The following is a 46,342-nucleotide window of genomic DNA, read 5'->3' as shown; positions in this document are numbered from 1 at the left end:
AGCATTTGCTTTTAAGATTTGATATTTTGAAGCATGTTCTACTTTATCCCATGTTAATTTAACAGTATTTTTTGTTACTGCTACTTTTGGTGTTACTGCTTCTAATTGTTTTGTAACTTTATAAACATCACTTTCTACAGCATCACTTGATCCATAGTTTCCTGTTCCCTTAGCGATAACTTTATATTGATGTGTTCCTGGTGTCATTGTTTCTTCAAAGCTTGTTTGATTTGTTTCTAATACAAGTTTATATTCTCCATTGTTATCTTTACGGTAGACTTCATAACCACTTGCATGTTCTACTGCTTGCCAGCTTAGTTTTGCTTTATTTCCTTCTTGTTTTGCATCTAATACCACTGATGCCAATTTTTCTACTTTTACTGTAGCTTCTACAGCTTCACTTTCTTTTGATGTTGTATAAATTTCATCTCCTAAAACAACAACTTTATATGAATATGTTCCAGCATCTAATCCTGTTTCTTCATAACTGTTTGTATCGACTGTTGCTACTTCTTCATATTGTCCTTCAGCATTTGCTTTTAAGATTTGATATTTTGAAGCATGTTCTACTTTATCCCATGTTAATTTAACAGTATTTTTTGTTACTGCTACTTTTGGTGTTTCCCATGTTAATTTAACAGTATTTTTTGTTACTGTTGCTTTTGGTGTTGCTGCTTCTAATTGTTTTGTTATTCTTGTAGATACTTCATTGCTATCTGTAGAATCTGCGTAGAATTCACTTCCTTTAGCAACTAATTTGTAACTATAATCTCCTGGATCTAAGTTTTTATCTTGATATGATAATTGATCAGTTGTTGCTATTTTTTGATATTCACCATTATTTTGTTTACGATATAATTCATAATTTGTTGCATTTTCAATAGCATTCCATGAAAGAGTTACATTATTATCATCTGTTGTTTTGTTTAATAATGGTGATTCTAATGAACCCATGACAGTTAAGCTAAATGTTCTTGAAATAGTACCAGATGACACAGTGATTGTAGCTTTTCCTGGTTTTAAAGTATGAACAACTCCATTAGTTACAGTAGCAACATCTGGATTATCACTACTCCATGATAATGTACTTGGATCTAATGTTGTTTTTACTTGAATTGTATAATCTTGATTTACACCTACTGTTGCAGAAGTTACATCTAAATCAATAGCAGTTGGTGCAGAAACTTTAATAGATTGTGCTCTACTTAAATCACTATCTAAATAATCAGCATCTCCACTACATGCTTGAACTTTATAGTAATATTTTCCATCAGTTAATTGATCAATAGAATAATGTGTATCTGTGATTGGTGCTTCATTAACTTTAGTATATTCACCATCTGCCTTATCACTTACATAAACATTATAATGATCTGCAAATTCAATAGCATCCCATGATAAATCTACACTATTATAAATTTTTTGGTCTAATGTTAATGAAGGTTTACTGATTTTTCCTGTTACTTTTACTTTAACTTCATATGTTTTGTTGTTAGCGGCAATAGCTGTAATTGTTGCTTCACCTAATTTTTTAGCTGTAACAACACCTTTAGCATTAACTGTTGCAACTTCTTCATTAGAAGATTTGAATGTAATAGATTGATCAGTTGCATTTGCTGGATAGAATACATAATTTAATTGTAACTTATCTTTTAAAGCAATTTTACTTTCTTGAGGTCCAACTAAGATATGATCCAATTCAATTGGTTCAACATATCCTGCCTTCATTGAATATAATGAAGCTGCCCAATCAGTACCTCTTTGATCACAACGTACTTTAACATAACGTGCATTCACTGTAGCAAAGCTTGCTGTATCATCTCCTACATGTCCTTGATCAGTAGAATAAACATCATCCCAAGATGAAGCATCATTAGATACTTGGATTGTATAAGCTTTGGCATAAGCTCCTTCCCAATTAAACTTAACTTCATTAATATCTTTAGCTTCACCTAAATCTATATAAATCCATTCATTTTGGTCATTTCCATCAGCTTGCCAACGATCTTCATCTTTTAATACTTTTATAGCATCTTGAGTATTTGTTGAAGCAACAGCATCCACACCATTATAAATAGTTTCTTTAGCTTCTTCATCTCTAGATGAACCTACTGTATAGACTTGTAATTCTTTAACATTGATTGAACCTTCAACATTATAATCAACTTTAATATAACGTGCATCAACTGCATCAAATGATAAATCAATGTTTTTATCTAAATTAGATGAATCAATCTTTGTCCAATTTTCACCATCTGTTGAATAAGAAATCGTATATGTTCCTTGTCCAGCTTGTGCATGATCAAAAGTCATACGATCAATGTTATATGTTTTAGCTAAATCAAATGTAAATGAACCTTGTCCAGATAATGTTGTTGATGTATCCATATTGCCATCATGTAAATTATCATAAGTGTCTCCTTCATACATTGCATCAACACCTACGTTTTGTCCAAATGGTTGTGCGTCTGTTGAATTTCTTACTTCCATTTCACGTAAAGCATAACCATAACCTTGACCTAATTTAATACCTTGCATTCTTACATAACGTGCTTTAATTGTATCAAAGTTACAAACATCTGTTGCATCATCACTATTGTTATTTGCTTGATTATAAATATAAACTGTCTTCCAATTCTTTTCATCATCAGATACTTGAATTGCATATTTATTACCTGGTGCTGTATTGTTAACCCAATGTAATTTTACTTGATTAACATCCATAGAAGCACCTAAGTCAACATAACAATATTCTTTATTTCGATCTTCAACATTTCTAAAATCAGATGACCAAGTAGAATCAATATTTCCATCAACAAGATTCTGTTTACTATTTTCATTTTCTAAAGAAGAGACAACAACATTTTTGTTGTAAGCTAAGTTACCACTAATTAATTCATTAGTATCTGATGCACCTTTTTCACCAGCAAGTAATTCTTCTTCAATTTCTTCATCTTCTTTTACACTAAATTTAGGTGCTTTATCATATAAGTCTTCATCACCTATATCTACGCCATTATTAATGACATAATTTCCACTAACGGTATCAGAAGCAAGCATTCCTTTTTTAAATGCTTTAACTTTAATATTTGTATCTTTAGTAAGGGTTAACCCCGGAATATATAATTTAGATTTTTCTGTTGGTTCACTACCATCAGTAGTATATCTAAATTGAACACCCTTTGTACCACTTGCTATACTTAAGAATTGATTTCCTTGATATGTTCCTGATTTCAATGATAATTGTGGTTTTGATATCTTACGTGCTTCATAAACACCAATTTCATAAAGTGAATAAGTATAATCAGTACCAGCTTGGTTCATTTTAATACGGACATATCTTGCTTTTGTTGGATTAAAGATAGCTTCATCAAAATTACCATCACCATTTGTTTCAGTGTATACTGTTTTCCAACTTGTTTCATCATCTGGAGTATTAGAAACTTGAATTTCATATCCTTTAGCATATGCTGATTCCCAACTTAATTTAACTTTATTAATATCATATTCTTGTTGTAAATCTACATAAATCCATTGATCATCTTTTTGGGCTGCTTCCCATCTCGTTTTAGCATTATGATCAGTAGCGTTACTTGCTACATTACCATTTTCACTAGAAGCAACAACTGGTTTATTAGTAGCAAGATTAATACCTGTAGTAATACAATTTGTATCAATATTGATTTTTACAGAATTCATTGATGAGTTAATATAATCATCTTTAACTGCAATTGCTTTTATTGTTGTTGATTCACTTACAGCAATTCTTCCTTTATATACAGGAGAATTTGTTGTTGGCGTACTTCCATCAGTTGTATAGTGAATTGTTGCACCTTTAGTTTCAGATGAAATCTTGACATATTGAGTATCATCATATGTATCACTTTCAACAGAGAAAGTAGGTTTTTGTGTTTGTACAGCATCTTTTTGAGTAGGATCTAAACGCAATAATGATTGTGCAGCTATTGTTGCATTTCCTACTACTTTGTTTTCACTGTTTTTAAATGTAACTTCAATATCATGATCTGTAGGATTCCATACCATAGCTTGGTATTGTTTTTTACCATCAACTTCCTTGACATACACTGATGAAGAAACACCACCAGTAGCACAGATATCAGTCGTTCTTTGTCCTAAATCTTTCATATTATTTAAGAACCAGTATGTATTAAATCCTTCTGCTTGTGATTGTGTATCATGATTTAATTCTTGCATTGCACGATCACTGTCGCTTAATGATAAAAATGGTAAGAAGATATGTTGCCAAGAGTTAAGCGTATCTGGATAATCAGTTACTTCAGGATGCGCTGCTTTTTGTCCATTTGTATCATCAATAACACCTTGATAAATATTAGCAGCCGCCTTTTTATCTACACCATAGTAACTAATATATTCTCCTACTGGACACCAGTGAATACCATAAATATAAGTTGGATATCCACCAAAGAAAGTACCATAGAAATAACTACTTCCATAAGTTTGTCCAATAATCTTACTTGGCCAATCTTCAGGCCAACCACTATGATCTAAACCATCATTTGATTTACCATAATAATTAAACCAATAATGTTCTACAGCATTTAATTCTGTTGTAAATCCAAAGATAGCCGAGTCTCTCATCTTTTTATCTTCACGTTTAGTTGCCCATAAATAAGCACCTACCCAACCAAATAATGATTCACTTCCTGCTTCTTGGTTATTTCCATCATCATTATCAGCATATCCACCAGCCCATGAATGACCCTCATAAGGATCGAAACTACGATAACGACAGAACATATTATCATTTTTATCAGGACTTGCATAATCACGAACAATTAAATCAATCATTTCTTTATAATCTTGATAGAACTCATCATCATATGTTGCTAGTACTGAACATGCAAAGACAAAATATCCATAAGTAAAGTGGTGGTCAGAAATGTCTCTATTAGCCCCAAATTCACTATCTTTATAATATAAAGTTCCCCAGTTTTTATCATAGAAGAAGAATGCCTGATCACCTTCACCACTATATGTTAACCAATCAGTTAAGATTGTTTTCATTTTACCTAAGAACTTATCACGATATTCTGTATTACCCACTTGATCAGCAACAAGAACACCCATTCCTAAAGGATGTAGTGATTTCCCTTGCCAATAAGCATCAGATCCAACTAAGTTTCCTTGAGTTCCTTGATCTAAGTTATCTAAATAAGATAATAATTCATTTTCATCATATTCTCCATTTGTTGGTGCTGTAAATTCAGGTACCATTCCATAGAAAGTATCTTGCATTTTAAATGAATTTCCATCATATAATTTAAGATTTCCACGAGGTGAATCATAAATGATATTTAACTTTGTTAAGTCTTGATCACTTGCATATTTATCCCATTGATGAGGGAACATACATTGATAAGATTGATCAGTAAATCCATCACGTTTAACTTTTGTTGTTAAATTATAGCTTGATGTAATCTTAGATGTAGATTCATCAAAATCATATGCAACATTAGTATCTGTTACAAAGGCATAACCATGTAAGTAGAATTGATTCAATTGACTTGCATCTGTCATTGTTCCAATTGACATATAAGAATCATCATCTTTAATTGTAATCTTTAATCCTGTATCTGTCTTTTCAAATTGAGTATCAGCTGGAACATTGACATCATAATAGTTTGTTTTATCTCCAGTTACAGTTTTAATACCAATGTGGTCTGTTGTTATTTTCCCTTCTTCTGTTAAAATATCTCCTTTTTCATCGAAGAATATTGCTGTTACACCAGCTTGTTCATCATCATTAATATTTAAAGAGATTGTCTTTTTATCATGAAAATCAAAGTATGTATATGGTGAACCCTTAACAAAAGTATTAGACATTGATAAACCATTAGCATCATAGTAATTTACACTAACATGATAATCACCATAACCACTTACTTTGTTGTAAGCTTGACTATCATCAAAATCACTAGGTTCTACATAGAATGCCATTGTTGATTCTGATTTAGAGGCAGTAACTGCACCTTGTGTATAATCATCTGCTTTATTCCATTTAGATTTACTATATGTTAATAATCCTAAACCTTTAGTTGGTTCATATTTAACTTTTAAAGGTAATAAAGATAAAGCATTACCTGTTTCATTAATGACTAATGATTGCCACCAGTCATTAGAAGCTAATGGTTTATTCTTTAAATTATCTTCAATATATTCTGGATATCTTGCTTGATTAGCAAAGTAGATATCATTTGAATTATAAGTTGCTTTTGAATTTTTAACTGAAACAACTTCTTTTTTAGGAAGATCTGGAATAGTATGTGTCACATCTTTTTCATCTTCCATTTGTCTAAAGATTTCTAATTCTTTAATCGCAATATAAGCATCTCTAAATTTGCTTCTACATAAAACACGAACATAACGTCCTGTAGCAGTTAATCTTATCTTTTGTTTTTTATTGTTACCTCTTAATTGACGATATACTGTTTGCCAATTTTGACCATCATTAGATACTTGAAGATCATAAATTGTTGCGGCTGCTTCACCATCATAAGTAATGTTAACTTGCCCGATTTTATATAATCCTTGTAAATCTACTGAGATCCATTGAGGTGTATTTTCTTTAAAATAAGAACTATCATTTCCTGAACGCCATCTAGATGACATATTCCCATCAACCGCATTTTTAGCGTCTGGTGTTTCCCCCGGTTTGATATTTCCGTTTTCATCTTTCATCCACCATTCATCTAATAATGATGAAGCTTGAACTGGTTTATTTTGTGCTAAATTGACTTTATATAAGCCATTAAAACCATAAACTTGGAATTCAAATAATGAAACACCATAAGCTATCATTGCTCTTTTTGAAGCATAAATTCTTACAAAACGCGCTGTAACTTGATCAAAATCAAAATCAATTTTTCCAGCTTTACCATCAGTTACTTCTTTTATATTTGTCCAAGAATCATCATCATCTGATATTTGGATTTGATATTCACTGGCACAGGCACCTTCCCAATTCAAATGAATTTTAGTGATTTTTGTTTCTTTCTTTAAATCAATTTTAATCCATTCTGCTTTGTCTCCACGCCAATCACTTTCCCAACGCGTATCATCACTTCCATCTGTCGCTAAATCACCTGTTGCATCACCACGAACTGAACTGACTGTCACTTCTTTATTTGATGACACTAAATAAGGATCGTTACTTTCAGTAATAACATCTTGTTGTTGAGCCATGATTGCACTAGGTCTAAACATAGATAACCCAGTAATTGGCTCTGCTGCCATATTAAGTGCTAGAAAACACGCTGCATATTTACTTATTGTTTTCTTTTTCTTCAATTTCTTTCTCCCCTCTACTTATTTCTTCCTCTACATTATCACATCCTTATTTATTCCTACATTGTTTAGTCACTTCTTGTAACGTGTTACATTTTATGTAACGGATTGTATACAAAAAGAATCAGGATAATCCTGATTCTATAATTTCATCAATGATTTCATTGATTGTTTTTTTTGTTGTATCTATTTTTATGGTATTTAATTGATTATATAAAGGTATTCTTTCTACACTACGTAAAAGAATACTTTCTTCTCTTTTACCTTCTTGAATATCTTTTAATAACCTTTGTTTAAGTGTGCTTTCATCACAAACCAATGATATAGGTATAATTTGACATTCTTTTAAATCTAAACGCTTTATGATATCATCAATAATACTTTGTTGATGCATAACCCAACAAAAAATAATATTTTCATAGACACTACAATGAATAAAATTATTAAGTACATAACAAATATTATCTAACACCATGTTTTTTGTTTCATTAGTCACACAAAAGGGATGACTATTCCAACACCAATCACCATCTAAAAAGACACTGCAATCCAAGTTTTTCTTCAGTTCTTGACAAATTGTTGTTTTACCCACTCCCATTGTGCCACCAATTAAATATAGTTTTTTCATTTTTTTATCTCTTTTCTATGCTATTTTGGTTTTTAGTTTTCTGCCTATTGTAAACCACATTGTGATGTAACAAGCTCCACCACCTATAAAATTGCTTACTGCTTCGGCAATAAAGACACCATTAATACCAATAAATTTGGGCAAAATAATAGTTAAAGGAGCAACGATAATGACTTTTCTAAAAATTGAAAAGAAAATAGCCTGTTTTGATTTTCCAAGACCGACCGCCGTGGCTTGACCAACCATTTGAAAAGCCATCATAAAAAAACCAAAGAAATATAAATGTAAAGCAGTCGTTCCATAAGTCAGCATTTTTTGATTATGGGTAAAAATATGAATAAAGATTTCTGGAAATAAAGTAATAATAAGCCAGATAAATAACATCATTAAAAAAGCAACAATCGTAACAAATTGAATACCATATAAGACACGTTTATACTCTTTTGCTCCATAATTATAACCTAATACAGGTTGACAGGCATTAGCCATTCCTTGACCAGGTAATTGCGCTATTTCACGAATAGAGTTAATGATAGTCATAATTGCTACATATAAATCACCGCCATAACTTTGTAATGTTGAATTACATACAATAGTAACAATTGAATTCGTCATTCCCATCATAAAACCTGCTGTTCCAAGTGAAAAAATACGTTTAACATATTTAAAGTTAAGTTTAAAATATTTCTTTTTTAATTTAAGAATTGTTTTCTTTCCCGTTAAAAACTGCAAAGTCCATAAAGCAGAAATAAACTGAGAAATAACAGTAGCTAATGCTGCCCCTTTTACATTCATATTGAAAACAAAGATAAAAAGAGGATCCAAAATTATATTTAAAATAGCTCCTATTAATACTGTCATCATTCCAGTTTTAGCAAACCCCTGAGCATTAATAAAACTATTCATTCCTAATCCAATTAAAACAAAAACTGTTCCTATTAAATAAATCGTTAAATAATCTAAAGCATAACTTATAGTATGTTGACTGGCACCAAAGGCCCATAGAATATCTTTTCTAAAAACAAAACCAATAAGCGTAAGTAAAATGCCAAAAAGAACAAGTAACGCAAAAGAATTTCCCATAATTTCTTCTGCCTCATCATTTTTCCCTTGTCCTCTAGCAATCGAACACAAAGGCGAACCACCCATACCAAATAAATTAGCAAATGCCATCACTATTGAAATAATCGGTAAACAAATACCAAGTCCTCCCATAGCAAGCGTGGCTACATGAGGAATTCGCCCTATATAAATACGATCAATAATGTTATAAAGAACATTAATCAATTGCGCAACAATCATCGGTCCAGCTATGGACATAATATGATGAGGAATACTCCCTACAGCAAAGTTATTTTTTGTTTCCATCATCATCACTTCTTTCTAATGATTGATTAATTTCTTTAAATAAATTTAACAATTCTTGTTGTTTTTTTAAAGAGAGATTTTTCAAAATAAGTTGGTTTTTTTCTTTACAAATTTGATTAACTTGTTTAGCTTTCTCTTTACCTAAATCAGTAAGATATATTTGAATAGAGCGCTTATCATGATTTAAACTTTTCTTTTCAATATAATTCATTTTTTGCATCTTATTTAATAAAGTTGTCGTCGTTGACTTATCAATAATACAGTTTATTCCTATTTCTTTAGGTGTTAATGGACCATACTCATATAGACATTGCAAAACTTTACTTTGTCCTGGTAAGACATTTATTTTTATGGTTTCTTGGTTGATGAGTCTTTTTTGCTGATTAAAACATTTTAATAATTGATAATGAAATTGATTTTCTAACATAGCGCCCTCCTATATAGTTTGAATACAAACTATATTTTATACCTTTTCATATCAATTTCAAGAAAAAATAGTAACGATAATATCGTTACTATTTTTCATAATCTATTTTTAACCTATATAAAACAATCATTGTCAATACGATGCTTGATATGATCAGAACAACAAACCATGTATAAACATTATTCATAGTATCTCCTGTTTTGACTGCTTTCTTTTTTGTGTCAATCGAATGATTCGTTATATTGTTTGAATTTTGATTAGTAGTTGTTATTTTACTAGCAAGAGCATAATTTGAAAAGCTTGATGTTTCAAAAGTAATACTGTGGTCATAAGGATTATATGTTGTTGGAATTGTTTCATAGCTGCCATCATGCTTTTCGTGTACCACTATCATTTCATTACCATTAATATTGTTTTGTAATTGAAGTGAAATAGTTGCATTCTTTTGTAAATTCTTCAATTCATTTTGCCAAACTTCATCCTTGGTACCTTTATAAATGACTTGATTTAAATTGATATCTAAATATGATGAAATTTGATAGCCTGAAATTGACTTTTGAAAATTTGATTTTTGATTATCAGATAATGATGTATCATTAACTGATAAGACAACTGAACCGGTATCAATCTCTGAATTATCAATTTGTATTGTACCACTTTTTACTTCATTCGATAGCGTTTTAACCTGATCGTCTACTTTTGTAAAGATACCGCTAATATGAACATTCGTATCAGGCATTGTATAAGTAAATATAGATTGTTCTTGACTAGCTATCAATTCTTGATCATTGATTTTAATGGTTGTTAGTTGATACCCGTAATCAGGTTTCAATTTTAAAATTACTTTTGATCCGGGAATAATACTTGCCCAACCGTTATTCTTATTTAAGTCTTGTTTTACATCATTTAATCCTACTGAACTTCCATTTTCATCTTTGATATCAATAATTTCAATACTCCCATTTTTTAATAATTCATCATCATGTAAATCAGGATTATTTGTTTTATTACTATCCCATATTAATGTTCTAGGTATATGTGTTTCATCTTGTCTTTTTGTTACAACGATAGTGTAGTTACTTGCAGGATCAACTTCAAATGACACCTCATCTCGAACATCTTCATTTATGGTCATATTTTGACCATTGATTGTCACGCTTCCAATATTACCTGCACCAAAATCTAATTGAATTTTGATTACGTTATGAATTTGTCCTGAAGCATATCCTTTTGCTGTGCCTTGAATATGTGGTGCTGGTCCACCTTGAACTCGCTGATCATTTAAAAATATGTCCATAGCAAAGCCATCGAATGTAGCATCGATTTCAATATCATCTGGATAATCATTTTCAGCAAAAACAGAAACAGGTAACATTGTAAATATCATACATAATGATAATATCCACCCCATCACTCTACATCTTTTATTTTTTTTGTTCTTCATTTTTTATATTCTCCTTCCCTGTTCTTAAAATTATTATAAAAAAGTTTAAATTATAAAGGTATAAGGGATGTCCGCCAAATGTCATTTTATTAAAAAAGTCTTCTAAAAAGAAGACAATTATGTTTTTTGATTATAGATATTGATTAAACCAATTCTTGATTTAACACCTGTTTTTTTATAGATTGATGAAATATATCTTTCTAAAGTACGCTTTGAAATATATAAATGATCAGCAATCATTTGAATGCTGTCTTCACAAGAAACTAAACAATCAAATACTTCTGTTTCTCTAGGTGTAAAAGAAAATTCATTTTGAATTAATGCTAGCCTTTCTTCTTTACTTCGTTCTTTGTTTACTGATGTTATTCTTTCTGTCATCTTATTCCTTTGATAGATATATACAAATGTAATCATGCTTATTAGCACATACAATAAAACAATATAAATAGTCATTTTTATATCAGTATGTAAAGAAACAATTTTTAATGAGTAAGTTGTAAATAAAGCTGCTGTCATGTTATTAAGCGCACGTCCCAACCCTGCCCATAGATCAGGATAATACGTATAATATGACAATTCCATAAAACTGGTTGTAAAGAAAACAACAAAAAATCCGGCTGTCATATAGAAAATAATGAGTCCTATTAAAAATGGTTCAGAAAACTTAAGAACAATAATACATAAGGTAGAAAGTAACATCATACAATACATAACGGGACACATGAACTTTCGGTTTTGAAAATCAAAAATGATGCCTGCAATCAAGCCACTTAATGCTAGTAAAATTCTTGGTAATTGACCAATATCTACCACACCTGAAGCATGCACTAAAGTAACAGCATTATCAAGCGTGCTGAAAACACACGACATTAAAATAATCAATAATATTAAAGAAATCATAACACTTCTAATATTCGAATCATGCTTTTCATTGTATTGATTAAAAGCTTGAGTTTTTTGATTGTTTAATATGATCATAAAAATGAACATCACGATTGATAAAATACATACCTCTACAATCCTAGAAGATACTAAATTATTATTTAAAAACTGAAATATAATTCCTATCATATAAGAAACACCAACAAATCGTGCTAAATACTGACTATTTTGAAGAATATTTGCTGCTTTATAAAAGGTAACACTTCCTAAAAAGCCAAGAGTTAAAAATAAAATAAGCCCTGCTATAAATGTAATTTGATATGATAAATGATTGTAAATAACAAAGATACAAATAATAGTTATTAAAGAAAAAAATATAATTTTGATCTTTTCATGTTTTTGTTTAAAAATTCGATTATATATCGGAAATAATAAAAATCCTAAACTACTCATTCCAAGCATACAATTTTGTGCCCATACTGAATGTTTACTTGATGTTGATAAAGAAATCATATCAACAAATAAGTATTCTATTCCTAAAAATAAAAAAGTGAATAAAGCCATCATCAATATTGTAGATATGTATACTTGTTTTTCCTGTTTAATTGTTTGAACTATATCATTCATTTTATTACTCCTTAACTTCTACATCATTTATTACAAATTAACATACTCTAAAATAAAAAACAACTGAAGGCATAAGTTAACCTTCAGTATTATTATCTGGCGTTCCCGAGGTGATTCGAACACCCGACCTACCGCTTAGGAGGCGGTTGCTCTATCCAGCTGAGCTACGGAAACATCTCTTATATCTTAACGATATATAAAGATAAATGCAATCATTTATTTAACCGAAATAACAAATAAAGTCGCGTATTGCGACCTTATTCGTTGATTTCATCAAGTAATTGATTAATTGCTTCAAGATTTTCATTTTTATATGTAGATTTAATTGTTACAGTATTTTGGCAAATATTGATATTTTTCATTGATTCAAGTAAATCTTTCATTACCTTATTAGCGAGTGGTGCCCAAGACCCATTTTCAATTAAACCAACTGTTTTATTTTGATATCCTTTATGTTGTAAACGGTGTAAGAAATCTTCCATTGGACTAAAAATGCCACCATCGTATGTAGCTGCTGCTAAAATCATTTTTGAATATCTAAAAGCATCTTCTATCGCTTCAGCCATATCATCTCTTGTTAAATCTGCAAAAGCAACTTTAATTCCTTTTGCTTTCAACATCTCAACTACTTTTAAAGCCACATCTTTTGTATTACCGTGAATAGAAGCACAAGCCACAAATACACCTTCATCTTCACTTTCATAACGACTCCAAATTTGATATTTATCAATGTAATAACTTAAATTATCTTTAAGGATAGGACCATGCAATGGGCAAATCATTTGAATATCTAAAGCACTTGCTTTCTTCAATAAAGTTTGAACCGGTCCGCCATATTTTCCTACAATATTAAAATAATAACGTCTTGCTTCACAAGCCCAGTCTTCTTCATATGATAAAGCACCAAATTTACCAAAACCATCTGCTGAAAATAGTATTTTTTCTTCTGTTTCATATTCTACCATCACTTCTGGCCAATGAACCATCGGTGCCATGATAAATTTTAAATGATGTTTACCTAAATCTAAAACTTGTCCTTCTTTTACAACCAAACATCTTTGATCGATGTCTTCAATATCAAAAAATTGTAGCAACATAGCTTTTGCTTTCGCACTTAAAACTAATTTAACTTGAGGATACTTTTCAACAAATAGTTGAATATTAGCCGAATGGTCAGGTTCTAAATGAGAAACTACTAAATAATCAGGTGTTCTGTCTTTTAATTCATGCTCCAAGTTAGCAAACCATTCCTTTGTTTTTCTTGCATCAACCGTGTCCATTACTGCAATCTTATCATCTAAAATAAGATAAGAATTGTAACTAACACCATGAGGAACTACATATTGACTTTCAAAAAGATCCAGTGTTGTATCATCCACTCCAATATACTTAACATCATCACTTATTATGACTTTATTCATAAAATACCCCCTTTTTCTCATTATAACACTATTAAATAAATATGTTTAAAATATGCTTATGATACTTCGCTTCTTTTTTTATTTTTGGAATAATCTATAAAATCTCTAAATAACATTCTAATCACACAAATAAGTGGGACCCCTAAAAACATACCGATAAAACCAAACATATTGCCAAATACTGTAATAGAACAAATAATCCAGAATGGTGAAATACCAACCGTATCTCCTAAAATAGCTGGTCCCAAAATTAAACCATCAAATTGTTGTAAAGCAAAAATGAAAATAGCACTATAAATACCCGATGCTAAACCATTTGTAAGTAATGCAATAAAAACAACCGGTATCCCTCCAATAAAAGGTCCAAAATAAGGAATCATATTGGTAATAAAAACGATAAAAGCAAGTAATGGGAAAAACTTTAACCCTAATAATCCAAAACCTACTAACGCTATTAAACCAATAATAATAGAATCTATAAATTTCCCATAAATAAATGAACCAAAAATACGATGTGAACGATAAGCATATTCATGAATTAAATTAAGATTTTCTGGTTCAATAAATAGAAGCATAAAACGATCAAAAATACTAACTAATTTTTTGGCTTCAATTAAAACATAAGGGCAGAAAATAAGACCAATCAAAATTGTCATCATTGTACTTCCGGTTTTAGAAATTGTTTTTAATAGAGCACCTGCTTCAACAAATGATGGTGAATCAAAATAATGAATAATCATTCTTTCGCCTTTAATTACAAGATTATAAATCTGACCATGACCAAATGTTGTCAACATAGATGCTTCAAATTCGTCTACATAAGAAGTAATATTCTTCGCTAAATGAATTCCATAATTTACAACTGTTGGTATTAAAAACACCAAAAATAAAGCAATAATAAGAATAAATAATAAAAATACTAATACTGAACTTAAATTATGACTGTGTTTTAATAACCATTTATTATTTGATTTATCTAATCTGTTTTCTAATCCTAAAACTAATGGTTGTAAAAAATAAGCCAATACTGCTCCGATAATCAAAGGTAAAAATGCATTTAATATATATCCAAAAATAGTAACATCAAAAACTTTATAAAATATAGCAACTAAACATAAGACAATGAACAAATAACTATATTTTCTTAACATTTCTTTTTTATTCATAACTGATTCTCCTTGTTTTATTATTATATCATAGCTCCATTCTTAATCAAAATTAAATCCTAAGCATTATGCTTAGGATTTAATAAATAATGATATTTGATAAATAAATAATAACTTAAAGAAAATAAAAATCCACCTAATACATCAGAAAAGTAATGAACTCCTAAATATACACGACTTAAACAAATAAGAAATATAAGAGAATACATCACAATATGGATTATATTTTTATAAGGTAAAGATGTTTGTTGAAGATAGTCATCTAACATACAATAAGCAATCGTTGAAGCCATAGCATGACCACTGGGAAAACTATAATTTGTTTCTTTAACCAAATGATAAATTGGATTTGGTCGTGGTCTTTTAATGAAGGCTTTAATCATATTATTAATGATATGAACTAATCCTAAATGGATTCCATAGAGAATTCCTTTTTTATATTGGATGATTGCTACAACAATTCCCAGTCCTATTAAACAATAAGAACTCCCTAAAAAAGTAATCATTTTAAAAATTTGCGTAAGTACTGGATTTTGAATAGTATGCAAAAATTGATAGACTTCTTGATCAATTCCTGTGCTAAGACGATAAGTAATGCAAAAAAAATCTAAAAGAAAAGCAATGAATGGTATTAACCACAACCATTGCTTATAATTTTTTGTTAATTCTTTGACCATTCTCTTTAACAATATATGCTGGTACACCAACAACCGTACAATTATCAGGAACATCTGACAAAACGACTGTTTGTGCTCCTACAATACTATTATTACCAATCGTCACATCACCAATCACTTTTGCTCCAGCTGAAATCATTACATTATTTAATAATGTCGGATGACGCTTTACCTTATGTTCACCAGTACCAACACCACCAAGAGTCACCCCTTGATATAAAACACAATCATCACCAATAATCGTTGTTTCACCAATAACAACACCCATACCATGGTCTATAAAAAAACGTCGACCAATCGTAGCTCCAGGGTGAATTTCAATACCTGTAATAAAGCGTGCTAACTGACTTAAAAAACGAGCAATCAACTTAAGATGACATGTTGTCCATAAAAAATGATTAATACGATAAAAAAACATCGCATGTACACCTGGATAGTTAATTACTACATTAAACCAATTTCTCGCAGCCGGATCTGTTTCTAGCACCTTTTTGATTAATCCTTTTTCTTTCACATTCCCACTCCTTGTGTGTATTCTATACAAAATGACATATATATTTCAAGTTATATGCTCATTTTTATTTTATGTTTACATTTTTATAAGTTTAGGCTATTAGAATATAAGAAAAGAACTCATCCCCCATGAGTTCTTTTCTAAACTTGATAGGTTTGACCCCTTCCCCTTATAAATCTATTGATTTATGTCTATCATTATATAAGAATAATAAACATTGTCAATAATTTTGTTTATTTTTTTAAAATTAACTAACTTATTTATGATTTTTACAAAAATATTACATATTCTATTTTGTGTGTATACAATCACATATGAAATTTACTTTTTAACAAATCATAATTCTTCATCAAAATCGTATTTCCTAATTTATTATCAAGACCTATGCGTCTTCCTGGTAGTTGATGATAAATAGCTTTAAATAACTTAGGATCATGTAAAGCCATTTCTTTCCATAATTTAATTTTGCTTGCTTCTTGATTTTCATTAACAAACCAAACCATCGCAATAATAAAGACAACAGATAGATAATGAATAAAATAATGTCTTTGTTTTCTACTCTTTAAAGCATAAACATCAATACTTGTAAATAAAGTCATTAATAAATCAGATATATATTGACTATCATATTGATCATATTGATATGGTTTTTTACCAAAACAATAGAAAGGAATGTTTAAATAATACATTGATTTAACATGAGTTAAAGCTAAATATGACCATAATTCAAAATAATTACCCATTTGTTTAACTTGATGTTGAATTTGTTTTAAAATACTTGTTTTAAAAGTCAATGCCGCATTATTAAACAAAGTCCACTGTGATATTTTTTTTAAAGAATGCCATCCAAATAACGTTTCCGTTGGTAATGTTTTTGCATAAGAATATAGATATTCTTTTTCTTCTGGAATAGCTACTTTATAATTAGTAAGTAACAAATCAAGATTAGCTTGTATACGTATAATATCTCTTAATGTCTCGATAACACTCACTAAAGAAGGTTGATCAAAATAATCTTGACATTGTAATACTTTGAAATAAAGTCCCTCACTGTGATCTATTGCTGCTTCTATGGCAGAATCATAATCACCAATTTTAATCACTTTTATCGTATCTGGATATTCTTTTTCATATTCTTTAGCTATCATATAAGTTTCATCAGTTGAATTTTCATCAACAATAATCACTTCAAGTTCTTCTTTCATTAGTAAACAAGAACTTATACTTTTATGCATTGTTGTTAGTGAATTATGACACGGTATGCAGATTGTTAGTAATTTCATAAATATACCCCCAATTACTTTTATCTTATCATAAATAGGAATTTAGCGCACGACAATATTGCATTTACCCTTATTTTATGATATTTTTATTAGGTATATAAGGAGGAATCGAAATGCATTTCGTTATTAATATGTTTATTGCTTTAGTATGCTTAGCTACAGTTATTTTATTTAAAGAAGTCTTAAAGAAATGGATTCAAGTCATTATTGGTTTAGTTGGATGTGGAACTTTTTCTTATGCTATCGCTATTTTAATTAAAAAATGTGGTGAATGGTTCTCTTGGTGGTCAGGAGATGCACAATATATTAAAAGCAATTTTATCTGGATTTGTCCAATCGTTATCGTTATAACAATTATCATTATATTTATTATTAATAAAAAGAATAAAAAACAAGCGTAACTTCATAGTTACGCTTTTATTAACTATATAAGCCTATACCTTTTCTTTTAGCTTCTTGGTCGGCTTTGATAATAACTGATTTGTATGTATAGTTACATCCATAATCATAAAACTTTTTGCAATAGCCTTGACTGGCTATTTTTTCTTGTAATAAAACATGATCTATAAATACCCATGCCAAAGTTCGATTATACTTATCTTTTTGATTGCCTTCAGGATTGTACTCTAATTCAATGGTTTGCGCATTTTCTAATTGTGTCTTTACATAACGACTTGCCTCTTTACCATAGGGTTCTATTGTTTTGGTTGATTCAGGGGTATCAATGTATAAAAAGCGCACTTTGGTTTTTTTTCCATCTATATTAAACCAAGCAGTATCACCATCTACACAACGATTTAAAGTTACTTCAAAACGTTTTGATGATTCTGTTTGACTTTCACGATACAAATTATAACCAAGCGCACATAGTATAATAAGTGCTCCTAAAAAAGTTTTTGATAATTTTTTAACTTTTGATTTGGGAATTTTCATTTTATTCCTACCGCCTTTTTAGCTAAGCTATCAGCTATTTCATTATAAGTATCTCCACTATGAGCTAAGACTTTTATAAAAGAAATATCTATTTGTTTTTGATATTCTTGTATTTTTTTTACATAGTTGATTGTTCCTGGTTTATTGGCTTTCCATAATCCTTTTGCCCATTTTTCTATTCCTTCATAATCATAATAGATGCAAATATGATGGTAATTATGTTTTATGGCATACTCTATTGCTTTTTGACATCCTAATATTTCTCCTGAGACATTTCTCATTGAAATATATTCTTCAAGGTGTCCTTTACCATAAAGCTGTTGAATAACTTGTTGTCCTTCAATAATAACACAACCATAACCATATTCTTTAGTTTTAATGTTATAACTTCCATCAACATAGGCAAGCAAATCGACTTCACTTAAATTTTCTTTTTTTACTTTTAAAAAATCTTTGGCTTCTTGTAACGAGGCAAATGATTTATATTCGGCACCTGAAAAACCAGATACTTGTTCCTTACACTCATTCCAAGTTTCAAATATTCCTGTTTTCTTTCCTTTTTTTACAGCATAGTATTTTTTCATAGTTACACCTCATTGCTTCATCATACCTAATTTTTTATTGGAAGTAAAGTTCTAATATTTTATTCACTTATAAAAATTGTTATAATAATGATTAGTGAAATGGAGGTTATAAAATGAATATCGAAGAGAGATTTTTAAAATATATCAGTTATAATACTCAGTGCGATGAACATTCATCTACTGTACCTTCTACTTCAAATCAACTTGTTTTTGCTAGAGAACTCGTTAAGGAAATGAAAGAATTGAACATCAGCAATGTTGAATTATCAAAAGAAGGTGTTATCTATGGAACAATCAAAGGAAATGGTGGTAAACAAGATATTATTGGCTTTATTGCCCATATGGATACCAGTCCTGATGCATCTGGTGAAAATATCAAACCACAGATTATAAGAAATTATGATGGAAATGCAATTAAACTTAATCAAGAATTATCTTTAAATCCTCAAGAGTTTCCAAAATTAAAGAAACTAGTAGGTCATGATTTAATCACAACCGATGGGACGACTTTATTAGGTGCAGATGATAAAGCTGGTATTGCTATCATCATGTCCATGGCGCAATATTTGTCAAACCATCCTGAAATTAAGCATAATGATATTCAAATTGCTTTTACTCCTGATGAGGAAATAGGGCGAGGAAGTGATCATTTTGATGTTGATCGTTTCCATAGTCAATATGCTTACACTATAGATGGTGATGAAATTGATGTTTATAATTACGAAAATTTTAATGCCTACAGTGCTCAAGTCAAAATTAAAGGAAAATCTATTCATCCTGGTAGTGCTAAGGGGAAAATGATCAATGCGAGTCGAGTTGCTATCAAATTTGATCAACTTTTATCCGAGTTTATGCGTCCTGAATATACTGAAAAATATGAAGGGTTTAATCATTTGCATCATATAGAAGGTCAATGTGAATATTGTCAAATGGATTATATAATAAGAAATCATGATAAAAAGATATTAGATCAACAAATCAAGCAATTTAATCGTGCTAAAGATTTCTTAAATGAACAGTACGGTTATCATTGTATTGATGTTCAATTTACAGAATCATATCTTAATATGGCAGATATTGTTTTACAACATCCTAAAATTATCGAACGTTTAAAAAATGCCATGGAAAAATGTGGTATTGAAGCACAGGCTCAACCTATTCGTGGTGGAACAGATGGTGCCTTGTTAACATATAAAAACTTACCATGTCCAAATATTGGTACTGGTGGTGGCAATTTCCATGGTCCATTTGAATATGTTTCACTAACAAGTATGAAAAAGGGAGTTCAATTATTAATTGAACTCGTAAGGGAATAAGTATGAAAAAATGTTTATTTATTATTAATCCATCATCAGGTCAAAATATTTTACAAAATAAATTAGACCAACTCATTGGTAAATTAGTTCTTCAAGGAATTGTCAATCATGTTGACGTTTTTTATACCCAAAAGAAAAATGATGCGTACTATAAAGCAAAAGATACTGATGAAAAAGATTATGACTTTTTCATCAGTGTTGGTGGAGATGGCACTTTAAATGAAGTTATCAGTGGGATGGTAGATAGTCACAAACATATACCTTTATGTTTGATGGCTGCCGGTACTGTCAATGACTTTGCTAATTACTTAAATTTGCCAACTGAAGTTGATGCCATTATTTCGATGATTAAAAATTTTAAAACAATAAAAAGTGATGTTGGTAAAATAAATAATCAATATTTTATTAATGTAGCTGCTGGAGGTATGTTTAGTGATATCTCTTTTACTGTAAGCAAAGAGGATAAAAAGAAATTCGGTCCATTAGCTTATTATGTTAATGGTCTATTAAATTTACATAGTCAATTAAAAACAAACTTAGAATTAGAAATTGAAGCTAATCATCAAACACTTCATCTAGAGGCTTATATGTTTGCTATTACAAATACCAATCGTGTCGGTGGCTTTGATGGATTGATTCCATATGCTGATATTTGTGATGGCAAATTGGATTTAATGGTTGTTAAGCGTTGCAGTATTACTGATCTCATTGCTTTGTTTAAAGATTATTCTTTTGGTAAACATGATAAAAGTCCATTTATCGAATATATACAAACTTCTTCAATGAAAATATCTTGTTTAAATCAAGATGTGATTATTGATATTGATGGTGAACAAGGTAGTCATTTACCCGTCACCATTGAAAATGTCAGTCAAGCTATTACACTATTAGTACCATAAAAAAGGAGAAATTACTATGCACCCAAAATTACATTTATCACCAAATAAGAATTGGTGTAATGATCCTGTAGGATTTATTTATTATCAAGGACAATATCATCTATTTTATCAGTATTTCCCTTATGGTTGTACATGGGGAACGATGCATTGGTATCATGCTGTATCTAAAGATCTTGTTCATTGGCAAAATCTAGGTATTGCTTTATATCCTAGTAAATATTATGATGCCAATGGATGTTTTTCAGGTTCAAGTATTGAAGTAGATGGAAAGATGTACATTTATTATACATCTGTTAAATATTTACAACCTAACCCTGAAAATATACATAAAACTTTAAATGATGCCTTTGAAGCAAGTCAAAGTATGCTAATTAGTGAAGATGGCATCCATTTTGATAATATTAATCAAAAAAGACTGATTATTCCAGCCTTTAAAGAAAATGAAATTGGTCATCCAACACATACCCGTGATCCTAAAGTATGGTTTTATAACGGAAAATATTATATGGTCATAGTAAGTAAATATTTTGACGAGCACAATCATGGGCAAGGGCAACTCTTATTCTATACTTCTGATGACGCTATAAATTGGTCTTATCAAAATAATTATCGTGGAGTTCAATTAGGTGATATGTGGGAATGTCCTGATATTTTTACGGTTAATCAACAACAATTACTGATTATGTCACCCGAAAGAACTGAAACACACGGTTATCCTAGTCATGCTCGAATTACAACATGCTATTTCAATCATGAAAATTGTACAATGAGCCAGTTAGGTGAACTTCGTTTCTTAGACTATGGTCGTGATTTATATGCTCCACAAACCACACTTGATCAAGATGGTAATAGAATCTTTGTTGGTTGGATGCGTATGCCTGTAAAAGATCAAGGCGACTGGCGTGGTTTATTTACAATGCCAAGAATTATAGAATATCATGATAATCACATTTATACTGATGTACATCCAAATATTAAAAATCAATTTATTGTTGATACTCAACAATTTGACTATCAAAAACCAACTATGATTCATGTTTGTTTAAAACACGGAGATTCTATCAATATTGGTGGTTATGTATTAACTTATCAAGATTGCTTATTAGCAAATAGAGAGAATGTATTTATTGATTGTGATGAGGATGTTGATTTAATTTGTCAAACTCCTCCTATTGACTATTGTGAACTTGATATATATATTGATCAATATATTATTGAAACATATGTTAACCATGGATATTATGTTTTAAGTCATATTGTTTATCATTTAGATAATACAATCCAATGTAATTGTAAGTACGAAATAAAAACGGTTAAATAATTTAACCGTTTTTTACTTGATGATAAATTTTTTCTAATTGTTCACGTGGTACCTTTTGTAATAAAGTATATAGGAAGCGATATTGACAGCTTTCCTTTAGAAAATTCTTTAATATTTTATGAATACGATGACCTATAAATAGTAACAAAATAAGGGAAAGTATTTTAATAATGATTGTTAAATAACTCATCTTTATCCACACTATTGCACTTATAAAAATAAATAAATCAATGATAATCATCAAAATCATACAATTATTTGTATACCTTCGATTAAAATAGTTTTTTACTTCTTTAACTGCCTGATCATCTTTTAGGTAGTAACCAATTGTTTTGAACAACTGATGATTATCATGAATATGTCTTTGAATATAATCCATTATCTTTTGACTATCATCTTGAAAATCAATCATAACATTATCTCCTTTAGTAATTTCTATTCATCTTCATAAGGTATAACAATGGCACATATAATGTAAGCTAAGATACCACTTCCACCTACACATACAAATAAAATCCAGGCAAGTCTTACCAATGAAGGATCTATATCAAAATATTCAGCTATTCCTCCACAAACACCGCATATTTTTTGTTCCCTTCTTGATTTATATAATCTTTTCATCTCATAACTCCTTCGCTTTCTCTATATTCTCTATTTATATTAAATAAATGTATGAACATGACTTTTAACATAATATATGTCTTCTTACATTATTTGTCAATGTATAAATAATACACCTCTTTAATTAAAATTATTAAAGAGGTTTATTGTTCAAATATTTATTTTTTTACTTGAATATAATTGAAAGTCGTAACAACAACAGGTCTTTGAATAATTCCTTGTTTCTTTGGATTTAATAATGTTGCTGTTCCTTTTTCAAATACGGGGATAACTGCGTAATCATCCATACAAATCTTTTCTGCATCTTGCATTGCTTTCCAACGTTGCGTATTGTCAGTTAAAGTTTTAACTTCATCCATTTTATTATTATATTCTGTACTAGAATATTTACCGTAGTTATTTGAATTATTTTCCAATAATAAGTTAAGGTAAGTTGTTGGATCACTGTAATCTGGTCCCCAACGTGTTAAAGCTATATCATAATCACCATTTTTTTGTTTATTATAAATACGATCTTGCTTTGTTGTAGCAACCATATCAATTTTTAATCCATTTAATTTAGTAAATGCGTTTTGTAAATATGTTGCCATTTGATCCATTGGAGATTCATCAGTTCCATATGTTAAACTTAATGTAATATTATTAACACCTAATTCTTTTAATCCTGCATCAAAATACTGTTGTGCTTTTGTCATATCATAACCAGTATATGTAGGTGATGAAGCTCTAAAATCATTACCTTTATCATCAGTTGTTAATCCTGAAGGAATAAATCCTTTAGCAGCAAATGATCCATCTTTTAATACATTATCACAAAAATCTTCACGATTAATTGCATATGATAAAGCTTTTCTAATATTACTATTAGCTAAGTATTGATTTTTAAAATTAATTGATAAGTAAAATAAATAACCTTCTTTAAAAGTACGATAATCTTTTTTACCTTTATATTTATCAACTAATTCTGAATTAATAGTAGCGTAATCAACTTTTCCGCTGTCATAGTTTGTAGCTGCAACTTTAGGTTCAACTACTAAATTAAAGACAAGTTTATCTAATTTAATGTTTTTAGCATTCCAATAATCCTTATTTTTCTCATATACAGCTTTGCTACCAGGATTCCATGTTTTCATAACGAATGCCCCATTAGATAAAATATTTTTAGGACTCTTACCATATTGGCTACCTTGTTCCTTACAGAATTTTTCATTTATTGGATAATAACAAGGAAATGCCATCAATTCATCAAAATATGAGATATATCTTGTTGTTTTTACTTCTAAAGTTTTTTTGTCAATAGCTTTAACACCAAGTGTTTTCAAATCCTTATCAGTAATTTTTTCCTTATCCTCTTGCTTTTTCACTAATTCATCAGCACCGGTAATTGATGCTGCATCGCTACTGAACATATAAGCATAATTTCCGTTATTTTTAAATATTCTACGCCATGCATAAACAAAATCATTAGCGGTAACTTCATCCCCATTTGACCACTTTGCATCTCTTAGTTTGAATGTATGTGTCAAACCATCTGCGCTTACCATATGTTTCCTTGCTATTGCATAAATCGCTTTCCCATTTTTATCTGCTGACATAAGACCATCAATACATGCATGCATTGCCATAAATGACATTCCATCATCAGCATCAGATGAATCTAGATTTTTAATATCTAATTCACTAGCATAAGTAAATGTTTTTTCATTACTACTTGACTTCCCACATCCCGTTAATGTAAAAACCATAATCATTGACAAAATTATCGAAATTACTTTTTTCATATTTCCTTTCCCCCCTTTGTATAAGATTGTATACAACCTTATGTTGACATTATTGTTGCACACACATTACTATTTGTCAATATATTTTTATTACCTTAATATTTTTTTATCATTAATAAAAACAAAAAAACATGGTTAGACCATGTTCTTTATTGTTTTGTCCATTTTTCAAATTCTTCATCAGTAGCAAGTACATAGTGAGTACCACCAACATGATGCTCAGTTCCAACAGTATAATCTACATCGCTTTGGTCATGATCATAAGTTAATGACTTACGTGTTTTTTCAACATGTGGGTTAGGAACTGGAATAGCACTTAATAATGATTTAGTATATGGATGAATTGGGTTAGAGAAGATTTCTTCAGTTGTTCCTGTTTCAACTAAATGTCCTAAATGTAAAACACCAATATGATCCGAAATATATTTTACCATTGATAAGTCATGAGCAATGAATAAAAATGAAGTATTGAAATCTTTTTGAATTTTCTTCATAAGATTAACTACTTGTGCTTGGATAGAAACATCTAAAGCCGAAATAGCTTCATCGGCAATAATTAAATCAGGATTCATAATTAATGCTCTCGCAATACCAATACGTTGTCTTTGTCCACCAGAGAATTGGTGTGGATAACGATTAGCATGTTCTTTAGATAATCCTACTAACTCTAAAATATCATAAACTTTTTGTTCACGTTCTTTTTGTGAACTATATGAATGATGAATATCTAAACCTTCAGCAACAATATCCATAACTTTTTTTCTCGGATTTAAACATGCCATTGGATCTTGGAAAATCATTTGCATTTTAGTTCTTAACATACTGATTTCTTGTTTAGACATTTTACCTGAAATATCTTGTCCATTAAAGATAATTTGTCCATCAGTAGGTTTATATAAACGAATAATACTTCTCCCTGTTGTAGATTTACCTGAACCAGATTCACCTACTAAACCATAAGTTTCACCAGGCATAATTTTAAATGAAACTCCATCTACTGCTTTAACAGTAAACTTACGACTTATTTTAAAGTATTGTTTTAAATTTTTAACTTCAAGAATAGGTTGTTTTTCTTCCATCTTATTTGCCTCCTTTTTCCATCTTTTCTAAACGTTTTTTTAGTGCATGAGGCATTTCAATTTTTGGTGCATTAGGATGCATTAACCAACTTGCAACTTTATGAGTAGTTGATCCAGGCACTTCAAACATAGGTGGTTCAACTCTTAAATCAATATTTAATGCATATTGATTACGTGGAGCAAAGGCATCACCTTTAACTGGTACTGCTAAGTTAGGTGGTGTACCAGGAATTGTATATAATTCAGGATCATTTGTATCTAAATCAGGCATTGCTGATAAAAGACCCCAAGTGTATGGATGACGAGGATCGTAGAAGATTTCATCAATTGTACCTGTTTCAATAATTTTACCAGCATACATAACATTGACATAGTCTGCTACTTTAGCAACAACACCTAAGTCATGTGTAATGTAAATAACTGATAAATTCTTTTTCTTTTGGATATCTTGAATTAATTCTAGAATTTTTGCTTGAATTGTTACATCTAATGCAGTAGTAGGCTCATCACAAATTAACACATATGGATCACATGATAAAGCAATAGCAATAACAATTCGTTGTCTCATCCCACCAGATAATTGATGAGGATAGTTTTTCATACGTTTTTCAGCATCAGTAATTCCTACTAATTCTAGTAATTCTAAAGATTTTGCATAAGCTTCTTCTTTTGATTTACCATAATGATAAATCATTGGTTCCATAATTTGTTTACCAATAGTCATAGTTGGATTCAATGAAGTCATTGGATCTTGGAAAACCATCGCAATCTTACGACCACGAATTTCTTTTTGCATTTGTTTTTCGTTTAATTTAACAATATCCTCAGTTCTCACTTCACCAGTATTTTCATCATGCCAAGTATATTCAATTGAACCACTATCAATTGTACCATTATTAGCCATAATACCCATGATTGCTTTTGTTGTAACTGATTTACCTGATCCAGATTCACCTACAATAGCAATTGTTTCACCACGATATAAGTCTAAATTAACACCACGAATTGCATTAACTGTTCCACTATCTGTTTTAAATGAAATATTTAAATTTCTAATTTTTAATATTCTTTCTCTTTCAGCCATGATTACATCTCCTTCATAGTTGGATCAAGAGCATCACGTAATCCATCTCCAAATAAGTTAAAACTTAACATTAATAATGAGAAAATCACTACCGGAATCATCATCATATATGGATAAACTAAGAATGAGTTAAATCCATCATTAATTAAAGTTCCAAGTGATGCAAGAGGAATAGGTAAACCTAAACCTACGAATGATAAATATGCTTCATAGAAAATAGCATTAGGAATTGACATCATAACCATGATAATCATTTGACTATAAATATTTGGTAAGATTTCTTTAAAAATAATGAAGAAATCACTTGCACCTAAAGTACGTGAAGCTAATACGAATTCATCTTCTTTTACTTTTAAAACTTGCGCACGGGTAATACGTGACATACCAATCCATTCAGTGAACGATAAGGCTAAAATAATTGTAAATAAAGAAGATTTCATTACCATTAATAATAAAGTTAAAACGACTAAAGTAGGAATAGAGTTAATAATTTCTTGAATTCTTTGTAAAACAGAGTCAACCATTCCACCAAAATAACCAGAAATCAAACCATAAGTAATCCCTACAACAACATCAATAAAAATTGCAACAACTGCAATAAACAATGAATAACGTGTACCAGTCCAAATACGAACCCATAAATCACGCCCATATGTATCTGTACCAAACCAATGTTTTGCACATGGTCCAATATTTTTCATACTTGTATCAATAGCATCAAATTTCCAGCTAGAAAACATTGGTGCAAAAATAGCAAGTAAAGTAATAATTAAGATAACTGCACATCCAATAACAGCACCTTTATTTTTACAAAAACGTCCTAAGGCATCTTTCCAAGCAGGTTTAGCTGGAGAGACAACATCTTTAGTAATATCTTGTTTGTCACCGACTAATTGAAAGTCATCATCTAAAAATTTAATATCTTCCATTACTAATCATCCTTTCCTAAACGAATTCTTGGATCAATAATACCATAAGAAACATCGATAATTAACATCATGAAAATGTACATAACTGCATATAAGAATGAACATGCAAGAATAACATTATAATCAGATGCTTGAATACTATTGATTAATAATTTACCTAATCCAGGTACACTACAAATCTTTTCAACAACCATAGTACCAGTCATTAAATTGACTAAGATTGGTCCTAAGATTGTAATAACTGGAATTAATGCATTACGTAATGCATGTTTGAAAATAACAGTTTTACCATCTAACCCTTTAGCTTTGGCTAAAGTAATATATTCACTATTTAATACTGAAATCATTTCAGTTCTTGTAAAACGCGCTACATTGGCAATAACACCTACTGATAAAGCCAAAACTGGCATAATTGATGAATAAACAACTTGTGATTCATCATACATCGTAGGAATAAGCTGTAAATCTGCAGCGAAGAAAATCAATATAAATAATGCAAATACAAATGAAGGGATAGAAACTCCAATTACAGAGATAACAGTTGCAAGGGTATCCCAGATAGTATTTCTATGTAATGCAGCAAACACACCAAGTAAAATACCGATTACAGAACCAATAATAACTGCACAAATACCATATGCAAAAGAAATTTTAGCTGCATCTCCTACAAGAGAACTAACTGGCATATCTTTATAAAGGTTCATTGAAACCCCAAAATCTCCAGTTAACATATTTTTAAAATAATTGACATATTGAACAATGAGTGGTTTGTCCAATCCATATTTTGCCTCAATAATAGCCCTTTGAGCATCACTCAATTTTTCGTTATTAATTGGTGATCCTGGTAGGAACCTAACCATGAGGAATAATACAACAGAAATAACAAGTAATGTTGCACATGAAATCAACAAACGCTTACCAATATATTTTAGTGTTGATTTATTCATAATATCCTCCTTTTCTTATTAAAGATAAACACAATATAGAAACTATATTGTGTTTACCCAAATCATTTTCTTTTTTAAATAACTTATTTGATATCAACATAGTTGAATGTATAAGGAACACCAACAGCTTTTTGAACTAAGTTTTTAACTTTAGGATTCTTTAATGCAGCAGCACCTTTTTCGAATACTGGGATAAATGCATAATCATCCATTGCAATTTTTTCAGCTTCAATCATTTTTTGCCAACGATCTTTAGCATCACTTGCATCAGTAACTTCATTCATTTTTTCTTCATAAGCAGCATTTGAATACTTACCATAGTTATTTGCGTTACCGTCTAATAATAAGTTTAAGTAAGTAGTTGGATCTGCATAGTCAGGTCCCCAACGAGTACAACAAATATCGAAATCACCATTCTTTTGTTTGTTGTAAATTCTGTCTTGTTTAGTTGTAGCAACCATTTCGATTTCAAGACCATTTAATTTACTAAATGCATTTTGTAAATAAGTAGCCATTTGATCCATTGGTGACTCATCAGTACCATAAGTTAATCTTAATTTGATTTTACTTACACCTAATTCTTGTAAACCTTTATCTAAATATTCTTGAGCTTTAGCAGCATCATATGATACTAAAGTTCCAGCTTCTTCACGGAAGTCTTTTCCATCTGGGCTAGTTGATAATCCACTAGGAACATATCCTGTAGCACCTTTAGAACCATCTTTTAATACGTTATCAGCAAAGTCATCTCTGTTAATAGCGTAAGATAATGCAGTTCTTACATTTAAGTTTTGTAATTCTTTTGTTTTGAAGTTTAAGCTTAAATAGAATAAGTAACCTTCACCAAATGTTGTATAAGCTTTATCTTTTTTGTATTTATCTACTAATTCAGAGTTGATTGTAGTGAAATCATTTTTACCACTCTTGAAGTTAGTAGCACCTACTTTAGGTTCTTGAACTAAGTTCATAACTAAAGTATCTAATTTAACTGCTTTTTTATTCCAATATTTATCATTCTTTTTGAAAGTAGCTTTGCTACCTGGTGACCAAGAATCCATTACGAATGCTCCATTTGATAAAATGTTTTTAGCACTCTTACCATATTGATCTCCAGCTTTTTCGCAGAATTTTTGGTTAATTGGATAATAGCATGGGAATGTCATTAATTCTTCAAAGTAATCAATTTTTCTAGTAGTAGTAACTTCTAATGTTTTGTCATCTACTGCTTTAACTCCCATTGCATCATAATCGCTATCAGCAACTTTTTCTTTGTTAGCGATTTTTTCCATGATTTCATCAACACCAGTGATAGCTGCACCGTCAGTACCTAACATATAAGCATAGTTACCATTGTTTTTAACAATTCTATGCCATGCATAAACGAAATCTTTTGCTGTTACAGGGTCTCCATTAGACCATTTAGCATTTCTTAATTTGAAAGTGTGAACTAATCCGTCATCACTTACAGTGTGATCTTTTGCAATAGCACCAACGATATTACCGTCTTTATCAAGACCCATTAAACCATCGATACATGCATGTAATGCATCAAATGACATACCATCATCAGCATCAGATGAATCTAAGTTTTTAATATCTAATTCACTTGCAAAAGTAAATGTTTTTCCTGCACTTCCTGAACCACCACATCCAGCTAGTGTAAGAGCCATTAATGCACATAACATTAACGATAATAATTTTTTCATAATATTCTCCTCTTTTCCCCTTCTAGTTGCATAAATGTATACAATCTAATTTTTATGCACTTATAATCCCACATATATCGACATAAGTCAATAGAAAATGCATACTAAATTGAATTTTTTTTAGTACGATTTCTTTATTATCTAAATATTTTTGTGTTATTTAGATATTTTATAAAAATATAAAATTTGATATTAAAAATATTTTATTTATTTATTAAATTAATAATTTTTATTCACCACTCATTAGTTTTAGATATAAATCTTCTCTACGATCTTTTTTAAACTGATTCCCTTGTTTTGCTTTTTCAATATCATCTAAATGAATTTCTAAATATATGTTTTCTTCATCAGTTGATAAACGCGTCAGTCTTTTACCGCTACTGTCAAAGACACAACTATGACCAATATATTGATTATCCTTATCATACCCTACACGATTAACCCCTATGACATAACATTGATTTTCAATGGCTCTTGCTTTTAGTAAAGTAAGCCAGTGATCATCTCTCCTTTCAGGCCACGAAGCAATAACAATAATAATCTGACTTTTTTTAGACGCCATTTGAAATATTTCAGGAAATCTTAGATCATAACAAATAAATGGTGAAAAAATGAACTCATCTATTTTTTTAGAAATAATCTGATTGCCTTTTTGATAATAATTTGCTTCATAAGTAAATGGATGAATTTTATTATATGAAAAGAGCACTTCACTACCATTAACAGCAGTAAAATTATTAAAAAATCCTTTTTCATTTTTTAACACTTGCCCAAACATAATTTTAATATGATAATCTCGCGAAAGTTCCATCATTAATTTTTCAGTTTCATGATTGGTCTCACCAATTAATTCTGTATTCATACTAAATCCGGTACACGACATTTCAGGGAAAATAATAAGATCAGCATGATTATCATGAGCTTGACTAACAAACTCTTCAATCATGACATAATTTGTTTTCTTATCTTCAAAATACATGTTAATTTGCCCCAATGCGATTTTCATTTTTACCACCTCATCTATACTATACTTATTATGCTATACAAAAATTGTCAAATTGAAAAAGGACTGTTTTATTAAATTTTATCAAAGGCTTGTTTTAAATCTGCAAGAATATCTTCAATGTCTTCTAGTCCAACAGAAAAACGAATAAGATCTGGTGCAACACCTGCTGCTTTTAATTGTTCATCACTCATTTGACGATGAGTATGACTTGCTGGATGTAGTAAACATGTTTTAGCATCTGCAACATGTGTGACAATAGAGGCTAATTTTAAACTATCCATAAATATTTCTGCTTTTTCTCTTTCTCCTTTTAAGCCAAATGAAAGAACCCCACATGTTCCTTTAGGGCAATATTTTTTAGCAAGCTTATGATATGGACTACTTGGTAAATCTGCATATTTTACCCAAGCGACTTTCTCATTTTGTTCTAAATACTTAGCTACTGCTAATGCATTTTGACAATGTTGTTTCATTCTTACCGCTAATGATTCTAACCCTAAATTTAGGTAGAAAGCATTTTGTGGTGATTGAATTGGTCCTAAATCTCTCATTAATTGAGCAGTTGCTTTTGTAATATAAGCAAGTTTCCCAAATTTCTTTGCATAAGTTATTCCATGATAAGATTCATCAGGTGTTGTTAAACCAGAAAACTTATCACCATATTGAAGCCAATTAAAGTTTCCACTATCAACAATAGCACCGCCTACACCACTTGCATGTCCATCCATATATTTAGTTGTTGAATGAGTTACAATATCGGCACCCCATTTAATTGGTTGACAGTTAACTGGTGTCGCAAATGTATTATCCACAATTAATGGTACACCATTTTGATGGGCTACTTTAGCAAATTTTTCAATATCAAAAATACTAACTGTAGGATTTGTAATGGTTTCCCCAAATACACATTTTGTATTTTCTTTAAATTCTTTTTGTAAGTCTTCTTCACTTATTTCTGGATCTACAAAAGTAACATCAATACCCATTTTTTTCATTGTAACGCCAAATAAATTATAGGTTCCTCCATAAATAGCAGACGAAGCTATAAAATGATCTCCTGCTTCACAAATATTAAATACCGCAAAAAAGTTAGCAGCCTGTCCAGAAGAAGTAAGCATTCCAGCTACTCCCCCTTCCATTGCTGCAATCTTAGCAGCAACAGCATCATTAGTAGGATTTTGTAATCTTGAATAAAAATATCCAGAATCCTCTAAATCAAATAATCTTCCCATTTCTTCACTAGTATCATATTTAAATGTTGTACTTTGATAGATTGGTAATGAACGTGGTTCACCTTTTTTAGGAACCCATCCTTCATGTAATCCTTTTGTTGCAACTTTAGTCATTTTTATTTCTCCTCCTTTTAATACTTATAAGTAAATTTTAATAAGAAACAAAAAGAAAAACAAGCTTATTTTAAAGCTTGTTTTGCTAGAGCTAAAGCTCCTACGACACCTGCGTTGTCCCCAAGTCCTGGATAAACAATATAGTCTTTGATTTTGTCAGTTGTCACTTCTTCTTTTTGAATATATCCATTTAAGAATTCTTGAGTATATTTATGAATCATAGGGAATAATTGTTTTTGATGCATGACTCCTCCACCTAAAATAATCTTTTTAGGTGATAAAGTTAAAACATAATTAGCCATTGCTTGACCAATATAATAAGCTTCTAAATCCCAAGCTGGATGATCTTCAGGAATATCTTTTCCTTTCATTCCCCATCTTTCTTCAATTGCTGGACCAGCAGCTAAACCTTCAAAACATGTACCATGATATGGACATTTACCAGCATAATGATCATCTTCTCTAACAATCATTTTCATATGTCCCATTTCTGGGTGAAGTAATCCATGTACTAATTGTCCACCGACAACGGCTCCGCCACCAATTCCAGTACCAATAGTTAAATACAATGCACTATCTAATCCTTTTGCAGCACCAAACGTTGCTTCTCCTAGTGCAGCACCATTAACATCAGTATCAAATCCCATTGGGATATCATATCTTTCTTTTAATGCTCCCATAATATTATAATTATTCCATCCTGGTTTAGGCGTTGTAGTAATATAACCATATGTTGGACTTGATAAATCTGGATCAATAGGTCCAAAACTTCCTACTCCTAATGCTTCAATATCTTTTCCATCAAAAAATTTAAATACATTTGCCATTGTTTTTTCAGGTGCTTCTGTTGGAAATGAATCTCTTTCTAAAACTTGACCATTTTCATCTCCAATACAAACAACAAATTTTGTTCCACCTGCTTCTATAGCTCCTAATTTCATTTTATGTCTCCTTTTACCTAATCTAATTTTATTTTAAACAACTCCAAGATAATTGTAAATATAAGAAATAAAAAAAGAAAAAGAGTTTCATAGTCAAGAATAAATAGTCTTTAACATGAAACTCTTTTTAATTATTTTTCTAAATATTTTGTATATTGATCAACATGTAATAATGCTTTAGCATTTTCTACACGTTCTTTAGTAGGTGGTTTAATTCCATCTAATTTATAAGGAATATTCAGTTCTTCCCACTTAAATACTCCTAGAGTATGGTATGGAAGAATTTCAACACGTTCTACATTAGATAATGAAGATATAAATTTATCTAATTTTATTAAATCTTCATCATAATCACTTCTTTCAGGAACAAGAACGTGTCTTATCCAAATTGGTTTATGAATATCTGAAAGATAGCGTATCATATCTAGAATATGATAATTGTCTTTTCCTGTTAAAGCAACATGTCTATCATTATTGATTTCCTTGATATCTACAAGTAGTAAATCTGTATATTCCATTAATTCTTTAAACTTAGAAAAGAATGGTTCTTCTCTTGTAAAGCAACCCCCACTTGTATCAATGCATGTATTGATTCCTTCTTTTTTGGCTAATTTGAATAATTCAATTAAAAAATCAATTTGAACAAGTGGTTCTCCACCACTAACAGTAATACCACCTTTTTTACCCCAATAAGATTTATACTTCATAGCTTGTTGAAGTGCTTTTTCTGGTGTATATTCCTCATATTTTTTTGATCCCCATGTATCTGGGTTATGACAAAATTGACAGCGAAGAGGACAACCATGTAAAAAATAAATATAACGAACTCCTGGTCCATCTACAGAACCAAAACTCTCTATTGAATGAATTCTTCCGATTGTTTCCATATTTCCTCCGGTAATAAAACAGCCTCAAATGAGGCTGTTTACTAATTAAATGTTATTAATCTAATTGATTACATATGATCATGACAAGTTCTTGCGATAACGTCTAATTGTTGTTCACGAGTTAAGTCAATGAATTTAACTGCATATCCAGATACACGAATTGTGAAGTTTGCATATTCTTCTTTTTCTGGATGTTCCATAGCATCAATTAATTTTTCAGTTCCAAATACGTTTACATTTAAGTGATGAGCACCTTGTTCAAAGTATCCATCCATAACTTGTACTAAATTTGTAACTCTTTCGTCTTCATTATGTCCTAAAGCATCAGGGTTGATTGTTTGAGTATTAGAAATACCATCTAATGCCCATTCGTATGGTAATTTAGCAACTGAGTTTAATGAAGCTAATAAACCACTTTGTTCAGCACCGTATGATGGGTTAGCACCTGGTGATAATGGTTCACCTGCTTTACGTCCATCTGGTAATGAACCTGTAGCTTTACCATAAACAACGTTTGAAGTGATAGTTAAGATTGAAGTTGTTGGTTCTGAATCTCTGTAAGTATGATGTTTTTTGATTTTAGCTAAGAATTCACCTAATAACCATACAGCGATATCATCAGCACGATCATCATCGTTACCATATCTTGGGAAGTCACCTTCAGTTTCGTAATCAACAACGATACCATCTTCATCTCTGATAGTTTTAACTTTTGCATATTTGATTGCACTTAATGAGTCAACTACATGAGAGAATCCAGCGATACCTGTAGCGAATGTACGTCTAACATCAGTATCAATTAAAGCCATTTCAGCAGCTTCATAATAATATTTATCATGCATGTATTGGATTAAGTTTAATGTATTAACATATAAATCAGCTAACCAATCCATCATTTGTAAGTATTTATCCATTACTTCGTCATAATCTAAATATTCAGAAGTGATTGGACGGTATTCTGGAGCAACTTGTTGTTTAGTTTTTTCATCAACACCACCATTGATAGCGTAAGTTAAACATTTAGCTAAGTTAGCACGAGCTCCGAAGAATTGCATTTCTTTACCAGTTTGAGTAGCTGATACACAACAACAAATTGAGTAATCATCTCCCCATACAGGACGCATTACATCATCGTTTTCATATTGGATTGAGCTTGTATCTACAGAGATTTTAGCTGCGAATCTTCTGAAGTTTTCCGGTAATAATTTAGTATATAAAACTGTTAAGTTTGGTTCTGGAGAAGGACCCATGTTTTCTAATGTATGTAAGAAACGGAAACAGTTTTTAGTAACCATTGAACGTCCATCAGTTCCTAAACCAGCAACTTCTAATGTAGCCCATACTGGGTCACCAGAGAATAATTGGTTGTATGAAGGAATACGAGCAAATTTAACCATTCTACATTTCATTACGAAATGGTCAACTAATTCTTGAGCTTCTTCTTCTGTAATTGTTCCGTTTTCTAAATCTCTTTCAACATAGATGTCTAAGAAAGTAGAAACACGACCAACTGACATTGCAGCACCGTTTTGAGTTTTGATAGCTGCTAAATATCCGAAGTATAACCATTGGAATGCTTCATGCGCGTTTGTAGCAGGTTTAGAGATATCATATCCATAAATCTTAGCCATTTCTTTCATTCCATTTAATGCTTTAATTTGTTCTGCGATTTCTTCTCTTTGACGAATGATATCATCTGTCATTGATCCACTACCACAGTTAGCAAAATCTTTTTGTTTTTCTTCAATTAAGAAATCAATACCGTATAAAGCAACACGACGATAATCTCCAACGATACGTCCACGTCCATAAGTATCAGGTAATCCTGTAATTACTTTGTTGTGACGAGCTTTTTTGATTTCTGGTGTATAAACATCAAATACAGCTTGGTTATGTGTTTTATGATATTTTGTAAAGATTTCATGTAAATCTGGATCTGGTTCATATCCGTAAGTAGCTGCAGCTTGTTCAGCCATTTTAATACCACCGTAAGGCATGAATGCTCTTTTTAATGGTTTATCTGTTTGTAAACCAACTACTTTTTCAAGATCTTTCATATCTTCTGAGATATATCCTGGACCATAAGCAGTAAGTCCACTTACTACTTTAGTTTCACATTCAAGAACTCCACCTTTAGCTCTTTCTTCTTTTTGTAATTCTTGAAGTTTTCCCCAAAGCTTGTTAGTTGCTTCAGTAGGACCAGCTAAAAATGATTCATCTCCATCATATGGTTTGTAGTTATCTTGGATGAATTGACGAGTATTAACTTCTTCTTTCCAAAGTCTACCCTTAAATCCTTTCCATTCTTCATTAAATTTGTCTGTTAAAGTCATCTTTAATCCTCCTATCAAATTTCTTCATCATTATAGCACTTGACTTTTAGTTAAACAATGATAAAGTTGCATAATTTCAAAGTTTTTTTTGATATATCAATCATTACTTTTTACAACTTTAATATAGCAACTATTCCTTAATTTTTCTACTCAAATGCTTTATTTAATTTTTTTTGATTTTGACTAGATTTTTTGATGTCATTAGTATATCATATACATATTGATTGGAGGGATGAGCATGACTCTTGCGATTCATTCAAATGAAAATTTTGATTTAACAAAACAACAGATTACTCATGACATTAGACAAGTCATAGAAGATCGTCATTTATTTTTATCTACTAACTCTATCAACAATCTTGCAATTCATTTAACAATTGCAGTTATTAGAATAAAATCGGATAACTATATTCCTCTAAGTCAAGGACAAGTTGAATATTATCGTGATAATGATAATTTCCAATACGCTCTTGATTTATGTTCTATGTTAGAAAAAAAATATGATATTCAATTTCCTGAGTCAGAAGTAGCTTTAGTATCGATGTATTTATCTAAAAATAAAGCTTTAGATATCGAATTAAATCCGGGATTTGATTTATTAGATGAAGATGTTGCTGTTATATTAAGAGAAACAATGCAACGTATTAAAGATGAAAAAGATTTAAATTTTAAAGATGATGATAAATTATTTGTTTCTATTGGTTTACATTTGACTCCTGCTCTTGAGCGTTTACAAAATGATAGTCAAATTGATAACCCATTAGTTGATAAAATCAAAGAAAGACATCAGTTTGAATTTTCTTTAGCGAGTATTTTAAATGATGTAGTTGAAGAAAAATATCAAAAACGATTCACTGATGACGAAATCGCATATATTGCTTTACATTTTGTTGTTTCAACAAGCAAGCTAAAAGGACATCTTGATTAGATGTCCTTTTTTATTATTCCTATTCATCTTCACTATCTGTATCATAAATACGCTGAATTGCCCTCAATGCTACAACCTTGTCTCCTGGATAAGGACTTTGCCCTACTTCCATTGAAATAAACTTCTCATGTCCTTTTCCTAAAAGCAAAACAACATCTCCTGGACAAGCAATATCTATAGCCTGTTCTATTGCGACTGACCTTCTTGAAACAATGACACTCGTAATATCTTTGATTTCACTTTGAATATCTTTACAAATATCAACTGTATTTTCACCACGATCATCTAACTCTGTTAAAATAACATGATCAAGATATTCATTAGCTAATTTTCCAATTTGTTTTCTTCTTTTCAAATTACGTTTACCAGGTGCTCCCATAACTGCAATAATTCTTCCCGAAGAAACTTGAGAAACAAATTCAAATAAATCGTGATAATTCTTTGTATGCTGGCAATAATCAACAATAACTGTAAAAGGCTGGTCGTGCTTAATAATTTCCATCCTTCCTTCAACTTGAGGAATACTTTCAACAGCATCAATAATCATTGAATTATCAAACCCCATCCCAATTAAAACACCTACAACTGCTAATACATTATAAACATTAAACTTAGCCAGTACCGGACAATTAACATGATACTCATTTCCCTTAAAGGATAAATCAAATTCACTATGATCTAAAAATAATTCAATATTTTTAGCCATAATCTCACTTTCTTTTTCTATTCCATAAGTCATCACTCTTGAATGACAGTTTTTACTAATTGTTTCATAATGCTCATCGTCATGATTTAATACTGCTAATCCAGTCGGTGGTAGCATCTCAAATAATTTTTGTTTACTTGCTACATAACGTTCCATTGTCCCATGAAAATCAAGATGTTCTTTGCCAATATTTGTTAAAACAGAAATATCAAATTGTACTGCATCAATCCTTCTTAATGCTAAACCATGACTGCTTGCCTCCATTGCCACAACTTTAATGCCATGTTTGACCATATCTGCTAATTTTTGTTGAACATATAAGGTTTCTGGTGTGGTATAGGGACATTGTTCTTTAATTCCATCGTATTCTAAGGATATGGTTCCCATATAAGCACTTTTGCAAAAACGATCCATAATCATTTTTACCATAGAAGCCACAACCGTTTTACCACTGGTTCCCGTTACCCCAATCATTTTCATTTTATGACTAGGATGATCATAAAAAATACTTGATACTCGATTCAATTCATCTAAAGCATCATTGACACGTATGTAAATAATTCCTTTACGATAGCTTGGTAAATCTTTTGTATGAACAATGACTTTAGCTCCTTGAAAGATGGCATCGTCAACATAACGATGACCATCTACACTTAATCCCTCAATACAAAAGAATACTGAATAAGGTTTTACATATCTTGAATCACTATGAATTGAATAGATTTTCATTTCATTATCTATGTCAAATAATTCATTTAAACGTTTCAATTATCTCACTCTTCCTATTAGTATGTCTTGATATGAATCAATTATAACATCCTTAATTTGTCCTATCAATTCTTCATTGCTTTTGACTTTAACGAGTAAATAATCATCAGCATGACCTACATAATAGCCATCTTCTTCTTTTTCAAATAAAACACTTAAAGTTTTACCAATTTGACTCAAAGCAAATTGGGAATTTAGTTCTTGTGATAACTCAATTAAACGATTCACTCTTTGATGTTTAATTTTTTCATCTACTTGATCTTTCATCTTTGCTGCAGGTGTTCCTTTTCTAGGCGAATAAGGGAAAACATGTAATTGAGTAAAACCTATTTGTTTGATAAATTGATATGTTGTTTCAAAGTCTTCTTCACTTTCATCCGGAAAACCTACAATTACATCAGTAGTAAAGGCAATTTGAGGTAAAAGACTTCTTATTTTTTCAAGTTTAGCTGCATATTCTTGACAATTATATTTTCTATTCATCCTTTTTAATATCTTGTCACAACCTGATTGTAATGGAACATGTAAATGGTTAACAATGATTTTACTGGTACTCATTAAATCTATAATCTCGTCAGTAATTTGACTCGTTTCAATTGAAGAAATACGTAATCTTTTTAAACCTTTAATTTGACATAGTTCTTTTAATAAATCAGAGAAAGTATAATGATCTAAATCTTCACCATACCCAGCTGTATGAATTCCTGTCAATACAATTTCAACATATCCATGATTCACTAATTCTTGAGCTTGATGTAAAACACTTTCTGGTTTTCTTGAACGCACTCTTCCTCTAGCATAAGGAATAATACAATATGTACAGAAATTATTGCATCCATCTTGAATCTTTAAATAAGCTCGTGTGTTATGAAAACGATCAATATTTAAATCTTCAAACGTATCGACTTTCATGACATCATTGACTTTGACAATCATTTGTTTTGTTTCTTGATATTGTTTTGCTAATTCAACAATTTGATTACGGTATTGTGTACCTAAAATAACCCCTACACCCTCAATAGCTTCTATCTCTTGAGGCGCACTTTGACTATAACAACCTACCACACAAACAGTTGCTTGTGGATTTTTTCGAATCGCTTTACGAATCATCTGTCTAGATTTACTATCACCGGTATTTGTTACTGTACAAGTATTAATAACATAAACGTCAGCCACTTCTTTAAAAGGAACTTCTTGATACCCTGCCTGTTCAAATAATCTTAACATAGCTTCCGATTCATATGAGTTAACTTTGCATCCTAATGTATGGAATGCTACTTTCATAATTTCACCTACTTTAATTTTTTCTTAATTTTTTTATATATTTTTTCACTTAGCCATTGTTTTTCATACAATGTATCTACAAGTGATTGCACATCTTCATTAAGATATATTTTAACAATTTCTTTTACATCTTCTAATGAAGGATCTATATCTTGATATTTATCAATAAAAATAAGTTCATCAATGCATTGATAATCATTTTGATCAAATAAATAAACACGTTTACTTTCTGGATAATAAAAATATGCATAATGATCATCTTTTCCAATTGGTTTTAAAGAAGAAAATGAAGATATAAATGGATAAAATTGATATAAACGATAAGGCTTATTGATATCTTTAGAATATTGTTTTATGTATTCTTGATATTGTTTTAAAGTCAACATTTGATAGTCATTGATATAACGGCTATTCATATCTAGATCATAATGAGGTAAATAGACTAATTGTCCACTTTCAGGCTCTTTAAAACAGTGACATTGTTCTAAGATAGGTTTTAAATCTTGATCAAACATTTTTCTTTTCTCATCATAATTTAAATAATCTAAAACATCATAGTTTGTATTAATAAAATGGTTATAAGCTTCATCAATTTTATTTTTATTAGACAAACTATGATAAAGAACTTCATACTTAAATAATTCTTCATATGTTTTTATTTTAAATGGATATCCTGCTTGCTCAAAGATATCTTTATTTTCCTCTAAAAAGCAGTATAACTTAGTTTTATGAAGATTTGTTTCCTTCCCATATTTTTTTAAATATTTCATCATTATTTTAAAATCTCCCTACTATAGCCAATCACACTTAATAAATAAAGTGGTGCCGTCTCACTTCTTAAAATTCTTTTTCCTAAACTACAATTTTTAACACCTAAACCATTTAAAAATTCAACTTCCTGTGCATCAAACCCACCTTCACTACCTACAATAATAACGAGATGATCGCCTGGACAAATCTGTTGTAAAGTTAAAGCCAGTTGTCCATGTTTATTGGCTTTAGCAGTTTCTTCATAAGCTACTAAATTATAATCTCCTAAATAAGATTCAATATCTTTTAATTGGATTACAGGCATAATTTCAGGTATTTGGCTTCTAAGTGACTGTTCACTTGCCTCTTTTAATATTTTTTTATATCTTGTTACTTTTTTATTGAATTTTTCTAATGTTAGTTTTGCAACACAACGTTTAGTTTGCATAGGAATAATTCTTGTTACACCTAATTCTGTTGCTTTTTGTAACACCATTTCAAACTTATCCCCTTTAGGCATAGCATAAATAAGTGTCACTTCTATATCCAACTCATTATTAACATCAATGAGTTCAATGGGTACTATTGTTCCTTGATTAATATTTTCTATCTTTGCTAAATATGTTTTTTTATTTTTATCAATACAAATAATTTGATCTTGATTTTGTAATCTCATAACATGCTTTATGTGATGCAAATCATCTGAATCAATTTCAAATGGGTGATGTATTTGTAATGTTTGATCAATAAAATATCTTTGCATAATTTTTTCTCCTCGCCCTATTTTAGCATAATATGATAAAAGTTAAAGAAATTTAACGAAAAGTATCATAGATTTGGTTAATGATTTGGCTTAGATACTCATAATAAGCAATATGCTTATATTCATGAAATTGATAACTTTGACCATAGATTCTATTTAGACAATAACCAAAATAAATAATACTACTAATAAGATACACTGATAAAAATAAAACAACTAATGAAGCAAAAGGTCCATACAAACTATGATAAGATGTGAAATACTCAACGAACCATAAAAATAGACGCCCTACCCCTACAATCGCAACACTACTAAAAACACTACCTAATAAGCCATAACTTAACGGTTTTTTTTCAAAAGATAACACTCGATAAAATAAATAGAAAATAGCAATTAAACTTAAAATAAAAAATAATGAATTAAGTGCTAATATATATTGATTCATAATAGAAATAGCACATATAGCAATCATAAAAAGAGCAAAAGAAACAAAAGCTTTCAATCTTACTAAAATTAAAGGAATAATAAAATTCTCATCTTGCATCGATATAATCATAAATGAATAAAAACTTTTACTTGCTACATATGTAGCAACAATCAATGTGATGATAATAGACATAATGGAATGATAATTTTTATCACTCACAAATTGAATAAAAGGAGATAATAATTCTTGTGGTATAAAATCATAAAGAGCATTAACAAGCACTGTTGGATCAATCGCTATTTCATTAAAAAAATAAAATATAATGACTAATGCCGGTAATAAAGATAATAATAAACAAAAACTTAATGAATAACGAAATAACGTTGCATCATCTGATAAATATATATTGATTACTTTTTTTAATTTTTCCATACGCTACCCCTTTTATTAACTATCTCCATTATAATATATCATCTTCTTGTAAGAATAAACAAAAATTCTCCAAAGATATATAATCTTTGGAGAATTTGCTTTTATGCTCTCTTTAATACAATATCATCTTGATAGTCAACTAAAATATGGTCACCAGATTTAATAGTTCCTTTAATCATCTCCTTAGCAAGTTTTGTTTCAATGTGAGATTGAATATATCGTTTTAATGGTCTTGCACCATAAACCGGATCAAATCCTTCATCTTTAATATGTTGGTATGCTTCACCTGTTAATTCTAATGAAATCTTTTTATCTTCTAATCGAGATTCTAATTGATTAATAAATTTATCAATAATTTTATTAACAACACTATCATCTAATGAATTGAACATAACAACTTCATCAATACGATTTAAGAATTCTGGTTTAAAGTGTGCTCTCAATTCTTCTTGTACTAATTTTCGATTTTCAGGTGTGTTACCATTTAATAAGTATTGAGAACCCATGTTACTTGTCATAATAATAATTGTATTTTTAAAACTTACCGTATTTCCTTTACTATCTGTAATACGTCCATCATCTAATACTTGTAATAAAATGTTGAAAACATCAGGATGTGCTTTTTCAATTTCATCTAACAAGACAATACTATAAGGATGACGTCTTACGGCTTCTGATAATTGTCCACCTTCTTCATAACCAACATAACCTGGTGGCGCACCAAGTAAACGAGAAACACTAAATTTTTCCATATACTCAGACATATCAATTCTGACAATATTACGTTCACTATCAAATAATTGTTCAGCTAATGCTTTGGCAACTTCAGTTTTACCAACACCAGTTGGTCCTAAAAATAAGAATGATCCAATTGGTCTATTTTCATCATTAATACCAGCTCGCGATCTTAAAATAGCGTCAGTTACTTTTTCAATTGCATCATCTTGTCCAATGACACGTAATTTTAAAGTATCATCTAAAGCTAATAATTTTTCACGTTCAGATTCCATTAGTTTATTCATAGGAATTCCAGTCCAACGAGCAATAACCTCACTTACACTGTCAACCGTCACTTTTTCTTGAAGTAAATCATTATCTTGTTTTTTAGCTTGTAATTCTTCAATTTCTTTTGTAAGTTTTGGTAAAGATTCATATTTAATTTTAGAAGCTTCTTCTAAATTACCTTCACTTTGATATTTTTCTTTAAGTGATTCTAAATGCATTCTTTCACTTTTTAGTTCTTTAATATGATCTAATGATGATTTTTCTTCTTTCCATTTTGCTCTTAAACCTGTTTCTTGTTCAGTCAAAGAAGCGATGCGTTCTTTGATTTCTACTAAACGTTTTTCATTATCTTCATTACGATCTTCTTTTTCAATAGAAATTCTTTCCATTTCTAAACGATTCTTTTCACGGGTAATACCATCTAATTCTTCAGGTAATGAATCAATTTCCATACGAATCGAAGCACAAGCTTCATCAATTAAATCAATAGCTTTATCTGGTAAAAAACGATCAGTAATATATCGTTGAGATAAGTTTACTGCACTAATAATAGCACTGTCTGTAATTTGAACCCCATGGTGACGTTCAAATGAATCTTTTAAACCACGAAGAATAGCAATACTATCATCCATATCCGGTTCATCAACTTGAACTTTTTGGAAACGTCTTTCTAATGCAGCATCTTTTTCAATGTATTGACGATATTCGTCTAATGTTGTGGCACCAATACAATGTAATTCACCACGTGCCAACATTGGTTTTAATAAATTAGCCGCGTCCATCGCACCATCAGTTTTACCAGCACCTACTAATTGATGAATTTCATCAATAAATAAGATAATATTACCTTCTGCTTTTTTAATTTCATTTAAAACTGCTTTAAGTCTTTCTTCAAATTCACCACGATATTTGGCACCAGCAACTAAAGATCCTAAATCTAATTCATATAGTGTTTTGTTTTGTAAGGACATAGGCACATCATTTTTATAAATACGCCAAGCAAGACCTTCTACAATGGCTGTTTTACCAACACCAGGTTCACCAATTAAAATAGGATTATTCTTTGTTTTACGTGATAATATTTGAATAACACGCCTAATTTCATCATCACGTCCAATAACAGGATCTAATTTACCATTTTCAACATCTTTTGTAAGATCACGCCCATATTTTTCTAATACTTCATATGTGTTTTCAGGATTAGGATTATTAACCATATGATCACCCCTCATTTCTAATATTGCTTTTTTTACATCTTTTTTATTGATATGATATTGATTTAATAAATCTTTTAACCAAGGTTCATTAATGTCAAATAAAGCCATAATTAAATGTTCAACAGAAACATATTCATCTTTAAATTGTGACATTTGGTTCATCGCTTTAGATAATAAGTCATTTAAACCATAAGAAATACGAATACTATTGACATCTATATTTGTTACTTGTGGCTTTTCTTTAATTCTTAATAATAATTGATTTTGCAATTGTTTAACATCTATATTTAATTTAGATAAAACTCTACAGAAGATACCGCTACTATCTTCCAATAAAACATAGAGAATATGTTCAATGTCAATTACTTGATTTTTATATTCTAAAGCAAGTTGACTAGCACTAGATATCGCTTCTTTCATTTTATCTGTAAACTTTTCTATATTCATTGTTATCACTCCTTTAGCACTCTCTTTCCTCTTGTGCTAATATCATTATAAACTATTTATTAGCAGTGTCAAGCATTGAGTGCTAATTTTTTTATAAAAAAAAAGAACTGGCAGTTCGCTATTGTTGCACCGTAGCACT

At 30.1% G+C, this 46,342-nt stretch carries 37 protein-coding genes and 1 tRNA gene; 5 read left to right on the top strand and 33 right to left on the bottom strand.

The window, feature by feature from the left end; all coding sequences use genetic code 11:
• From DWZ53_RS07785 to DWZ53_RS07730, 12 genes are all read right to left on the bottom strand, one after another.
• A partial coding sequence (locus tag DWZ53_RS07785) for a discoidin domain-containing protein (RefSeq protein WP_199589150.1) occupies positions 1–7,329 on the bottom strand: 7,329 nt, incomplete at its 3' end.
• A 121-nt stretch (positions 7,330–7,450) separates the two neighbouring features.
• Positions 7,451–7,954: an AAA family ATPase gene (locus tag DWZ53_RS07780; RefSeq protein WP_118433235.1), complete on the bottom strand. Its 504-nt coding sequence runs from the start codon at positions 7,952–7,954 to the stop codon at positions 7,451–7,453.
• A gap of 15 nt (positions 7,955–7,969) precedes the next feature.
• Positions 7,970–9,325, bottom strand: a complete 1,356-nt coding sequence (locus DWZ53_RS07775) for an MATE family efflux transporter (RefSeq protein ID WP_118433233.1) — start codon at positions 9,323–9,325, stop codon at positions 7,970–7,972.
• The gene (locus DWZ53_RS07770; RefSeq protein WP_118433231.1) at positions 9,306–9,749 is read right to left on the bottom strand and encodes a MarR family winged helix-turn-helix transcriptional regulator; all 444 of its coding nucleotides are present in this window, start codon (positions 9,747–9,749) and stop codon (positions 9,306–9,308) included. The genes DWZ53_RS07775 and DWZ53_RS07770 overlap by 20 nt, the downstream gene beginning before the upstream one ends.
• Positions 9,750–9,837: 88 nt before the next feature.
• Positions 9,838–11,193: a hypothetical protein gene (locus DWZ53_RS07765; protein ID WP_118433229.1), complete on the bottom strand. Its 1,356-nt coding sequence runs from the start codon at positions 11,191–11,193 to the stop codon at positions 9,838–9,840.
• A 117-nt stretch (positions 11,194–11,310) separates the two neighbouring features.
• Positions 11,311–12,702 carry a helix-turn-helix transcriptional regulator gene (locus tag DWZ53_RS07760; protein ID WP_118433227.1) on the bottom strand — a complete coding sequence of 464 codons (1,392 nt, stop codon included), beginning with the start codon at positions 12,700–12,702 and terminating at the stop codon, positions 11,311–11,313.
• Between the two features lie 97 nt (positions 12,703–12,799).
• Positions 12,800–12,876: transfer RNA gene (locus DWZ53_RS07755), tRNA-Arg, on the bottom strand.
• A gap of 83 nt (positions 12,877–12,959) precedes the next feature.
• The gene (locus DWZ53_RS07750) at positions 12,960–14,123 is read right to left on the bottom strand and encodes an FprA family A-type flavoprotein (protein WP_118433225.1); all 1,164 of its coding nucleotides are present in this window, start codon (positions 14,121–14,123) and stop codon (positions 12,960–12,962) included.
• Positions 14,124–14,179: 56 nt separating this feature from the next.
• Entirely contained in the window at positions 14,180–15,289 is a 1,110-nt protein-coding gene (locus DWZ53_RS07745; protein WP_118433223.1) for an AI-2E family transporter, read from the bottom strand.
• A gap of 59 nt (positions 15,290–15,348) precedes the next feature.
• Positions 15,349–15,966 carry a phosphatase PAP2 family protein gene (locus DWZ53_RS07740; protein WP_158568213.1) on the bottom strand — a complete coding sequence of 206 codons (618 nt, stop codon included), beginning with the start codon at positions 15,964–15,966 and terminating at the stop codon, positions 15,349–15,351.
• Entirely contained in the window at positions 15,938–16,480 is a 543-nt protein-coding gene (gene cysE / locus DWZ53_RS07735) for a serine O-acetyltransferase (RefSeq protein WP_118433219.1), read from the bottom strand. Before cysE ends, DWZ53_RS07740 begins: the two co-directional genes overlap by 29 nt.
• A 308-nt stretch (positions 16,481–16,788) precedes the next feature.
• Positions 16,789–17,763 carry a glycosyltransferase gene (locus tag DWZ53_RS07730; protein ID WP_118433217.1) on the bottom strand — a complete coding sequence of 325 codons (975 nt, stop codon included), beginning with the start codon at positions 17,761–17,763 and terminating at the stop codon, positions 16,789–16,791.
• A gap of 113 nt (positions 17,764–17,876) precedes the next feature.
• On the opposite strand from DWZ53_RS07730, the gene DWZ53_RS07725 reads away from it, so the two are divergent.
• Positions 17,877–18,164: a hypothetical protein gene (locus DWZ53_RS07725; protein WP_118433215.1), complete on the top strand. Its 288-nt coding sequence runs from the start codon at positions 17,877–17,879 to the stop codon at positions 18,162–18,164.
• 19 nt (positions 18,165–18,183) lie between these two features.
• Here the strand turns inward: DWZ53_RS07725 and DWZ53_RS07720 are convergent, their stop codons facing one another.
• Positions 18,184–18,696, bottom strand: a complete 513-nt coding sequence (locus tag DWZ53_RS07720; protein WP_118433213.1) for a thermonuclease family protein — start codon at positions 18,694–18,696, stop codon at positions 18,184–18,186.
• The gene (locus DWZ53_RS07715; RefSeq protein ID WP_118433211.1) at positions 18,693–19,280 is read right to left on the bottom strand and encodes a viroplasmin family protein; all 588 of its coding nucleotides are present in this window, start codon (positions 19,278–19,280) and stop codon (positions 18,693–18,695) included. Before DWZ53_RS07715 ends, DWZ53_RS07720 begins: the two co-directional genes overlap by 4 nt.
• Before the next feature lie 113 nt (positions 19,281–19,393).
• Between DWZ53_RS07715 and pepT the strand changes: the two genes are divergently transcribed.
• From pepT to DWZ53_RS07700, 3 genes are read left to right on the top strand one after another with little or no spacing between them, the layout of a single operon-like run.
• Positions 19,394–20,596 (top strand): peptidase T, encoded by a 1,203-nt coding sequence (gene pepT, locus DWZ53_RS07710; RefSeq protein WP_118433209.1) that lies wholly within the window; start codon positions 19,394–19,396, stop codon positions 20,594–20,596.
• A 2-nt stretch (positions 20,597–20,598) separates the two neighbouring features.
• Positions 20,599–21,495, top strand: a complete 897-nt coding sequence (locus tag DWZ53_RS07705; protein WP_118433208.1) for a diacylglycerol kinase family protein — start codon at positions 20,599–20,601, stop codon at positions 21,493–21,495.
• 16 nt (positions 21,496–21,511) lie between these two features.
• The gene (locus DWZ53_RS07700; protein ID WP_118433206.1) at positions 21,512–22,816 is read left to right on the top strand and encodes a glycoside hydrolase family 32 protein; all 1,305 of its coding nucleotides are present in this window, start codon (positions 21,512–21,514) and stop codon (positions 22,814–22,816) included.
• A 1-nt stretch (position 22,817) separates the two neighbouring features.
• Here the strand turns inward: DWZ53_RS07700 and DWZ53_RS07695 are convergent, their stop codons facing one another.
• The 13 genes from DWZ53_RS07695 to pflB form a co-directional block, all read right to left on the bottom strand.
• Positions 22,818–23,228: a hypothetical protein gene (locus DWZ53_RS07695; RefSeq protein WP_118433204.1), complete on the bottom strand. Its 411-nt coding sequence runs from the start codon at positions 23,226–23,228 to the stop codon at positions 22,818–22,820.
• Positions 23,229–23,251: 23 nt separating this feature from the next.
• The gene (locus DWZ53_RS07690) at positions 23,252–23,437 is read right to left on the bottom strand and encodes a PspC domain-containing protein (RefSeq protein WP_118433202.1); all 186 of its coding nucleotides are present in this window, start codon (positions 23,435–23,437) and stop codon (positions 23,252–23,254) included.
• Between the two features lie 158 nt (positions 23,438–23,595).
• The gene (locus DWZ53_RS07685; RefSeq protein WP_118433201.1) at positions 23,596–25,218 is read right to left on the bottom strand and encodes a peptide ABC transporter substrate-binding protein; all 1,623 of its coding nucleotides are present in this window, start codon (positions 25,216–25,218) and stop codon (positions 23,596–23,598) included.
• A 149-nt stretch (positions 25,219–25,367) separates the two neighbouring features.
• The gene (locus DWZ53_RS07680; RefSeq protein ID WP_118433199.1) at positions 25,368–26,297 is read right to left on the bottom strand and encodes an ABC transporter ATP-binding protein; all 930 of its coding nucleotides are present in this window, start codon (positions 26,295–26,297) and stop codon (positions 25,368–25,370) included.
• 1 nt (position 26,298) lies between these two features.
• Entirely contained in the window at positions 26,299–27,381 is a 1,083-nt protein-coding gene (locus DWZ53_RS07675; protein ID WP_118433197.1) for an ABC transporter ATP-binding protein, read from the bottom strand.
• 2 nt (positions 27,382–27,383) lie between these two features.
• A complete protein-coding gene (locus DWZ53_RS07670) occupies positions 27,384–28,310 on the bottom strand; it encodes an ABC transporter permease (protein ID WP_118433195.1) in 927 nt (308 codons plus the stop codon).
• Between the two features lie 2 nt (positions 28,311–28,312).
• Positions 28,313–29,257, bottom strand: a complete 945-nt coding sequence (locus tag DWZ53_RS07665) for an ABC transporter permease (protein WP_118433193.1) — start codon at positions 29,255–29,257, stop codon at positions 28,313–28,315.
• Between the two features lie 83 nt (positions 29,258–29,340).
• Complete coding sequence (locus DWZ53_RS07660) at positions 29,341–30,963, bottom strand: peptide ABC transporter substrate-binding protein (RefSeq protein WP_118433190.1); 1,623 nt, start codon at positions 30,961–30,963, stop codon at positions 29,341–29,343.
• Positions 30,964–31,192: 229 nt separating this feature from the next.
• Positions 31,193–31,969, bottom strand: a complete 777-nt coding sequence (locus tag DWZ53_RS07655; RefSeq protein ID WP_118433188.1) for a nitrilase-related carbon-nitrogen hydrolase — start codon at positions 31,967–31,969, stop codon at positions 31,193–31,195.
• Positions 31,970–32,040: 71 nt separating this feature from the next.
• Entirely contained in the window at positions 32,041–33,315 is a 1,275-nt protein-coding gene (locus DWZ53_RS07650) for an O-acetylhomoserine aminocarboxypropyltransferase/cysteine synthase family protein (protein WP_118433186.1), read from the bottom strand.
• A 65-nt stretch (positions 33,316–33,380) separates the two neighbouring features.
• Positions 33,381–34,256: an ROK family protein gene (locus DWZ53_RS07645; RefSeq protein ID WP_118433184.1), complete on the bottom strand. Its 876-nt coding sequence runs from the start codon at positions 34,254–34,256 to the stop codon at positions 33,381–33,383.
• 131 nt (positions 34,257–34,387) lie between these two features.
• A complete protein-coding gene (gene pflA / locus DWZ53_RS07640; protein ID WP_118433182.1) occupies positions 34,388–35,143 on the bottom strand; it encodes a pyruvate formate-lyase-activating protein in 756 nt (251 codons plus the stop codon).
• Between the two features lie 68 nt (positions 35,144–35,211).
• Positions 35,212–37,476, bottom strand: a complete 2,265-nt coding sequence (gene pflB / locus DWZ53_RS07635) for a formate C-acetyltransferase (protein WP_118433180.1) — start codon at positions 37,474–37,476, stop codon at positions 35,212–35,214.
• A gap of 238 nt (positions 37,477–37,714) precedes the next feature.
• Between pflB and DWZ53_RS07630 the strand changes: the two genes are divergently transcribed.
• A complete protein-coding gene (locus tag DWZ53_RS07630) occupies positions 37,715–38,404 on the top strand; it encodes a transcription antiterminator (RefSeq protein ID WP_118433178.1) in 690 nt (229 codons plus the stop codon).
• A gap of 19 nt (positions 38,405–38,423) precedes the next feature.
• Here the strand turns inward: DWZ53_RS07630 and DWZ53_RS07625 are convergent, their stop codons facing one another.
• The 6 genes from DWZ53_RS07625 to clpB form a co-directional block, all read right to left on the bottom strand.
• Complete coding sequence (locus tag DWZ53_RS07625; protein ID WP_118433176.1) at positions 38,424–39,878, bottom strand: UDP-N-acetylmuramoyl-L-alanyl-D-glutamate--2,6-diaminopimelate ligase; 1,455 nt, start codon at positions 39,876–39,878, stop codon at positions 38,424–38,426.
• Positions 39,879–41,162, bottom strand: a complete 1,284-nt coding sequence (gene mtaB, locus DWZ53_RS07620; protein WP_369831769.1) for a tRNA (N(6)-L-threonylcarbamoyladenosine(37)-C(2))-methylthiotransferase MtaB — start codon at positions 41,160–41,162, stop codon at positions 39,879–39,881. It abuts the gene before it with no gap.
• Positions 41,163–41,170: 8 nt separating this feature from the next.
• The gene (locus tag DWZ53_RS07615) at positions 41,171–41,935 is read right to left on the bottom strand and encodes a hypothetical protein (RefSeq protein ID WP_118433172.1); all 765 of its coding nucleotides are present in this window, start codon (positions 41,933–41,935) and stop codon (positions 41,171–41,173) included.
• Positions 41,935–42,675, bottom strand: coding sequence for a 16S rRNA (uracil(1498)-N(3))-methyltransferase (locus DWZ53_RS07610; RefSeq protein WP_118433170.1), 741 nt, complete (start codon positions 42,673–42,675; stop codon positions 41,935–41,937). Before DWZ53_RS07610 ends, DWZ53_RS07615 begins: the two co-directional genes overlap by 1 nt.
• A gap of 52 nt (positions 42,676–42,727) precedes the next feature.
• On the bottom strand, positions 42,728–43,534 hold the full coding sequence (locus tag DWZ53_RS07605) for a YhjD/YihY/BrkB family envelope integrity protein (RefSeq protein ID WP_118433168.1): 807 nt from the start codon (positions 43,532–43,534) through the stop codon (positions 42,728–42,730).
• Between the two features lie 101 nt (positions 43,535–43,635).
• On the bottom strand, positions 43,636–46,203 hold the full coding sequence (clpB, locus tag DWZ53_RS07600; protein WP_118433166.1) for an ATP-dependent chaperone ClpB: 2,568 nt from the start codon (positions 46,201–46,203) through the stop codon (positions 43,636–43,638).
• Positions 46,204–46,342: the final 139 nt, after the last annotated feature.

It is taken from the genome of Coprobacillus sp. AF33-1AC, assembly GCF_003475785.1.
Taxonomy (GTDB): Bacteria; Bacillota_I; Bacilli_A; order Erysipelotrichales; family Coprobacillaceae; genus Faecalibacillus.
The sequence above is the reverse complement of the archived record's forward strand: the minus strand, read 5'-3'. Positions and strand labels throughout refer to the sequence as shown.

Excerpts from the sequence above, each read along its gene's own strand:
- DWZ53_RS07780 (WP_118433235.1), bottom strand. The coding sequence starts at position 7,954 with ATGAAAAAACTATATTTAATTGGTGGCACAATGGGAGTGGGTAAAACA.
- DWZ53_RS07775 (WP_118433233.1), bottom strand. The coding sequence starts at position 9,325 with ATGATGGAAACAAAAAATAACTTTGCTGTAGGGAGTATTCCTCATCAT.
- DWZ53_RS07770 (WP_118433231.1), bottom strand. The coding sequence starts at position 9,749 with ATGTTAGAAAATCAATTTCATTATCAATTATTAAAATGTTTTAATCAG.
- DWZ53_RS07765 (WP_118433229.1), bottom strand. The coding sequence starts at position 11,193 with ATGAAGAACAAAAAAAATAAAAGATGTAGAGTGATGGGGTGGATATTA.
- DWZ53_RS07760 (WP_118433227.1), bottom strand. The coding sequence starts at position 12,702 with ATGAATGATATAGTTCAAACAATTAAACAGGAAAAACAAGTATACATA.
- DWZ53_RS07750 (WP_118433225.1), bottom strand. The coding sequence starts at position 14,123 with ATGAATAAAGTCATAATAAGTGATGATGTTAAGTATATTGGAGTGGAT.
- DWZ53_RS07745 (WP_118433223.1), bottom strand. The coding sequence starts at position 15,289 with ATGAATAAAAAAGAAATGTTAAGAAAATATAGTTATTTGTTCATTGTC.
- DWZ53_RS07740 (WP_158568213.1), bottom strand. The coding sequence starts at position 15,966 with ATGGTCAAAGAATTAACAAAAAATTATAAGCAATGGTTGTGGTTAATA.
- DWZ53_RS07730 (WP_118433217.1), bottom strand. The coding sequence starts at position 17,763 with ATGAAATTACTAACAATCTGCATACCGTGTCATAATTCACTAACAACA.
- DWZ53_RS07725 (WP_118433215.1), top strand. The coding sequence starts at position 17,877 with ATGCATTTCGTTATTAATATGTTTATTGCTTTAGTATGCTTAGCTACA.
- DWZ53_RS07720 (WP_118433213.1), bottom strand. The coding sequence starts at position 18,696 with ATGAAAATTCCCAAATCAAAAGTTAAAAAATTATCAAAAACTTTTTTA.
- DWZ53_RS07715 (WP_118433211.1), bottom strand. The coding sequence starts at position 19,280 with ATGAAAAAATACTATGCTGTAAAAAAAGGAAAGAAAACAGGAATATTT.
- pepT (WP_118433209.1), top strand. The coding sequence starts at position 19,394 with ATGAATATCGAAGAGAGATTTTTAAAATATATCAGTTATAATACTCAG.
- DWZ53_RS07705 (WP_118433208.1), top strand. The coding sequence starts at position 20,599 with ATGAAAAAATGTTTATTTATTATTAATCCATCATCAGGTCAAAATATT.
- DWZ53_RS07700 (WP_118433206.1), top strand. The coding sequence starts at position 21,512 with ATGCACCCAAAATTACATTTATCACCAAATAAGAATTGGTGTAATGAT.
- DWZ53_RS07695 (WP_118433204.1), bottom strand. The coding sequence starts at position 23,228 with ATGATTGATTTTCAAGATGATAGTCAAAAGATAATGGATTATATTCAA.
- DWZ53_RS07690 (WP_118433202.1), bottom strand. The coding sequence starts at position 23,437 with ATGAAAAGATTATATAAATCAAGAAGGGAACAAAAAATATGCGGTGTT.
- DWZ53_RS07685 (WP_118433201.1), bottom strand. The coding sequence starts at position 25,218 with ATGAAAAAAGTAATTTCGATAATTTTGTCAATGATTATGGTTTTTACA.
- DWZ53_RS07680 (WP_118433199.1), bottom strand. The coding sequence starts at position 26,297 with ATGGAAGAAAAACAACCTATTCTTGAAGTTAAAAATTTAAAACAATAC.
- DWZ53_RS07675 (WP_118433197.1), bottom strand. The coding sequence starts at position 27,381 with ATGGCTGAAAGAGAAAGAATATTAAAAATTAGAAATTTAAATATTTCA.
- DWZ53_RS07670 (WP_118433195.1), bottom strand. The coding sequence starts at position 28,310 with ATGGAAGATATTAAATTTTTAGATGATGACTTTCAATTAGTCGGTGAC.
- DWZ53_RS07665 (WP_118433193.1), bottom strand. The coding sequence starts at position 29,257 with ATGAATAAATCAACACTAAAATATATTGGTAAGCGTTTGTTGATTTCA.
- DWZ53_RS07660 (WP_118433190.1), bottom strand. The coding sequence starts at position 30,963 with ATGAAAAAATTATTATCGTTAATGTTATGTGCATTAATGGCTCTTACA.
- DWZ53_RS07655 (WP_118433188.1), bottom strand. The coding sequence starts at position 31,969 with ATGAAAATCGCATTGGGGCAAATTAACATGTATTTTGAAGATAAGAAA.
- DWZ53_RS07650 (WP_118433186.1), bottom strand. The coding sequence starts at position 33,315 with ATGACTAAAGTTGCAACAAAAGGATTACATGAAGGATGGGTTCCTAAA.
- DWZ53_RS07645 (WP_118433184.1), bottom strand. The coding sequence starts at position 34,256 with ATGAAATTAGGAGCTATAGAAGCAGGTGGAACAAAATTTGTTGTTTGT.
- pflA (WP_118433182.1), bottom strand. The coding sequence starts at position 35,143 with ATGGAAACAATCGGAAGAATTCATTCAATAGAGAGTTTTGGTTCTGTA.
- pflB (WP_118433180.1), bottom strand. The coding sequence starts at position 37,476 with ATGACTTTAACAGACAAATTTAATGAAGAATGGAAAGGATTTAAGGGT.
- DWZ53_RS07630 (WP_118433178.1), top strand. The coding sequence starts at position 37,715 with ATGACTCTTGCGATTCATTCAAATGAAAATTTTGATTTAACAAAACAA.
- mtaB (WP_369831769.1), bottom strand. The coding sequence starts at position 41,162 with ATGAAAGTAGCATTCCATACATTAGGATGCAAAGTTAACTCATATGAA.
- DWZ53_RS07615 (WP_118433172.1), bottom strand. The coding sequence starts at position 41,935 with ATGATGAAATATTTAAAAAAATATGGGAAGGAAACAAATCTTCATAAA.
- DWZ53_RS07610 (WP_118433170.1), bottom strand. The coding sequence starts at position 42,675 with ATGCAAAGATATTTTATTGATCAAACATTACAAATACATCACCCATTT.
- DWZ53_RS07605 (WP_118433168.1), bottom strand. The coding sequence starts at position 43,534 with ATGGAAAAATTAAAAAAAGTAATCAATATATATTTATCAGATGATGCA.
- clpB (WP_118433166.1), bottom strand. The coding sequence starts at position 46,203 with ATGAATATAGAAAAGTTTACAGATAAAATGAAAGAAGCGATATCTAGT.